The 54,629-nt window shown below is 73.4% G+C and carries 54 protein-coding genes, 2 pseudogenes and 1 riboswitch (1 of these 57 cut by a window edge); of the genes and pseudogenes, 27 read left to right on the top strand and 29 right to left on the bottom strand.

The annotated features are described in order from the left end of the window. Positions 1 to 123: 123 nt before the first annotated feature. From ACFV4P_RS14145 to ACFV4P_RS14135, 3 genes are all read right to left on the bottom strand, one after another. Complete coding sequence (locus ACFV4P_RS14145; RefSeq protein WP_380470747.1) at positions 124 to 606, bottom strand: ATP-binding protein; 483 nt, start codon at positions 604 to 606, stop codon at positions 124 to 126. Positions 607 to 706: 100 nt separating this feature from the next. Then, positions 707 to 1,075, bottom strand: a complete 369-nt coding sequence (locus ACFV4P_RS14140; RefSeq protein WP_073819006.1) for an STAS domain-containing protein — start codon at positions 1,073 to 1,075, stop codon at positions 707 to 709. A 118-nt stretch (positions 1,076 to 1,193) separates the two neighbouring features. Continuing rightward, positions 1,194 to 2,126 carry an RNA polymerase sigma factor SigF gene (locus tag ACFV4P_RS14135; RefSeq protein ID WP_380470745.1) on the bottom strand — a complete coding sequence of 311 codons (933 nt, stop codon included), beginning with the start codon at positions 2,124 to 2,126 and terminating at the stop codon, positions 1,194 to 1,196. Between the two features lie 204 nt (positions 2,127 to 2,330). Between ACFV4P_RS14135 and ACFV4P_RS14130 the strand changes: the two genes are divergently transcribed. Next, positions 2,331 to 2,714, top strand: a complete 384-nt coding sequence (locus ACFV4P_RS14130; RefSeq protein ID WP_380470743.1) for a hypothetical protein — start codon at positions 2,331 to 2,333, stop codon at positions 2,712 to 2,714. A gap of 63 nt (positions 2,715 to 2,777) precedes the next feature. On the opposite strand, the gene ACFV4P_RS14125 is transcribed toward ACFV4P_RS14130, so the two are convergent. Beyond that, positions 2,778 to 3,137 (bottom strand): PRC-barrel domain-containing protein, encoded by a 360-nt coding sequence (locus ACFV4P_RS14125; RefSeq protein ID WP_073819011.1) that lies wholly within the window; start codon positions 3,135 to 3,137, stop codon positions 2,778 to 2,780. 79 nt (positions 3,138 to 3,216) lie between these two features. After that, positions 3,217 to 3,672, bottom strand: a complete 456-nt coding sequence (locus ACFV4P_RS14120) for a MarR family winged helix-turn-helix transcriptional regulator (RefSeq protein ID WP_380470741.1) — start codon at positions 3,670 to 3,672, stop codon at positions 3,217 to 3,219. 53 nt (positions 3,673 to 3,725) lie between these two features. Here ACFV4P_RS14120 and ACFV4P_RS14115 point away from each other — a divergent pair, with 53 nt between their 5' ends. Next, on the top strand, positions 3,726 to 4,670 hold the full coding sequence (locus ACFV4P_RS14115) for an SAM-dependent methyltransferase (RefSeq protein WP_380470739.1): 945 nt from the start codon (positions 3,726 to 3,728) through the stop codon (positions 4,668 to 4,670). Positions 4,671 to 4,744: 74 nt separating this feature from the next. Here ACFV4P_RS14115 and ACFV4P_RS14110 read toward each other — a convergent pair whose 3' ends face one another. Beyond that, positions 4,745 to 6,589, bottom strand: a complete 1,845-nt coding sequence (locus ACFV4P_RS14110) for a cellulase family glycosylhydrolase (protein ID WP_380470737.1) — start codon at positions 6,587 to 6,589, stop codon at positions 4,745 to 4,747. A gap of 283 nt (positions 6,590 to 6,872) precedes the next feature. On the opposite strand from ACFV4P_RS14110, the gene ACFV4P_RS14105 reads away from it, so the two are divergent. After that, positions 6,873 to 7,811, top strand: coding sequence for a carbohydrate kinase (locus tag ACFV4P_RS14105; RefSeq protein WP_380470735.1), 939 nt, complete (start codon positions 6,873 to 6,875; stop codon positions 7,809 to 7,811). A 36-nt stretch (positions 7,812 to 7,847) separates the two neighbouring features. On the opposite strand, the gene ACFV4P_RS14100 is transcribed toward ACFV4P_RS14105, so the two are convergent. Further along, positions 7,848 to 8,585 (bottom strand): SDR family NAD(P)-dependent oxidoreductase, encoded by a 738-nt coding sequence (locus ACFV4P_RS14100; protein ID WP_380470733.1) that lies wholly within the window; start codon positions 8,583 to 8,585, stop codon positions 7,848 to 7,850. Positions 8,586 to 8,675: 90 nt separating this feature from the next. Between ACFV4P_RS14100 and ACFV4P_RS14095 the strand changes: the two genes are divergently transcribed. Continuing rightward, on the top strand, positions 8,676 to 9,554 hold the full coding sequence (locus ACFV4P_RS14095) for a LysR family transcriptional regulator (RefSeq protein ID WP_380470731.1): 879 nt from the start codon (positions 8,676 to 8,678) through the stop codon (positions 9,552 to 9,554). 155 nt (positions 9,555 to 9,709) lie between these two features. On the opposite strand, the gene ACFV4P_RS14090 is transcribed toward ACFV4P_RS14095, so the two are convergent. Beyond that, positions 9,710 to 10,981 (bottom strand): FAD-dependent monooxygenase, encoded by a 1,272-nt coding sequence (locus tag ACFV4P_RS14090; RefSeq protein ID WP_380470730.1) that lies wholly within the window; start codon positions 10,979 to 10,981, stop codon positions 9,710 to 9,712. Positions 10,982 to 11,298: 317 nt separating this feature from the next. Here ACFV4P_RS14090 and ACFV4P_RS14085 point away from each other — a divergent pair, with 317 nt between their 5' ends. The 4 genes from ACFV4P_RS14085 to ACFV4P_RS14070 all read left to right on the top strand — a co-directional run bounded on the left by ACFV4P_RS14085 (position 11,299) and on the right by ACFV4P_RS14070 (position 15,429). Then, on the top strand, positions 11,299 to 12,549 hold the full coding sequence (locus tag ACFV4P_RS14085) for a serine hydrolase domain-containing protein (protein WP_380470728.1): 1,251 nt from the start codon (positions 11,299 to 11,301) through the stop codon (positions 12,547 to 12,549). A gap of 266 nt (positions 12,550 to 12,815) precedes the next feature. Next, the gene (locus tag ACFV4P_RS14080) at positions 12,816 to 13,784 is read left to right on the top strand and encodes a hypothetical protein (protein ID WP_380470726.1); all 969 of its coding nucleotides are present in this window, start codon (positions 12,816 to 12,818) and stop codon (positions 13,782 to 13,784) included. A gap of 85 nt (positions 13,785 to 13,869) precedes the next feature. Further along, positions 13,870 to 15,174 (top strand): phage tail sheath family protein, encoded by a 1,305-nt coding sequence (locus tag ACFV4P_RS14075; RefSeq protein WP_380470724.1) that lies wholly within the window; start codon positions 13,870 to 13,872, stop codon positions 15,172 to 15,174. 129 nt (positions 15,175 to 15,303) lie between these two features. After that, complete coding sequence (locus ACFV4P_RS14070; protein WP_380470722.1) at positions 15,304 to 15,429, top strand: hypothetical protein; 126 nt, start codon at positions 15,304 to 15,306, stop codon at positions 15,427 to 15,429. Between the two features lie 98 nt (positions 15,430 to 15,527). On the opposite strand, the gene ACFV4P_RS14065 is transcribed toward ACFV4P_RS14070, so the two are convergent. Further along, positions 15,528 to 16,205, bottom strand: a complete 678-nt coding sequence (locus ACFV4P_RS14065; RefSeq protein ID WP_380470720.1) for a hypothetical protein — start codon at positions 16,203 to 16,205, stop codon at positions 15,528 to 15,530. A 137-nt stretch (positions 16,206 to 16,342) separates the two neighbouring features. Here ACFV4P_RS14065 and ACFV4P_RS14060 point away from each other — a divergent pair. Both ACFV4P_RS14060 and ACFV4P_RS14055 read left to right on the top strand, forming a co-directional pair. Next, a pseudogene (locus tag ACFV4P_RS14060) lies at positions 16,343 to 16,441 on the top strand (IS5/IS1182 family transposase); the annotation flags it as partial. Between the two features lie 48 nt (positions 16,442 to 16,489). Continuing rightward, on the top strand, positions 16,490 to 17,020 hold the full coding sequence (locus ACFV4P_RS14055; protein WP_380470718.1) for a GNAT family N-acetyltransferase: 531 nt from the start codon (positions 16,490 to 16,492) through the stop codon (positions 17,018 to 17,020). 168 nt (positions 17,021 to 17,188) lie between these two features. Here the strand turns inward: ACFV4P_RS14055 and ACFV4P_RS14050 are convergent, their stop codons facing one another. Further along, positions 17,189 to 17,872, bottom strand: coding sequence for a histone deacetylase (locus tag ACFV4P_RS14050; protein ID WP_380470716.1), 684 nt, complete (start codon positions 17,870 to 17,872; stop codon positions 17,189 to 17,191). 90 nt (positions 17,873 to 17,962) lie between these two features. On the opposite strand from ACFV4P_RS14050, the gene ACFV4P_RS14045 reads away from it, so the two are divergent. Together ACFV4P_RS14045 and ACFV4P_RS14040 are read left to right on the top strand one after the other, a co-directional pair. Then, positions 17,963 to 18,550, top strand: a complete 588-nt coding sequence (locus ACFV4P_RS14045; RefSeq protein ID WP_380470714.1) for a TetR/AcrR family transcriptional regulator — start codon at positions 17,963 to 17,965, stop codon at positions 18,548 to 18,550. Positions 18,551 to 18,564: 14 nt separating this feature from the next. Then, entirely contained in the window at positions 18,565 to 18,963 is a 399-nt protein-coding gene (locus tag ACFV4P_RS14040; protein ID WP_380470712.1) for a hypothetical protein, read from the top strand. Positions 18,964 to 19,059: 96 nt separating this feature from the next. Here ACFV4P_RS14040 and ACFV4P_RS14035 read toward each other — a convergent pair whose 3' ends face one another. Beyond that, positions 19,060 to 19,671, bottom strand: coding sequence for a hypothetical protein (locus ACFV4P_RS14035; protein ID WP_380470710.1), 612 nt, complete (start codon positions 19,669 to 19,671; stop codon positions 19,060 to 19,062). Between the two features lie 241 nt (positions 19,672 to 19,912). Here ACFV4P_RS14035 and ACFV4P_RS14030 point away from each other — a divergent pair, with 241 nt between their 5' ends. The 3 genes from ACFV4P_RS14030 (at position 19,913) to ACFV4P_RS14020 (ending at position 23,897) form a co-directional block, all read left to right on the top strand. After that, complete coding sequence (locus tag ACFV4P_RS14030; RefSeq protein ID WP_380470708.1) at positions 19,913 to 21,094, top strand: barstar family protein; 1,182 nt, start codon at positions 19,913 to 19,915, stop codon at positions 21,092 to 21,094. A gap of 1,215 nt (positions 21,095 to 22,309) precedes the next feature. Then, complete coding sequence (locus ACFV4P_RS14025; protein ID WP_380470706.1) at positions 22,310 to 23,293, top strand: phosphotransferase family protein; 984 nt, start codon at positions 22,310 to 22,312, stop codon at positions 23,291 to 23,293. 124 nt (positions 23,294 to 23,417) lie between these two features. Then, positions 23,418 to 23,897, top strand: a complete 480-nt coding sequence (locus ACFV4P_RS14020) for a hypothetical protein (protein WP_380470704.1) — start codon at positions 23,418 to 23,420, stop codon at positions 23,895 to 23,897. A 14-nt stretch (positions 23,898 to 23,911) separates the two neighbouring features. Here the strand turns inward: ACFV4P_RS14020 and ACFV4P_RS14015 are convergent, their stop codons facing one another. Beyond that, positions 23,912 to 24,553 (bottom strand): NADPH-dependent F420 reductase, encoded by a 642-nt coding sequence (locus tag ACFV4P_RS14015; RefSeq protein WP_380470784.1) that lies wholly within the window; start codon positions 24,551 to 24,553, stop codon positions 23,912 to 23,914. 100 nt (positions 24,554 to 24,653) lie between these two features. On the opposite strand from ACFV4P_RS14015, the gene ACFV4P_RS14010 reads away from it, so the two are divergent. After that, positions 24,654 to 25,025, top strand: coding sequence for a winged helix-turn-helix transcriptional regulator (locus tag ACFV4P_RS14010; RefSeq protein ID WP_380470702.1), 372 nt, complete (start codon positions 24,654 to 24,656; stop codon positions 25,023 to 25,025). Between the two features lie 469 nt (positions 25,026 to 25,494). After that, complete coding sequence (locus ACFV4P_RS14005; protein ID WP_380470700.1) at positions 25,495 to 25,974, top strand: hypothetical protein; 480 nt, start codon at positions 25,495 to 25,497, stop codon at positions 25,972 to 25,974. A 74-nt stretch (positions 25,975 to 26,048) separates the two neighbouring features. Here ACFV4P_RS14005 and ACFV4P_RS14000 read toward each other — a convergent pair whose 3' ends face one another. Continuing rightward, positions 26,049 to 26,456 (bottom strand): SsgA family sporulation/cell division regulator, encoded by a 408-nt coding sequence (locus tag ACFV4P_RS14000; RefSeq protein WP_380470698.1) that lies wholly within the window; start codon positions 26,454 to 26,456, stop codon positions 26,049 to 26,051. Positions 26,457 to 26,705: 249 nt separating this feature from the next. Between ACFV4P_RS14000 and ACFV4P_RS13995 the strand changes: the two genes are divergently transcribed. After that, a complete protein-coding gene (locus ACFV4P_RS13995; RefSeq protein ID WP_380470696.1) occupies positions 26,706 to 27,230 on the top strand; it encodes a GNAT family N-acetyltransferase in 525 nt (174 codons plus the stop codon). On the opposite strand, the gene ACFV4P_RS13990 is transcribed toward ACFV4P_RS13995, so the two are convergent. The 7 genes from ACFV4P_RS13990 to ACFV4P_RS13960 form a co-directional block, all read right to left on the bottom strand. Beyond that, the gene (locus ACFV4P_RS13990) at positions 27,193 to 27,741 is read right to left on the bottom strand and encodes a GNAT family N-acetyltransferase (protein ID WP_380470694.1); all 549 of its coding nucleotides are present in this window, start codon (positions 27,739 to 27,741) and stop codon (positions 27,193 to 27,195) included. The genes ACFV4P_RS13995 and ACFV4P_RS13990 overlap by 38 nt on opposite strands. Positions 27,742 to 27,746: 5 nt before the next feature. Then, a complete protein-coding gene (locus ACFV4P_RS13985) occupies positions 27,747 to 30,881 on the bottom strand; it encodes an NACHT domain-containing protein (protein WP_380470692.1) in 3,135 nt (1,044 codons plus the stop codon). A 2-nt stretch (positions 30,882 to 30,883) separates the two neighbouring features. Then, the gene (locus ACFV4P_RS13980; protein ID WP_380470690.1) at positions 30,884 to 31,201 is read right to left on the bottom strand and encodes a trypco2 family protein; all 318 of its coding nucleotides are present in this window, start codon (positions 31,199 to 31,201) and stop codon (positions 30,884 to 30,886) included. Between the two features lie 105 nt (positions 31,202 to 31,306). Continuing rightward, positions 31,307 to 33,652: an ATP-binding cassette domain-containing protein gene (locus ACFV4P_RS13975; protein ID WP_380470782.1), complete on the bottom strand. Its 2,346-nt coding sequence runs from the start codon at positions 33,650 to 33,652 to the stop codon at positions 31,307 to 31,309. A 39-nt stretch (positions 33,653 to 33,691) separates the two neighbouring features. Next, on the bottom strand, positions 33,692 to 34,141 hold the full coding sequence (locus tag ACFV4P_RS13970; RefSeq protein WP_380470688.1) for an SRPBCC family protein: 450 nt from the start codon (positions 34,139 to 34,141) through the stop codon (positions 33,692 to 33,694). Positions 34,142 to 34,172: 31 nt separating this feature from the next. Beyond that, positions 34,173 to 34,730, bottom strand: a complete 558-nt coding sequence (locus tag ACFV4P_RS13965) for a TetR-like C-terminal domain-containing protein (protein WP_073819055.1) — start codon at positions 34,728 to 34,730, stop codon at positions 34,173 to 34,175. Between the two features lie 363 nt (positions 34,731 to 35,093). After that, the gene (locus ACFV4P_RS13960) at positions 35,094 to 35,975 is read right to left on the bottom strand and encodes a LysR family transcriptional regulator (RefSeq protein WP_380470686.1); all 882 of its coding nucleotides are present in this window, start codon (positions 35,973 to 35,975) and stop codon (positions 35,094 to 35,096) included. Between the two features lie 148 nt (positions 35,976 to 36,123). Here ACFV4P_RS13960 and ACFV4P_RS13955 point away from each other — a divergent pair, with 148 nt between their 5' ends. From ACFV4P_RS13955 to ACFV4P_RS13945, 3 genes are read left to right on the top strand one after another with little or no spacing between them, the layout of a single operon-like run. After that, positions 36,124 to 36,549, top strand: coding sequence for a hypothetical protein (locus tag ACFV4P_RS13955; protein WP_380470684.1), 426 nt, complete (start codon positions 36,124 to 36,126; stop codon positions 36,547 to 36,549). Further along, a complete protein-coding gene (locus tag ACFV4P_RS13950) occupies positions 36,542 to 38,131 on the top strand; it encodes a multicopper oxidase family protein (RefSeq protein ID WP_380470682.1) in 1,590 nt (529 codons plus the stop codon). The genes ACFV4P_RS13955 and ACFV4P_RS13950 overlap by 8 nt, the downstream gene beginning before the upstream one ends. Before the next feature lie 46 nt (positions 38,132 to 38,177). Beyond that, positions 38,178 to 38,597 carry a nuclear transport factor 2 family protein gene (locus ACFV4P_RS13945; protein WP_380470681.1) on the top strand — a complete coding sequence of 140 codons (420 nt, stop codon included), beginning with the start codon at positions 38,178 to 38,180 and terminating at the stop codon, positions 38,595 to 38,597. 99 nt (positions 38,598 to 38,696) lie between these two features. On the opposite strand, the gene ACFV4P_RS13940 is transcribed toward ACFV4P_RS13945, so the two are convergent. After that, positions 38,697 to 39,764 carry a hypothetical protein gene (locus tag ACFV4P_RS13940; protein WP_380470679.1) on the bottom strand — a complete coding sequence of 356 codons (1,068 nt, stop codon included), beginning with the start codon at positions 39,762 to 39,764 and terminating at the stop codon, positions 38,697 to 38,699. A gap of 177 nt (positions 39,765 to 39,941) precedes the next feature. Between ACFV4P_RS13940 and ACFV4P_RS13935 the strand changes: the two genes are divergently transcribed. Both ACFV4P_RS13935 and ACFV4P_RS13930 read left to right on the top strand, forming a co-directional pair. Further along, positions 39,942 to 40,583: a TetR/AcrR family transcriptional regulator gene (locus ACFV4P_RS13935; RefSeq protein ID WP_380470677.1), complete on the top strand. Its 642-nt coding sequence runs from the start codon at positions 39,942 to 39,944 to the stop codon at positions 40,581 to 40,583. Then, entirely contained in the window at positions 40,580 to 41,947 is a 1,368-nt protein-coding gene (locus tag ACFV4P_RS13930; RefSeq protein WP_380470675.1) for a carotenoid oxygenase family protein, read from the top strand. Before ACFV4P_RS13935 ends, ACFV4P_RS13930 begins: the two co-directional genes overlap by 4 nt. 50 nt (positions 41,948 to 41,997) lie before the next feature. On the opposite strand, the pseudogene ACFV4P_RS13925 reads toward ACFV4P_RS13930, so the two are convergent. The 3 genes and pseudogenes from ACFV4P_RS13925 to ACFV4P_RS13915 all read right to left on the bottom strand — a co-directional run. Beyond that, positions 41,998 to 42,441, bottom strand: a pseudogene (locus ACFV4P_RS13925) (two-component system response regulator); the annotation flags it as partial. Between the two features lie 1,022 nt (positions 42,442 to 43,463). Continuing rightward, positions 43,464 to 43,616, bottom strand: a complete 153-nt coding sequence (locus tag ACFV4P_RS13920) for a hypothetical protein (RefSeq protein WP_380470674.1) — start codon at positions 43,614 to 43,616, stop codon at positions 43,464 to 43,466. Positions 43,617 to 43,689: 73 nt separating this feature from the next. Then, a complete protein-coding gene (locus tag ACFV4P_RS13915) occupies positions 43,690 to 44,370 on the bottom strand; it encodes an SMI1/KNR4 family protein (protein WP_380470672.1) in 681 nt (226 codons plus the stop codon). A 93-nt stretch (positions 44,371 to 44,463) separates the two neighbouring features. Here ACFV4P_RS13915 and ACFV4P_RS13910 point away from each other — a divergent pair, with 93 nt between their 5' ends. Together ACFV4P_RS13910 and ACFV4P_RS13905 are read left to right on the top strand one after the other, a co-directional pair. Next, positions 44,464 to 45,141 carry a CAP family protein gene (locus ACFV4P_RS13910; RefSeq protein ID WP_380470780.1) on the top strand — a complete coding sequence of 226 codons (678 nt, stop codon included), beginning with the start codon at positions 44,464 to 44,466 and terminating at the stop codon, positions 45,139 to 45,141. Positions 45,142 to 45,253: 112 nt separating this feature from the next. Then, complete coding sequence (locus ACFV4P_RS13905; protein WP_143200382.1) at positions 45,254 to 45,637, top strand: hypothetical protein; 384 nt, start codon at positions 45,254 to 45,256, stop codon at positions 45,635 to 45,637. Positions 45,638 to 45,709: 72 nt separating this feature from the next. On the opposite strand, the gene ACFV4P_RS13900 is transcribed toward ACFV4P_RS13905, so the two are convergent. Continuing rightward, positions 45,710 to 46,297 (bottom strand): TetR family transcriptional regulator, encoded by a 588-nt coding sequence (locus tag ACFV4P_RS13900; protein ID WP_380470778.1) that lies wholly within the window; start codon positions 46,295 to 46,297, stop codon positions 45,710 to 45,712. Positions 46,298 to 46,464: 167 nt separating this feature from the next. Here ACFV4P_RS13900 and ACFV4P_RS13895 point away from each other — a divergent pair, with 167 nt between their 5' ends. Then, positions 46,465 to 47,382 (top strand): oxidoreductase, encoded by a 918-nt coding sequence (locus ACFV4P_RS13895; RefSeq protein WP_380470670.1) that lies wholly within the window; start codon positions 46,465 to 46,467, stop codon positions 47,380 to 47,382. A gap of 37 nt (positions 47,383 to 47,419) precedes the next feature. On the opposite strand, the gene metE is transcribed toward ACFV4P_RS13895, so the two are convergent. From metE to ACFV4P_RS13875, 4 genes are all read right to left on the bottom strand, one after another. After that, positions 47,420 to 49,762 carry a 5-methyltetrahydropteroyltriglutamate--homocysteine S-methyltransferase gene (metE, locus tag ACFV4P_RS13890; protein WP_380470668.1) on the bottom strand — a complete coding sequence of 781 codons (2,343 nt, stop codon included), beginning with the start codon at positions 49,760 to 49,762 and terminating at the stop codon, positions 47,420 to 47,422. A gap of 150 nt (positions 49,763 to 49,912) precedes the next feature. Next, a riboswitch (cobalamin riboswitch) is annotated at positions 49,913 to 50,134 on the bottom strand. Between the two features lie 65 nt (positions 50,135 to 50,199). Next, entirely contained in the window at positions 50,200 to 50,961 is a 762-nt protein-coding gene (gene cobF / locus ACFV4P_RS13885) for a precorrin-6A synthase (deacetylating) (protein WP_380470666.1), read from the bottom strand. A 50-nt stretch (positions 50,962 to 51,011) separates the two neighbouring features. Further along, positions 51,012 to 53,162, bottom strand: coding sequence for a HelD family protein (locus ACFV4P_RS13880; protein WP_380470664.1), 2,151 nt, complete (start codon positions 53,160 to 53,162; stop codon positions 51,012 to 51,014). 144 nt (positions 53,163 to 53,306) lie between these two features. Then, the gene (locus ACFV4P_RS13875) at positions 53,307 to 53,858 is read right to left on the bottom strand and encodes a cupin domain-containing protein (protein ID WP_380470662.1); all 552 of its coding nucleotides are present in this window, start codon (positions 53,856 to 53,858) and stop codon (positions 53,307 to 53,309) included. Positions 53,859 to 53,939: 81 nt separating this feature from the next. On the opposite strand from ACFV4P_RS13875, the gene ACFV4P_RS13870 reads away from it, so the two are divergent. After that, positions 53,940 to 54,629: the 5' portion of a LysR family transcriptional regulator gene (locus ACFV4P_RS13870; RefSeq protein WP_380470660.1), read on the top strand. It continues 162 nt past the right edge of the window; 690 of the gene's 852 nt are visible here — the first part of the coding sequence; the start codon lies at positions 53,940 to 53,942; its stop codon lies beyond the right edge, outside the window.

The raw sequence follows: 54,629 nt of genomic DNA, 5'->3' as shown, positions 1-54,629 counted from the left end.
GGCGCGGGGAGGCGGGCCCCCGGTTGTGGTTGGGGGGCGGCGCTCGGACGCTGCGCCGGTTCGTCGTCCGTGCGGAGGCTGCGGGAACGGAGGCTGCGCGAACGGAGGCTGCGGGCGCGGAGGCTACGGGAGCCGGGGCTGTGCGAGCAGCCGGGAGGCGTCGATCTCCGCCCAGATGGACTTGCCCCGCTGGTGCAGGTCGGCACCCCAGCGGTCGGCGGTGTGCTGCACGATGTACAGGCCGTGACCGCCGGGAAGGCCGGGGCGGTGCGGGGTACGCAGCGCGGGCAGCACGGACGACGTGTCGGAGACCTCGATCCGCAGGCGGGCGGGGGCGGCGTCCAGGACGAGTTCGAGCGGGCCGCCGGCGTGCAGCATCGCGTTGCCCACGAGTTCGGCGACCAGCAGCACGACGTCCTCGGCGAGATCGGCGTCGGGCGGGGTGGACCACGACCAGTCGGCGAGCGCCTCGGTGGTGAACGCGCGGGCCCGGGCCACCGGCCGGGCGACGCCCGCCAGCCGCAGTCGGCGGCGCTGGCCGCCGGGGGGCATGACCGCGCGGGCGTCCGGGCGGTCGCCGTCCAGGGTTCCCCGACTGGGCGTCACGGGCGGGTTCCCTTCGGTCTTGACGGCAGTCTCACGGGTCGGTTTCCCGGCCGTGGCGGGATTATGCCCGGCGGGGCGGACGGTACGCGGACGGAGGGTCTCACCGGTCCGCATCGAGGGCCGCTTCCACCGTGTCGTGGATGGTGAACACGGCTTTCGCGCCGGTCAGTTCGAGCAGGTGGCGGACCGTCCCGGAGAGCGCCGCCAGCCGGAACGGGAGTTCGGAGTCGGCGGCTGCCATCCTGGTCTGCAGCAGCAGGTTCAGCCCGGACGAGTCGCAGAATTCGACCTGGCCGAGATCGACCACGAGCGTCCGGGGGCGCTGGGCCAGCAGCCGGTGCAGTGTCGCGCGGGCCGGCTCCAGGGTCTCGATGTCCAGATCGCCCGACAGCGTGCACACCGCCGCGTTCGACGGCGTGTGCCGCACTTCCACCGCCAGGGGGGCCACGGGTATGTTCTCGGCTGGCATCCTCGTCCTGTTCCCTCGACCGGTCTGGCTCGACCATACGCACGAGCGGCGCGACGGTCGAGACGGGGGTGCCCGGTGGGCGGCATCCGCCCACCGGGCACCCCGAGTTGACGAACCGTCAGATCTGGTCGGAGGCCAGACCGGTGCGGAGCTTGGCGAGGGTGCGCGACAGCAGTCGGGAGACGTGCATCTGGGACAGGCCGAGGCGGGCGCCGATCTGCGACTGGGTGAGGTCCTCGGTGAACCGCATCGAGAGGATCAGCCGTTCCCGCTCGGGGAGTTCCGCGATCAGCGGCTTCAGCGCGACCAGGTTCTCCACCAGGCCGTAGCCGCCGTCCACCCGGCCGAGGCGGTCGGCGGGCTGCTGCCCGTCGCCGTCGCCCGGGGCGGTCAGGTCGAGCGAGCCGGCGGTGTGCGCGTTGGCGGCGGCCAGGCCCTCGATCACCTCCTCCTCGGGCAGCGACAGGTGCTCGGCGAGGTCGGCGACGGTCGGCTCGCGGTCCAGGGTCTGGGCCAGCGCGTCCGTGGCCTTGGCGAGGTCGAGGCGCAGCTCCTGGAGCCGGCGCGGCACGTGCACGGACCAGGTGGTGTCGCGGAAGTGGCGGCGTATCTCGCCGACGATGGTGGGCACCGCGTACGTGGTGAACTCCACCCCGAGGGTCGGGTCGAACCGGTCGATGGCCTTGATCAGGCCGACCGAGCCGACCTGCAGCAGGTCCTCGTACGGCTCCTTGGTGCGGCCGAAACGGCGGATCGCGAACCTGACCAGGGTCAGGTTGAGTTCGACGAGCGTGCTGCGGACGTACGAGTACTCGCGGGTGCCCTCCTCCAGGCCCGCCAGGCGGCGCAGCAGGACGCGGCTCAGCTCGCGGGCGTCGGCGGGGGCGGCGTGGGCGGGGTCCGCGAGGGCGTCCGCGAGGGCGTTCGCGACGGACCCGGAACCCGGCAGGCTCCCCGTGATGTCGGACCCGGTGACCGGGGGCGTTCCGAGCGGCTCGGAGGTCGCCCCGGCGGGTGCGGACAGGAGAAGTTCATCAGTGGGCACAGGCATGCCTTTCCTTTCCTCGTCTCCGGCCGGTCCGTCCCCGGGTACCCGATCGCCCGCGGGTCATGCCCGGCAGGCGTGTGGAGGTTTCGTGGGCACGGTTCGGCGGCGCGCGTTCCGAGGTGCTGTGCATGACCTTCGGGCGACGGGGCAGGCGGAGCGCGGACGCGGACCGCAGTCGGGCGGCCGCACCCGGTGAGGAGGAAGACCATGGGCCGGATCGAGGAATCCGTGGAGATCGACGCGCCGATCGAGGCGGTCTACCGTGCGTGGACCGAGCGCGCGTCGCTGCCTGCCTGCATGCGCGGCGGTGCGGAGCGCGGCGTCGTCGCCGTCGAGGTGGCGCCGCTGGACCGGATCGCGTGGAGCGGCGGCGAGGAGCGGCCCGGGCACTCCGGGGTGGTGACCTTCCATCGTGCCGGGGCGGCCGACGGTGAGGACAGCACCCGGGTGATGCTGCAGCTGGACACCGAGCCGCACGGGCTGTGGGACCACCTGGTGGAGGGGCTCGGCTTCACCGATCGGCACGTCATCGACGAACTCGCGGCGTTCAAGGCGGACGTCGAGCGGGGCGGCCCGGGCCTGGCCGCCTGAGCGTCGCCTCCGGGCCTTTCGGCGGGGCCTTCGGAGGGTGCGGGGCCTTCGGCGTTCCGGGGCTCAGCGGCGGGCGAGCCGCCGTTCGCCGCCCGCGCCGGTGGCGTAGTCCAGGTTGTAGTGCGCGAACACCTCCGGTTCCTGCTCGGCGGCCAGCACGCCGTCCACGTCGATGGACGGGGCGTCCTTCACGTCGTCGCGGCCGAACGGGACCCGCACGTAGCCGGGCCCGACCACGGCGTCCGCGACGGGCACGAACACCAGGCGCTTCTGGCGGCCGAACATGCCCACCGTGACGGTGGCGAAGGACGGCAGGTCGGTGGCGGTGTCGACGTAGATGTTCTCCAGGGCGCCGATCTTCTTGCTGTCCTGGTCGACCACGTCGTGACCGCGCCACTCGCGGATGTCGGCGATCTCGATCATTGACGGCCTCCGTTGCTGCATCGGACGGTCCGATGGATGGCCGGGCCCACGGCTGCGCGGACTCCCGACCTGTCCATGGTCAGCGAAGCCGGTCGGGCTCGCCCGTCCGCGCCGCCGGGCCCGGCGGGAGCAGCAGGCCGGCCAGTTCGTCGAGCAGCTCGGCGACCCGGCGGGCCTGGTCCGGATCGGGGACGGCCCGGGCGATGACGGGCTCGGCGGGACGGGCGACCCGGGCCCGGATGTAGTGGCGGGCCGGCTCGGAGGCGCTCAGCAGGGTGCGGCGGCCGTCCGCCGGGTCGGGGACGGCGTCCAGCAAGCCGCGTTCGCGCAGACGGGCGACCGAGGTGGAGACGTGGCTCTGGGCGAAGCCGGTACGGACCCGGATGTCCTGCACCGAGGTGTTCGGGTGCCGGTACACGTCGGAGATCACCGCGATCTCGCCCGGGGAGAGGGTCGCCGAGGCGTGATCGGTGACCATCTCCCGGCCGAGCTCGGTCAGTCGCTTGCCGAGCCGCAGAAGCCGTACGCCGTCCATGCGCGGCAGAATACATCTTCACAGATGCATCGGTGCCGATGTAGTTTTCCGGCATGACGAACCACGAGCCGGTCAGCGCCGGCCTGCCCGCTGCCACCGCCGGACTGCCCACTGCCGCTGCCGGCCTGCCCGGTGCCGCTTCCGCTGCGGGACTGCCGGCTGCCGGTGCCGCTTCCGCTTCCGCTTCCGCCGCCGCCGAGCAGCTGAGCCCCGTGTCCCGCACCGCCCTCGCCGTGGCCCGGGGCCGCGCCTACGAGAGCGCCCAGCCCGAGCCGCTGTTCACCGACCCCTACGCGCTCGCCTTCGTCACCGCCGCCGGTGCCCCGCCGCGCCCCGCCGACACCGTGCTCGGGCCGCTCGCGCGCCGCCTGCTCATGCACGGCATCCTGCGCACCCGCCACTACGACGACGGGCTGCTCGCCGCCGGCGCCCGCCAGGTCGTGGTGCTCGCCGCCGGGCTCGACACCCGTGCCTACCGGCTGCCCTGGCCGGACGGCACCCGCCTGTACGAGATCGACCTGCCGCCCGTCCTCGCCTTCAAGGAGCAGGTCCTCACCGCCCAGGACGCCCGGCCGCGGTGCGAGCGCACCGCGCTGCCCGCCGACCTCACCGACCCCCGCTGGCCCGAGCAGCTCCGGGCCGCCGGCTTCGACCCCACGCAGCCCACCGCCTGGCTCGCCGAAGGGCTGCTGGTCTACCTCGACGCCGACCAGGCCGCCCAACTGCTCACCACCGTCGGAGAGTTGTCCGCAACCGGAAGCCGCCTGCTGGTCGAACAGGGACGCGACGTCAGCCGCACCCCCGTCGAGGAGGGCCTCACCGAGATGACCTCGCTGTGGCGCGGCGGCCTCGGGCCCGGCACCGCCGACTGGCTCGATGCCCACGGCTGGACCACCCGCTTCACCTCGCTCGACGACATCGCCGCCACCCACGGCCGGGTTCTGCCGCCCGCCACCGGCACCGTCGTCAACGGCTTCCTGGAGGCCGTCCGGGCCTGAGCCCCCACGCGCCTGCGGCACCCGCCCGTCCGCCTTCGAGCAGGCGAACGGGCGGGTGCCGCACCGGGATCGGGTCAGGAGGTCGCGGTGCAGACCGGCGTCGCCGTGGCCACCGCCGAGGAGTCCGTCCGGGTCGCCTGAACGCCGAACGTGGTGGACGCCGCCGGGGCCAGCACACCGTTGTAGGCCTGGCTGTTCGCCGTCACCGTCTGCCCGCTGCGGGTGACGTCGGCGCTCCAACTCCCGCTGATCTGAAGCCCGGTGGGCCACGTCCAGACCACCCGCCAGCTCTTGGTGGCGGCCGCGCCGGTGTTGGTGACCGTCACCGTCGCGGTCAGGCCGCTGCCCCAGTCGTTCAGGCTGATCGCCGCCGAACACCCGGCGCTGCCCCCGCCGCCCGGCGAGGTGGTCGCCGTCACCGCCGACGACGCCGCCGACACGTTGCCCGCCGCGTCCTTCGCCCGGACCGTGTACGTGTACGCCGTCGCCGCGCTCAACCCGCTGTCGGTGTAGGAGGTTCCGGTCACCGACGCGACCTTCGAACCGCCCCGGTACACGTCGTACCCCGTCACGCCGGTGTTGTCGGTCGACGCCGTCCAGGACAGCGACACGCTGCTCGCCGTCGTCCCCGTCACCGCCAACCCAACCGGCACCGTGGGCGCTTGCGTGTCACCCGTGCCGCCGCCGCCCGAACCGCCCGAGAAATTGGGGGACTTGACCGACGCCAGGTAGCCGTCCTTCACCGTGTTCACGGTCGTCCAGTCGTCGTTCAGGATGCCGCCGGTGTCACCCGAGTTCGGGTTCCACGACCAGAACGTCCACTGGAAGGAGTCCGCGCCCGCCGTCGCCGTCGGCCGCAGATACTGCACCAACGCCTTCAACCACGTCTGGTCGGTGGCGGATTGGAGCGTGGTGCCGAACTCGCCGACCCACACCGGGGCGATGTTCTGGTTGAACAGGTAGCCCCAGTTCTTGTCCCAGACACCCGGCATGTTCGACGGGAAGCTCGGGTCGGTGAACCAGGGCTGCTGCGCCACGCTGGTCGCGTAGTCGTGCGCCGAGTACACCACCCGGTTGGCGACGCTCAGTTGGACCGGGTACTGGCCCGCGCCCTGCAGGTTGCCGCCCCACCAGTACGAGGAGCCGTTGAAGGACTGCACGCCCTCCACGAAGATCAGCAGCTTCGAGTTGGCCGCCAGCACCGCCTCGCCGCCGCGCTGCGCCGCCAGCCGCCAGTCGGTGGACTGGTCGCCGCAGCCCCAACAGGCCGGGTCGTGCGGCTCGTTGTGCAGGTCGATGCCGACCACCGCCGAGTTGCCCGCGTACCGGGCGGCGATCGTCTTCAGGTTCGCCAGCCAGGTCGACTCCGGCACCGAGGAGGTGTACCAGAGCGCCGACTGCCCGCCGGAGTCCGGGCGGTGGCGGTCGAGGATCACCTTCATGCCCACGGTGCCCGCGTAGGTGACCAGCTTGTCCATCACGCCGAGCGAGTTCAGGCCGACCAGGTCGGCGTTCATGCCGCCCGAGGTGTTGATGCTGGTGGGCGTGGTGCCCTTGAAGATGTCGTCGCTGTACGGCAGCCGGATGGTGTTGTAGCCCAGCGACTTCATCTGGTCGATCATCGACTTGTAGTCGCGGCTCCACAGACCGTGCGGCACGTAGTTGGAGGTCTCGAAGCCGAACCAATTGATGCCGGCGATCCGGACCGGGGTGCCGGCCTCGTCCAGGATCTGGCGGCCGCTGGTGTGCCAGAAACCGGCACCGGCCGTGGCTGCTGCTCCCGGTACGGCGGACGCGATGGACGTGGGGGCTGTGGACGTGGCAGGGACGGCGGGGGTGGCGGGGGCTGCGGCGAAGGTGAGTGCGAGCAGGGCGGCCAGCGCGGTGGCGGGGGCCGCCAGGCGGCGTGGGAGTCGCATGGTTTCGTTCCTCTGTGAGCGCGGGCGGGGGCGTCCGACAGGGCCCTTGGGGGTGCGGGACATCACGCCAGATGCGTTCGGGCGGTGTCAATAGACTTGGGAGCGCTCCCATTTGAGGTGCGGAGAACCGGGCGGCGGGCTGAAAGGTACATCGTTCGGGGGCGGTGCCGATTGACGCGGGGCGGGGCGCGGTGATGGAGTCCGAGGCGGTCCGGCGTGGGTCGCGGGCGGGTCCGGTGTGCGTTCGGGACGAAGTGTTCGCCCTGATGGGAGGCTGGTTTCGATGGCAGGTCGGTCGATCACCGTGGTCGGGGAGTGCGTCGCCGACGCGTTCGTCGAGCGCGGCGCTGCGCGCCCCGGCGAGTTGGCGCTGCGGGTGCTGCCCGGCGGAGGCCCCGCGAACACCGCCGTGGCGCTCGCCCGGCTGGGCACGCCGACACGGTTCCTCGGACGGATCTCCACCGACCCGTTCGGCGACCTGTTCCGCGCCCACCTGGCCGACTCCGGCGTGGACCTGACGGGCGCCGTCCGGGCCGCCGAGCCCAGCACCCTGGCGTTCGCCGCGCTCGACGGCGACGGCCACGCCTCCTACTCGTTCCACGCCGAGCGGACTGCCGACTGGCAGTGGACGGAGGGCGAGTTGGCGGCGGCCCGGGCCGACGGCGCGGTGTGCGTGCACACCGGCTCACTGGCGCTGGTGCGCGAACCCGGCGGCCCCCGGATCGAGGACCTGCTGGCCGACGTCCGGGCCACCGCCACCGTCTCGATCGACCCCAACGTCCGCCCCCTGCTGGTCGATCCGGCGGCCTACCGGCGGCGGCTGGCCCGCTGGTGCGCACTCGCCGACATCCTGCGCCTCAGCGCCGACGACCTCGCGCTGTTGCTGCCCGACACCATGCCCGAACAGGCCTGCGACCACTGGCACGAGGCCGGCGCCCGGCTGGTGGTGATCACCCTGGCCGAGCACGGGGCGCTCGCCTCCTTGGACGGCCGGCGGATCCGGGTGACCGCACCGCCGACCACCGTGGTGGACACTGTCGGCGCGGGCGACTCGTTCACCGCCGGGCTGCTCCACTCGCTCGCCGAACAGGGCGTCCTGGGCGGGCGGTTGGACGCCCTGACGATGTCCGGCCTTGAGCAGGCCGGTGGGTTCGCGGCGCGGGTCGCGGCTCGGACGGTCGCGGTGGCCGGGGCCAACCCGCCGTGGGCCGGGGAGCTTTGAGCCGTTCGGTCGGCAGTGCTGAAAGGGCCACCAGGGTCACCAGGGCAGCGGGCCGTCCTCGTTGAAGAATCGGCCGGTCGGACCGTCGGCGGGCAGGGTGGCCAGCCGCACCGCGACCACCGCTCCCTGGGCGGGAGTCCGGGTGCCGCGGTGGCCGTTGAGGTCGGTGTCGCAGAAGCCCGGACAGGCCAGGTTGACCAGGATGCCGTCGCCGCTCAACGCCTTCGCGTACTGCACCGTCACCGCGTTCAGGAAGGTCTTCGACGGCGCGTACGCCGCCGAGACCAGCCCCGCGAGCTCGTCCGGATCGGACTGCAACGCCAACGAGCCCACGCCGCTGGACATGTTGACGATCCGCGGCGCGGCCGAGCGGCGCAGCAGCGGCAGGACGGCGTTGGTCACCCGCATCACCCCCAGTACGTTGGTGTCCACCACCTGCCGCACCAGCTCCAGGTCGACGGTGGTCGGCTCCTGATTCCAACTGCCCGCCACCGCCGCATTGTTGACCAGCACGTCGAGCCGCCCGAAGCGCTCTTCCAGCAGCTTCGCGGCGGCCGTCGCGGAGGCATCGTCGGTGACGTCCAGCGGCACCCCGAAGGCGTCCACGCCACGGGCGCGCAGCGTCCGCACCGCGTCCTCGCGACGCTGCGCGTCGCGGGCTCCGACGCCGACCTGCCAGCCCAACTCGCCCATACCGGCGGCGATTTCGTACCCGATGCCCTTGTTCGCGCCGGTCACCAGCGCGACGGTCCGTCCGTTCGTGTTCTCGTTCATGACGCCATGCTCGGGCCCGGCCCGGTGCGGCGGCAAAGACCGATCGGGTACGGGGACGATACCCGGCGGGTATCGGTCTAGGCTGGGCCGGTGGAGACCAGGGAACTGCGCTACTTCGTGGCCGTGGCCGAGGAGTTGCACTTCGGGCGGGCGGCCCGGCGGCTCGGGATCGCGCAGCCGCCGCTGTCGCGGGCGATCGCCCAGCTGGAACGGCGGCTCGGCACCGTGCTGCTGGAACGCGAAAGTCGGGGCGTCGCGCTCACCGGCCCGGGGCACGTGCTGCTGCGCGAGGGCCGCACCGTGCTGGCGGCGGTCGCCGCGGCCGAGGCCCGCACCCGGCGGGCCGGGCAGCCGCCCGGGCTGGTGCTGGCCGCGAAGGCCGGCGCGTCCACCGAACTGCTGGCCGCCCTGCTCGACGCGTACGCCGCCCGACCGGACCCGGTGCCGGTGGACCTTCGGCTGTGCCGGTTCGGCGAACAGTCCGGCCTGCTGCGCGAGGGCGCGGTGGACGCGGCACTGCTGCACCTGCCGTTCGACACCACCGAGGGCCTGGACAGCGAGGAACTGCACACCGAGGGCCGGATCGCGCTGCTCCCGGCCGGTCACCCACTTGCCGTCCGCCCCGCGCTGCGGCTCGCCGAACTCGCCGCGCTGCCGGACCTGCCCGCGCCGCGCTTCCCGCGCCGTGACGGCAGCTACCCCGACGGGCCCGGCCCCGAGATCCGCGACACCACCCAGCTCAACCAGCTGATCGCGCTCGGCCGGATGCACGCCGTGCTGCCCGAGTCGGCCCGCAGCCAACTGCGTCCCGGCATCGCCGTCGTCCCCGTGCTCGACGCCCCGCCCGTCACCACCGTGCTGGCCTGGGACCCGGCCGCCCGCTCCCGCCCGCTGGCCGGGCTGGTGCGGACGGCCGTGGAGGTGTTCGGCGGAGGTGGGGCGAACGGCGATGTCACCGACGGGAGTTGATCAACTGTGTTGGTGTGGCGATGAGTTGGTGAACTCGCCAGGTGGCAGCAAGAGTTGGCGGATTAGGAGCCGGCGGGTCGGGAGTTGAGCGCGGACCACTGCCAGGTGCCACCGATGCGGACGTGCGGGCGGCAGTTGGCAGTGCCGACGGATCGTCAACGGGCGCTCGGCGTACGGAGGGTGGGCGGCTGCCAGGCGTACGTGGGCGCGGAGCGGTCGAGCAGGACCCGGGCGGGCAGGCGTCCCGCGAACGCGAGCGCGCCGTCCCGGAGGAGGACGCCCGGGCGGGAGCGGACGGCGACCAGGCGGCCCACGGTGTGCGAGCCGGCGACGATCCGGGAGGTGCGGGGGAGGCGGGCAGCGGAGTACTCGGGGAGGGCTTCGATCGGGTCGGGCGGGGTGAAGGCCGGGGTGGAGGGCGTGGTCGGCGGGATCGGGTCGGGGAGGGCGGCGGCGAGGACCACCGCGTCCTCGATGGCCTGGCAGGCGCCCTGGCCCTGGAACGGCGACATGGCGTGCGCGGCGTCGCCGAGCAGCGCGACCCGGCCGCGGTGGAACGCCGGCAGCGGGTCGGTGAGTGCCCACACGTCGTTCCGCAGCACCCGGGCGGGCTCGCTGCACCGCAACAGTTCCGGCAGCGGAGAGCACCAACTGCCGTACCGGCGCAGCATTTCGGCGTGCTCGTCGCCGTCGGCCGCACGCTGCCCCGCCGGTGCGAGGGCGGCCGCGTACACGTACACCCGCCCGGCGGCGAGCGGCACGATGCCGGCGAGCGCGCCGCGTCCCCAGATCTCGCCGACGGCGGCGGGCGGGTGCTCGGGGTGGTCGATGACGGTGCGCCAGGTGGTGAACCCCGAGTAGCGCGGCCCCGGGTGGCTCGGGAACAGGTGCGCGCGGGTGGCGGAGCGGATGCCGTCGGCCGCGACGACGAGACGTGCCTCGTGGCGGCCGTCCGGGGCCTCCACCAGGGCAGGTGCGAGCGCGTCGCCGGTGTCGAGCAGCGTCGCCGGCGAGCCGGTGCGGACGGTGCCGGGCGGGAGGGCCTCCAGCAGCGCGGCGATCAGCTCGGCGCGCGCCACCGCCAGCACCGGTTCGCCGAAGTGCCGCTGCACGGCGTCGGAGTCCGTCCGCGCCAGCCAACGCCCGGACGGCTGCCGCAGGCCGACAGCCGGGTGCCGCACCGCGAGGGCGCGCAGGCGCGCGCCGACGCCGAGAGCGTCCAGCGCCCGCAGCGCGTTCGGCGCCAACGCCAGCCCTGCTCCCACCGGTTCGAGGCTCGCGGTGCGCTCGTGGACGGTGACGGGGAAGCCGCGGCGGTGCAGGGCGAGAGCGGCGGCGAGGCCGCCGATTCCGCCCCCGAGGACGATCGCGGGGCGCGCGGCGGGGGTGCCGGGGGCAGCGGGGCTGGAGTGCGGGGAGGGCGACATAGTGGGACTCCCATCGGCCAGTTGGACTACAGGTGTAGTTCCGCGTGCTGAGGCCGAGCGTACTACGGGTGTAGTGGGAGTGGGGCGCGGGTGGGTGGTGACGGTGGTCTCGTCGGTCTCGCCGGCTTCGTGGGGCCTGTACCCCCGGAAGAATCCGAGGCCGCACCCCGACCGGTCTCGGGGGCGCGACCCCGGGTCCATTCGGGGGCGACTCGGCCCACGGAACGGCGACGGCCGCCGGAATACCTGACAAGCTTTCAGAAATGCTCAGCGACAACCCGGTTGACCCTTCCGCGACCCAGAACAGGGAGGCCGGCATGACTGCCGAACCGACCACCCGGACCGCCCCGAACGCCCCCCGTACCGCGCCCGGCACCGGGCGACGGCGCGCGCTGCGTGCCGCCGTCGCAGCCGCCGTCGGCGCGGGCCTGCTCGCCGCGCTCGCCCCGGCCGCCGCCGCCCGTACCGCCGCCGACACCTTGGCGCGGCAGGCCGACCGGCAGGTCGACTGGCAGGCCGCCGACGCGGCCCTCGCCGGGATGACCGACCCCGGATACTCGACCTCCGCCCTCGGCGCCGTCCGTCTGGACGGCCGACTCGCCTGGCGCAACGCCACCGGCGTCGCCGAACTCGCCACCGACAGACCCGCCGACCCGCGCGGAGCCTTCCGGATCGGCAGCGCCACCAAGACCTTCGTCGCCACCGCACTGCTCCAACTCGTCGGCGAGCACCGGCTGAACCTCGACGACCACCTGGAGTCCCTGCTGCCGGGCGCCGTCCCGAACAGCAACGCGATCACCGTCCGGCAACTGCTCAACCACACCAGCGGCGTCGCCGACTACACCCAGGACCCGGCCTTCGACTTCTCCGACCAGTGGCTGAACGGCGGCCGCTACACCTCCTACCGCCTGCGGGACCTGGTGGACATCGCCAACAAGTACCCGCCGGCCTTCGCCCCCGGCCAGGACTGGCAGTACTCCAACACCAACTACATCCTGATCGGGATGATCATCGAGAAGCTCACCGGCCACAGCTGGACCGACGAGGTCACCCGCCGCATCATCCGCCCGCTCCGACTCGCCAACACCCGGATGCCCGGCGACTTCCCGTTCATCCCGGGCCCGCACGCCCACGCCTACGTCAAGTCCGCCACCGGGCCGGTCGACGTCACCACACTCAACCCCTCGATGGCCGGCTCCGCCGGTGGCGGCATCTCCACCACCGCAGACCTGACGGCCTTCCTCGACGCCCTGCTCGGCGGCCGCCTGCTGCGCCCGGCCGAGCTCGCCGCGATGAAGGAGACCACCGCCCATGGCGAGGGCCGGACGTACGGCCTCGGCCTCCAGCGCCTGGACACTTCGTGCGGCCCGTTCTGGGGCCACGCCGGCGGCATCCCCGGCTACAGCACGATGATGCTGGCCTCCCCGGACGGCAAGCGCGAGTTCGCCGCGAACACCACGTTCTACGACGCCCCCGACCAGGACGCCGCCAATGCCGCCTGGCTCAAGGTGACCGAGACCGCCGTGTGCTCGACGGGCGCGACAGGGACGCCGAACTCCACGCCGTAGCACCGTAGTTCGCAACGTGCCCCCGATCGCGGCGGGCGGGGGGCAGCGCCTTCGTACCCGGCCGGGACCTCAACCGCTCACGTTCCGGGGTGCTCCGCCTGAATGCTGACGTCGCCGTTATCCGGCAGGGGGAGGCCGGTCGTCCGGGCGGTTGATGCCATGCCGTGGCGGTCGCTGCGACATTCGGAGTCATGGATGGTGATGGACGGACAGTGAGGACCCTCTGGCGTGGCTGGTGGCTGGGATGGCCGCGCTGGGTGGGGTGGGTGACAGCGCTGTGGGGGGCGGTCTACGGCGCGTTCGGTCTCGTCTGCGCGCTGCACGGGACGCCGTTGTTCCACGACGGCGGCGTCCGCGGGGCCGCCAAACTCGACTGGGCCGTCGTGGCGGTGGGCGCGGCGGCGGCGCTGGTCTGCGGGGTGGTGGTGCGCGGCGGGCTGCGGCCGACGTTACGCGTGCTGCTCCGGGTGCTGTGCGGGCTGGCCGGGATCGCGGCGTTCAGTCTGCTGATGGATGTGATCACACTGATGGTCGGTCAGGGGCTGGACAGTCCGGCGGCCACCGCGAACCGTTCACTGGCGGCCGCCGGGGCGTTCCTGCTTGCGGCGACCGCCCGGGCGGACCGTCGCCGGACCGCCGGTGCCATCGCGCCGCCTCCCTCTCCCGCCCCCGTGCCGGTCCAACGTGCCGCCTGCGCGGGCACCGTGGCGTTCCTCCCGTGCGCAGCGATGAAGCTGGTGTGGGTGTCGGGCGGCACCTTTGCCGGGATCGGCTACGAGGAGATGATCGCGATGTCCGAACACGACGGCGCTTCGGGGATCTGGCTCACCCTGGAGTCCTGGGGTGTGGACGTCACCGTTCTCCTGGCCGCACTCGGCGTCTTTCTCCTGTGGGGGCTCGTCCGCCCGTGGGGTCAGGTCTTCCCCCGCTGGACGCTCCTGCTGCGCGGCCGACGCGTTCCCCGCTGGCTCCCGCTGACCCCCGCCCTGATCGGCGCAGCCACCCTCGCCCCCTACGGACTGCTCGGGCTCGGCTACTGCACCCTGGCCTCCGTCGGCGTCATGACGATGCGGCAGGGCGACACCCCTTCCTCGCAGGACGCGCTGCTGATGGCCTGGATCGGCATGGTCGCGTTCGGCGTCTACGGCGTCGCGCTCGCCGTCGCCGCGCGCTCGTACTGGCTTCGGACCCGTCCGAGAGGTTTCATCCGAAGAGGTGGTTTGCCCCTCCGATGAGGTGCCGGGGCGGCGCGCTGCGATGGGGTGGGGACTGCCCTTGCCGTTCGTGCAAGCAGCGGCCCCCTCACCTCAAGGAGAGCAGATGCCCGACCCGACGCCGCCAGGAGTCTTCGTGAAGGAGCTCCCCAGCGGAGTGCGCATGATCACCGGGGCGAGCACCTCGGTCCCGGCGTTCCTCGGCTACACGAAGCCGTCCGCCAACGATGATTCGGAGGCGAACCCGCAGCCGTTCACCGAGGCCGAGCGTACCGTTCCGCAGAAGATTGGCAGCTGGCGGGAGTTCGCCGCCCGCTACAGCGTCCCGGGAATCGCCAAGGAGCTCGCGGACGCGACCGACCCGGCCGCGATTCATGCGCTGCAACGGTGCCTGCCGCTGGCCGAGGCGGTCCACGGGTTCTTCGCCAACGGCGGGGGCGCCTGCTACGTGGTGGGTTTCACCGGCCCGCAGGATGCCGTCCCGCCCGAGGCCCTCAAGGGGAACACGGAGGCCCGCAGCGGCCTCGCCGGCCTGGAGACCGTGCCCGAGGTCACCATGGTCGCCGTGCCCAGCCTCTGGGACATGACCGCGGACGTCTCCGCCGAGAAGGAGGCACCCGCGCCCGACCATGCCGCGGGCGTCGACAGGATGAACGAGGTCGTGAGGCACTGCACCGAGCAGCGCAACCGGCTGGCGATCCTCGACCCGCCGCCCGGCCTGACCCCGGCCCAGGTGGGCGCCTTCGCCGACACGCTCGCCTCACCCGACACCGACGACGCCGCCTTCACCACCCTGTACTACCCGTGGATCACGGTCCCGGGCGTCGACGCCGTCGAGCGCACCGTGCCGCCGTGCGGCCACCTGGCGGGAGTCTGGGCCCGCACCGACGCCGAACGCGGCATCTTCAAGGCCCCCGCCAACCAGAACCTTCGCGGCGCGCTGGGGATCGAAACCGTTCTGACGGACGACGAGCACGGTGAGCTGAACGCGAAGGGCGTCAACTGCCTGCGGGTCTTCCCGGATCGGGGCCTGCTCGTGTGGGGCGCCCGCACCAGGTCGACCACCCGCGACTGGCGCTACCTCAACGTCCGCCGCCTGGTGTCCTACCTCTCCGACTCCATCCGGCAGTCCTCGACGTGGGCGGTGTTCGAGCCCAACGACGAACGGCTGTGGGCGACGTTGCGGCACTCCGTCTCCTCGTTCCTCACCGACCAGTGGCGACAGGGCGCCCTCGTGGGACGGACGCCGGACGAGGCGTTCTACGTGATCTGCGACGCCACCAACAACACGACCGAGACCACGGCCGACGGCAAGGTCGTCTGCGACATCGGCGTCGCACCCGTGCGCCCCGCCGAGTTCGTCCACTTCACCATCACCCAGATCGCCGGCGAGAGCGAAAGGACCACCTGACGGCCGGCCGGTCTGCCCCAACCCGGCGGCGAGGAGCGGGAATCGGCAACGAAGCGGACGGCCGGCCGGTGCGGTACTCGGCCGGCCGCCGAGGGGGCGGCCCGGCGACGCGGCTGCGACCGCGCGGTCGTGTCCTCCTTCACCTTCCAGGCACCCGGCTTCTACCAGCGCCACGGCTACGCCGAGACCGGCCGGACGCTGGGGATTCCCGGGGGTCATGCGGACGTTCACATGTTCAAGTCGCTCGGCGGGTGAGCGCGTTCGCGCCTGACGGGATCGAGTTGGTCGCAGCCGTCCTCGATGACCGCGAGCACTGAATTTCTAGCTGCGACTCGCGCGGACCCGGGCCCAGGCTACGAATTCGTCTGCGACCGGGTAGTGGGTTTCCACCTGGGCAAGGAGCTCCTCAAACTCCTCCGGCGAGGCGTCATCGACCCGGAGGAGCATCCCAGATGCAGACGTTGGATGCCGCCTCGTGTCAGCAGCATCCCGCTGCCGGTCACCAGGTCATGGGCGGCGGGGCCGATCCTCATGCCGGAGATTCGTCGGCCCTGCGCGTTCTCGACGATGGCCGGCCGGGTCGCCGCTCGCAGGGCCTTCCAGACCAGGCTGGACTCCTCGGTCAGGAGCTGGTGCCTCTCGGGCCCGACCTCCTGCTCGAACCAACGCACCGCGAGACGGCCGGCTTCGAAGGCTTCGCCCTCGCCGTCCTGTAGGCGGCGGGAACGAAGGAACTGCACGACGGCTGAGTGTCCGATGTCGGATCTGGGTACGAGTGCGTCGTCCACCAGGACATCTTCAGGTGCCTGAGCCCCACCCGGCAGAAGCAGGAACGCTTGCCGGCCACCGCAGCGCAGGGCCTCACCGAGTTGGCGATGCAGATGCACCTGGTGAAGGCCCTTCGGGCCGGGATGACTGCACAGCCAGCCGGAGTACGGCAGGGCGTCGTTGATGCGCTGCCCGATGAGTTGTTCGTCTTGGGGCAGCGACCAGACATCGGTCGTCTTCGTTCGGGAGCCAGGAGAAGCCACGCGCGCAGCATGGCAGAGAACGAGGACATCTCCGCAGGGGCGTCCTGGTCCCGGCCCCCTGCCTCAGGCCGGGAGGTCTCCGCCGGCTGATGCGACGATCACGGGATGCCTCGTGTGATCACCGCATCGGAAGCCTCATGCAGGTCGTCGTCGACGCTGACACCCGTCCGGTCGTCGCCGTGGGCCGCGCACTGCCAGGCAATCGCCATGACTGCAATGCCTGGACCGAGTCGGGTGATGGAAACTCAGGTGGTCTCGGCGCGTCGCCTGGGTAAGGTTGCGCCGTGCCCGAGCTGAAGCAGCTGAATGCCGGCTATGCCCCGGCGGTCCTGGCCTTCGAGCTGGCGAACCGTGCCTACTTCGCTGCCTCGGTTCCCGACCGGGGTGACGAGTTCTACGACCGGTTCGCGGACCGGTACAGCGCCTTGCTGGCTGAACAGGAGGCCGGCATCTGTGCCTTCTATCTGCTGGTCGCCGAGGACGGCTCGGTTCTGGGCCGGTTCAACCTGTACGACCTTGAGGACGGCACTGCCACCCTCGGCTACCGGGTCGCGCAGCACGTCGCCGGCCGCGGCGTAGCGACCGCGACCGTCCGGGAGTTGTGTCGGCTGGCGGTGGCGCGGCACGGGCTGCGTACACTGCGGGCGGCCACCGCCCACGCCAATGCGGCGTCTCAGAAGGTGCTGACCAAGGCCGGGTTCGTCCTGGTCGGCCCGGCAGACCCGGCCGACCTCGGCGGTGAGCCGGGCACCTGGTATCAGCGTGACTTGGCAGTGCCGGTGGACCGGCTGCGGGATGGCTGCGGCCACCGTTGATCATTGGCTGTCCTGATCGGTCGGAATGACGATCACCGGCGCGGTCCACCATGCTGTGCTCCAGCCCCAGGCCCGGACCTCTGCGGTCGAAATCGACGGCCAGGCCCGCGACGGAGCCTGGGTTGCCGAACTCCCCGGACGTCCTCAGACCGTCGCGAATGGTCGAGGCTAGGTGCCGGTGGCCTCGTGGATGGCTCGGAGGGCGGTCTCGGGGGTCCAGTGGGGGGTGGCGCCCGGGCGGGTGGCGAGGTAGGTGGCGGATTGGGTGGGGGACCAGTGGTGGGCCTCGGTGAGGCCGGTGGCGAGGGTGGTGAGGTAGGCGGGGGAGGGCGGATTGAGGTCGGCGTGGGTGAGGGGCCAGGGGGCGGTGAAGGTGAGGACGGGGACGGCGTCGATGGTTCCGGCGCAGATCAGGGTCTCGTAGCGGCCCTGGCCGAACTGGTCGCGGCCGGTGGCCAGGACGCGGGTGAGGTCGAGGTCGGCGCCCGGGGCGCGGTACATCTCCTGCGCGGCGATGTCGGCGAACTGCTGGGCGGTGAGGAGGTACGCGCGGGCCGGCATGTCGCCGTCGCGGGCGGGGTCGTAGAACGCGGAGCCGCCCGTCCAGGTCGCGGATTCGAAGGCGAAGTAGAGGAGGCCCGGAAGGAGGATGGGCAGCGTCCGCCCGGGCAGCATGCGATCGCGGCAGCCCGGGTACGTGCGGCTGGCCCCCGCCGGGCGGCCGCCGGCGATGTAGTGGGCGAGGCGGCGGGCCTGCATGTTCGACCCGTACGCCGCGTACCACACCTCGGCGCAGGGGGCGGGCGGGCCTGGCGGCAGGGGCCGGGCGCGCCTCGGGCGGACGTCGTTCATGGTGGTGACGGTAGCGGGCCGCCGACGTGGGACGGGGCGGGTGCGCGCCGTGGTTTGGGGGTTGCGGCCGGGGCGCGCGATGATCGGGGCATGACTGTGGCCCGACCGACCCGGATTGCCGACGCGGCCATCGCCGTGATCGCGGAGCGCGGCCTGCGCGGCCTGACGCACCGGGCGGTGGACGAGGCGGCCGGGCTGCCGATGGGATCGACGTCGAACCTGGCGCGGACGCGTTCCGCGCTGCTGGAGGTCGCGTTGGTGCGGATCGCCGAGGTGGAGTCTGCGAGTCTGGTCGGCGACGCGCTGAGCCGGCCGAGCGAGGAGAGCGGGACGCCCCGGCAGCTGTTGGTGGACGTGATCGCGGACGGGCTGGATCACGCTCTGACGGCGGGCCGGTCGCTGACGGTGGCCCGGATCGAGCTGGCGCTGGAGGCCGCCCGGCGGCCCGAACTCCGCTCCGTCTACGACCGGTTGGGCGCGGGCTTCCTGGAGGTGGCGGTGCAGCTGCTGCGCGCGTGCGGATCGGCCGAGCCGGTCGCGGACGCGCGTCGGCTGGTGCGCTGGTGCGAGGGTGTGCTGTTCAACGGCACGGCGGGCGCCGGCCACGCGAACCCGCCGTGCCGCGCGGAACTGGCGGCGGACGCCGACCGCTACCTGTCCGCGCTGCTCGACGGCTGAGCGGACGCGACGAGGTGGCGATCGCGCTTCCGGAGGGCTTCTGGTGGGACTGGGACGTGGTCTCCTGGGACCCGTCGTGCCTGGTGCTGGGCGCGGGATACGACCTGGGTTACCACCACCTGCTCGAACTTCGCTTCGGCGAGCCCGAGTTGGTGTCCTGTCCGGCCGCCTTCCAGGACCCGGTCTTCCGCGACCCGACGGCCGCCGAGACGGACCGCGTCCATGCCCAACTCGGCGCGGCGCCACCCGTCCTGGTCGCCTTCACCGCCGACGCGGGCGGCCCCGCCCCGGCCGAGGGGCTGATCGCGGCGGGTCGGCTGAGCATCGTCCGGGGGACGGTATTTCGTTACTGGCGCGAGGAGTTGGGGCCGGCGGAGCGACTGGCGCCGTGGGTGCGCGCACCTGTGGGGTGAGGACCGGGGCGGTGTGCGGAGGCCGGGTGGCTGGTGGCGGCTCGCGCGGAGCGTGGTCGATTCGATTCGCGGCGGGTGTTCGGGTGGGAACGTCCGTTACTGGGGCGGGAGTTCGGCGGGGTGGACGGTGAGTGCGCCCTCGGTGACCGGGGCGAAGGGGGCGGGGGCCATGCAGGTGCCGACCGGGGCCTGGACGGGGGTGCCGTGGTCGTCGAAGGTGAGGTCGCCGACGCCCCAGGAGAAGCCGACGCGGTCGTGGTTGCCGCCCCGGCCGCCGTCGAGGACGCTGAAGCCGTAGCGTCGGCCGACCCAGTCGGCGACTTCCGGGTCGGCCCTGGTGACGACGGCGGTCAGGGTTGCGCTGCGGCCGCCGGTGACCAGGCAGTCCACCGCGGCGTCCGCCGTGACGGTGAGGTTCTGCGACGGCACCCGGTGGGAGATCCGGACGGTGCCCCGGGCGTCGGTCGGCAGGCCCTGCGGCCTCCCGGGCAGTGGGCGGGAGAACGGGGCGGCCTGCGCGTCGAAGGTGAAGCGGATCTCGTCCTGGGCGGAGTAGACGTAGAAGACCCGCACGGAGCCAGTCACGGTCGCCGTTCCGGCGGGGGACGCTTCGGCGCGCTCTGCGGCGAACGTGCCCAGCGTGCCCAGGGTGGTTGCGGCGAGGGCGGCGGCGAGCATGCGGGAACGTCCCGTCGAGCTGGTGATCACGTCGTAACTCCTGTGTGGTGCGGTCCCGTTGGGGGAGCGCTTCCGGCTGATGGATCAAGCATGGCCGGGCGACCGGCGGGCGGGACAGCTGCCGATCGGCACCTTCGCCGGGCCGTACCTGTGCCGTTCGGCAGGGGAGCGAGGGGGAGTCGGGAGCGAGTAGGTACTGTTCGGGGGCGGTCGATCGGTGTCGGCCTGGAGGAGCAGCGAGGAGAGGCGTGCGGAGCGAGGAAGTGGCGGCGTGGGGCGGGAGTTCCCGGTGCGGTACCTGGTGGTGCGGGAGGACGAGGACGGCGATCCCGAGGAGTTGTGGGCCCGGTGTGCGGACGTCGAGGGGCTGTTCTTGGACCGGCCGCCGCTGCCGCGGGAGGTGCTGACGATGCGCGGGTGTGCCGCCGACAGTGCGTTGGCGCGGGCCGTGACGGGGGCCCGCGCCGATCCGGTGCGGCTGCTGGGCGACGTGGGGCTGACGATCAGGCCCGGGGATCCGGCGGTCTGGGGGCCGGTCCAGTTCTGGGACCTGGAGGAGGCGGCCGTCCTGGCCCACCGCCCCACCCCCGGGGAGCCCGGGCGGGTGGACATCGTGCTGGGCGCCGGCGTGCGGGAGGACCGCGACTGCTATGGCCGGAAGCCGTCGTCCGGGCCGGTGGAGATCGAGGTGTGGGTGGAGTCCCTGAACCCTCTCGGGCCGGTGGCGGAGTGCCGGGCGATCGACGGGCTGTTCGGGGCGCGGCGTGAACTGCCCGACGAGCCGGTGCAGTTGCTCGGCTGCGAAGCGGCGGAACCACTGTTGGACCGGCTGCGCGGCGGCCCGGGCGGGGACACCGGCGAGATCTGGCTGAGTGCACTGGACCGCAACGGCCGGACGATGACCGGCCGCCGTCTCGACCTGAGCACCGTCACGGCCCGACCGTCCGTGTTCGGCGGCACGCTGATCGACATCACGGTGACGGGCGGCGTGGATCCGTACGACCGGCCGCCCAGGGCCGCCCGCGCCGTTCGGGAGGTCTGGTTCGAAGGCGTTCCCTCAACGCCCAACCAGTGGGCGGGTTTTGATGCCGAGGGCCGGTCTGATTGGCTGGACCTCACACGCGTCGGCCGCTACGACCCGCAGGCCGGGCGCAGCGGCGGGAACTACCACCTCGACGGGCGGCACGCCACCGATCGGAAGGGCGTGCTGCTGGCACTCGGTGAGGCGCTGCTCGGGCCGGGGGCCAACTACGGGCGCTGCCTGGACTCGGTGCAGGACTACCTGTGCGGCGGCCCCGAGGTCGTCCCGCCGTTCACCCTGGTCTGGCACAACGCCGAGATCGCCCGCGAGGCGCTCGCCGGAGACGTGCTGGACCACCGGACCGGCGCGTCCTACTTCGACGTGACCGTCGAGCTGCTGCGGGAGTACCGCGTCACCGTCGAACTCCGGTGAGAGCGCAGCTGTTTCAGGGCCGATGCCCGTGGGTGGCCCAGGCGGTGGAGGCAGGATGATGCCGTGCTCCGCGTCGAAAGCGTGCGCTCCCGCCCGGCGGATCGCAGGTGCGTCGGCCGTGAACGCCCGGCGGAGAACGGCGAGTTCGGCCGCGCGGAGGGGTGCTCCGTGTGCATCCTCCCGGCGGCGGGGGCCTGTCCGGCGCTCCGGACCCGTTACCGGACCCGTTGCCGGAGCGCGCGTCGGAGCAGGTGTCGGGGCGGTGGCAGGGGCCGGAGCGGCCGGCGGCGCCGGCCAGGCCTCGGGGAGCGCATTAAGTCATGTACCGGTTAAGGGAGTTGAGGGCCTGGTCCGGCGATCCTTCGGTGCGTGAACTGGAGCGCCGAACGCCGGCGGGGGCCTGAGACCGCAGCGGGTCCGACTGACCTGTTCGGTACGTTGCCGCAGGGGGTGGGGGAACGGGGGGAGCGCGGCCGGCCTCTCGGCGGCTGAGGTGGCCGCTGCTGTCGGCGGGCGGTCTGCTCGCTTCGCCGGCGGCGCTGCGGCTGATCACCGCCCCCGCTGTCGGCGGGAACGCCCCCGCTGCCGGCGGGAACGCCGACGTTGCCGACGACGACCGGCGGTTCGCCCCGGTCGGCGTCCGACTTCCGGACCCGTGCGGCTACCTCGGCCGGATCGGCGACGAATCGGCCGCCTCTCCGGGCGACGCGGCCACCACCACCGGCGAGACGATGGTGGTCACCAACCCGGTCGCCCAGGGGAGACGCTGATCGTCACCCCGGCACTCACCGGAGCGGGCAGAGGCCCGATCACCGTCCGGGACCCGGCCGGCAACCGGTACCGGCCCATCCGCGACGAGACCGCCGACGGCAGCCGGCCGATCGCGCTGTTCGACGCCGGACCGCTGGACTCGTTGGGCGAGATCACCTTCCGCCGGCCGAGTGTGCGGCACGACTGTACGGCCATCGGCGAGTTCCGGGGCACCGGGTCTGCGGTGCCGGTCGACCGCGGGGGCGGGGCGGGGAGCGGCCGGAGCTGGGCCATGGTTGCGCTGCGGGACGGCTCCGCGATCCGCCTGCGCTGATCCAGGGGGGCGCCCGGGTCAACTCGGCTTGTACGTCGAGGTGTTCGGGGGGGGCGAGCGCGGTGGCGATCCGGGCGGGCGATCGAGTTGACCCGGTCCCGGGGCCGGCCGGGTGTCGATAGCCTTGCTTCATGAACGTAACTGGGGGCGGAGAACGGCTCGACGGCGATCCCGAAGTGCACGGCTGGGACGCCACGCGGGCATGGGTGGAGAAGGGTCTCGCGGACGGGGAGCGGATCGCAGCCGCCGAGCGGCTGCGCGGCGGCTGGACGTCGGAGATGCGCAGGCTCCGCGTCGAAGGGCCGGGCGGCCGACGGGACTTGGTGCTGCGGTCGTTCGTGAAACCGTTCTTCGTCGAGCACGCGGACGGCCTGCTGTCCCGCGAAGCCGCGATCCTGCGCCTGCTCGGGGCGACGGACGTGCCGGCGGCCACGCTCCTGGACGTGGACGCCACCGCGACGCACTGCGACCACCCGTCCCTGCTGATGTCCCTGCTGCCCGGCGGTGTCCGCCTGGACGACCGGGACGCCGAGCGCCGGGTCGAGCTGCTGGCCGAGCAGTTGGTGCGGATCCACCAGGTCGAGGTGTCCCGTGCGGAGCGGCCGCGGGCCTGGCAGGCGTGGACGTCGCCGGAGCGGGTGACGCTCCCGCCGCACACGGCGCGGCCCGAGCTCTGGCAGCGGGCCGTCGACGTCATCCGGCAGGAGCCGCCCGCCCTGCAACCCTGTTTCCTGCACCGGGACTTCCACCCGGGCAACGTCCTCTTCGAGGGCGAGGGGGACGAGGTCCGGATCAGCGGAGTGGTCGACTGGGTGGAGACCTCGTGGGGGCCGGCCGACCTCGACGTGGCCCACTGCTCGACGGCGCTGTCCCTGCTCCACGGCGTCCCCCTGGGGATGACCTTCGCCGACCGTTACCTCGCCGCGGGCGGGAGCCTCGCCGAGCAGCCCGCGGCGCACCTGTACTGGCGGGTCCTCGACGCCCTGGCGTTCGCTCCGGACGCGGAGAAGGTGGCCGTCCCCTGGCGGGAGGTCGGCCGCGTGGATCTGACCCCCGCCCTGCTGAGCAGCCGACTGGAGGAGTACCTGCACGCCCTGTTCGAGCGCTACGCGTAGGCCGGCGAGAGGCCTGCGGCCGCGATTGAACGTGTTCAAACTTTCTGCCAAGCTACCTCCGGGTCGATCAGGCGCGTACCGATGCGCTGCACTTCGAGATCGGCCGGGCAAGGGGGCGAGGGGCATGGAGTCGGCGCGGCAGGCCGGTCGGCGGGGGTGGCGCAGCGCGGTGCTGGCGGGGCTTGTGCTCGTGGGGTGCACCGCGTGCGCGTACGCCGGGGGCGACGACGTGGCGATCGAGCAGAGTGCGCTGGTGGGCGACTGGGCCAACATGGCGGGCGCCCGACTCCACATCGGCGACGACCACAGCGCGACCGTGAGCGACCTCAAGCACGCCGTGCCCGACACCACCTGCGCCACGGAAGTGGACGACGGCACTTGGGAGTTCTGGGTGCCGGTCGATGACGACGGCGGCTACAGCCCCTCCAGAACGGCGACCAAGGGCAAGTCGTTCGTGCTGACACTGAACCGCGACAGAAGAGGCTTCCGGTGCAGCGTCGATGTGGCAGTCCGTCGCGACAAGCACGGCCTCAACCTCTGCCTCGTCATGGACCCCGACCAGGGCTGCACGGAGGGGGAACTCCTCCGCAAGATCGGGACGTGACCGCGCAGGGCGGGTCACCCGGCGGCGTGGGCGAGGGGCGGGGCGACGGCCTGGGCGTCGGCGTTCTCGCCGAGCCAGAGGCCGATGAAGAGTGCGGCGGTGGCCTCCAGCAGGTGGGCGCGGGCCAACGGGCCGGCCTGGACGGGCGTGCAGCCGAGGTCGCGGACCAGTACGGCAGTGCGCGCGAGGGCGTCCGGGTGGTCGCCGCAGAGCGGGACGGCGAGGGGACGGCCGTCGAAGACCGGGGGCCGCAGCCGCCAGACGTCCTCGTGGCACAGGTTGAACGCCTTCACCACCCGGGCCTCCGGCGCAGCCATCGCCAACTGCTGTGCAGCGGACGGGCCGTGGCCGGTGAGCAGGTCGAAGCCCGGGCCGATCGGGTTGGCGCAGTCGATCAGGACGCGGCCCGCCAGCGCGTCGCGCAACTCGCGCACCACCTCCGCTCCCGCGCCGTACGGCAGCGCGGCGAGCACCACCTCGCCGGCCTCCGCCGCCTCGTACAGTCCGGCCGGGCGAGCCCCGTGCCCGATCCGTTCGGCGAGCGCGCGGGCCTTGGCCGCGTCCCGGCCGCCGACGGTCACCCGGTGCCCCGCGCGGGCCCACCGGGTGGCGAGCGCGTCGGCCATCCGGCCCGTCCCGAGGACGCCGATCGCCATCGCTTCACCGGTCGTCAACTGCTCCACAACTGCTCCACTCCGTGCGGGATTCGGTCGATCTCCTCCGACAGTAGGGAACCGGTCGGGCACCATTCGGTACGTGACCACCGACGCCTTCCTCGCCGACTGCCGGGCCCGTCTCGCCTTCGACCTGCTCTCCAACACCTGGAACGCCGTGGTGCTCTGGGCGCTGCGCGACGGCCCGCACCGCCCCGTCGAGCTGCGTGAGCGGATCGGCGGCATCAGCTCCAAGGTGCTGACGGAGACGCTGCGCCGCCTCCAGTACCACGGCCTGATCGACCGGCACCCTCAACGGCGGTTCGTGGAGTACGAGTTGACCGACCTCGGCCGCACCCTGCTGGGCCCGATCGACGCCTTCGGGGCGTGGGCGTTCGAGCACGGTGACGAGGTTCTGGCCGCGCAGGAGGCGGCGGACGGCGCGGCAGAGGAAGCGGTAGGGGGTGCGGCGTGAGCGGGGCGCAGCCGGGGGCGGCTGAGATCGCGGGGTGGCTGAGCGCCGTCGCCGAGGGCCGGGTGGACCGGGGCGCAGCCGACCGGTGGGCCCGGCGGTGGGTGACGGACGACGCGCTGGAGTGGGGCGAGGTGTCCTGGCGGGCGCTGCACCTGCTGTTCGGCATCGATCTGCGCACCGGGCCGGACGGTCCGTATCTGCACAGCGACAAGCAAGTGCGGGGGTGGGCAAGGGAGTTGGCGGAGAGGCGGACCGCAGTCGCTGAGTGGCGGCGGCGCAAGCGGTGGTGGGCCGAACGGGGGAGGGCGGGCCAGGCGGATGGACCGTCGGAATGGAATGCGGGTCGGTGCTGCGCGAATGCCGTGACGAGCGGTTACGTATCGGGCAGTCCCATCACCCCTTCCGACCGCAGCCGGGCCTGCCGCCGCAGAGCGTGTGTGCCGCCCGGCCGGGATCACGAGGAACCCCCATGGCACCGCACCCCCGAGGCGCCGCGCTACTCGCGGCTGCCGCGCTCACCCTGCTCCTGGCCCCCTCCGCCGCCGCCCTCGGCGCGCCGGTCCGGCCCTCCGAGCCCGCGCCCGCCGACACGGCGGTCGTCGCCCCGGTCGACACGACGGCCGACGCCACGGTTGTCGCTCCGGCCGACGCCACGGTCGACACGACGGTTGTCGCGCCCGGTGATCCGTTCGGGATCGGCGACATCGCCACGCCCGGCGGCGTTCCGCTGACCGAGGACATCGCCACGCCGGGCGGCGTCCCGCTGCCCGCCGACTCGGCGACGCCCGGCGGCACTCCCGCCACCGGCGGCGTGCCCGGGCACCACGACGACGCGGCGCCGCAGGCCGTGCTCCGGCCCGTCGACAAGATCTACCCCGCGCTGCCACCGCCCGGCCGGCTCGTCCACGCCGACCCCGTCGAGCGAGCGGTAGCCGCACCCGGACGCTGAGCATGTCGTGTCGGCCCGGCCACTACCGCGCTCTGTGCGCCCGGTGGCCGGGCCGAGTCGCGCGTTGTCGCGGTTCAGGGGAAGAGCTGGGCCAGGACGGCGTCCAGATCGAGGTGTTCGGACTCGGTGCCGGGCGGAACCAGGGCGAACGCGTCGGCGAGGAACGCCGCGACCGCCTTCGCCGGAACGCTCACCACGGTCCGCCCGGCGTCGTGCGGGCTCAGCGTGACCAGCACCCGGCCGTCCGGACCGGGCTCGACCCGGACGTCGCCGTCGCCGGCCGGCGCGAGGCGTCCCTCGGCCAGCAGGTCCCGTCCGAAGTGCCACTCGAGGGTCTCGCCCTGCGGCCCGCGCGAGGGGAACGCGAGGCACACCCCGTACGGCAGCGAGGCCTCGAAACGCAGCTGCGCACTCAGTGCGACGTGGGGGAACGGCCCCTCGGGGAGGGTGACGGCGGTGGACCGGGACGTGGCGACGGGCATGCGGCGGAACCTCACCTGATCGACGGCGTGCGGCGGCGTGTGCCGGCTGGTCCCCGCGCGGCTACCCCGTCGGGGCCGTTCCACGCCGTGCTCGTCGCGGTGTGCGGAACCCTCTGCGCGCGCCCCGTGGTGGGGCTTCCGTTCGGCTGCGGCGAGCAGAAGAACTCATGAACTTCCGCTGTGGAGACTCTGCTTGACGCGGCGTCGTAGGGTGGGGCCGAACCCGAGACGATCAAGGAGCTGACCGCCATGCCGGCCGAGATCACGCTGCGACCCGTCACTGCCGACGACCTCGACCTCTTCGAGCGCGAGTTCGGCGGCCCGGACGGCGTCGGCCCCTACCAGTGGTTCGGCTACCGCTCGACGGACGGCGTGCGCCGCCGATTCGCCGAGAACGGGCTGCTCGGCGCGGACGGCGGCGTCCTCGCCGTCGCCGAGTCCGGCCGCACCGTCGGCCGCGTCGAGTGGTTCCCCGGCAGCTGGGGCCGCCCCGAGACATCCGCCTGCTGGACGCTCGCCATAGGCCTGATCCCCACCGCGCAGGGCCGCGGCACCGGCACCCGCGCCCAACGCCTCCTCGCCGACTACCTGTTCGCCCACACCCGCGCCGAACGCCTCCAGGCCTGGACGGACTGCGCGAACGTCGCGGAACAACGCGCCCTGGAGAAGGCGGGTTTCACGCGCGAGGGCGTGCTGCGGTCCGCCCAGTGGCGGGACGGGCGATGGCACGACCAGGTCATGTACTCGCTGCTGCGGACGGACGGAGGAACGTGACCGGGCGCCGCATGCAGACCCGGTCGGCGAGGTCGAGTCCGAAGGCGGCCTCCTCGGCGAGCACCTGCCGCAGCGCGGCGGTGAGTCGGTCGTCCGCCAACTCGCGGAAGCCGAGCCGTCGGTAGTAGGGCGCGTTCCACGGGACGCTGCGGAACGTCGACAGCGTCAGCGCGGCGAGTCCGCGCCCGGCCGCCCAGCCCTCGACGTGGTCGATCAGCTCCCGCCCCAACCCCCGCCCGGCGGCGGACGGGTGGACACTGACCTGCTCGATGTGCGCGCAGCCGTCGAGGGGCCGGGCCGGCAGGAAGCCCTGCGGTCGGTCAGCGGGGTCCGCGCCGACCCAGAGGCGTCCGAGCTGCTGGTGCGGCGCGAAGTCCGCGGCGGAGGGCGGCGGGTGGTCGGCGATCTCCGGCATGCCGACGGCGCGGAAGGCTGCGCCGGCGGCGAGTTGGAGCCCGGGCAGCAGGGGCAGGTCGGCGGGCGTGGCGGGGCGGATCGGTAGGGCGGGCACTCCATTCAGCGTGGCGGAGCGGAACCGCCGAGTCGGAAGATGGTCAGGCGATCGGCCGGAAAACGTTCCCGGCCGATCAGGTGAGAAACCGAGATCGACTCCGGAATGTCCAGGGCCAGTCGAAGGTGGTCGGGAAGCTGCGTCAGGTCGAGCGAGGTGCAGTCGTGGGCGAGCCGCAGGGCCAGGCTCTTGAGGCCGGGGAACGTCGGGTGGACGTGGGCCAGCGGGTAGTGGGAAGGAACGTCGACCAGGCCCAGATCCTGAATGCCGGTCATCGGCGCCAGGGCCGGCCACACTGCGGCACTCGGTGCCAGCAGTGTGAGGGCCGGTAGTTCCGGCATGCTCCCCAGGATGGCCCACAGCTCGTGGAACTGCTGCCCGGTCAGGACGGATCGGATGGAGAGGTAGCCGAGCGGCAGGTGGATCAGTGCGGTCAGGTCGTCCAGGTTCGGGCACTGGTGGAGGCCAAGGCTGCTGAGGCGCTTCCATCCGAGGAGGAAGGAGAGGTCCCGCAGTCCGGGGAGGGAATTGATGGTCAGCGTCTCTACTGTGGGCGCAAGTTGATTCCATCGGAGCGGGTCGACCGGCATGGCCGGCCCGCTGAGTTCGACGCGGCGCAGCGTCGGATGGCCCGCCAGTGCGTCGATCTCGGCGAGGGAGCAGAGCCGCACCGGGACGGCGGAGAGATCGGCGCGGCGGACCACCCGTCGGGCGAAGTCGTCGAACTCGAAGTGCGGCCACTGGCGGACGATGCTCGGCAGTGGGTCGTCCTGCTCGGCCAGCATCGCCAGCAGGGCGAGCGCATCGCCGCCGCCGATGAACCCCAGGACGTTCGGCACCAACTGGTATGCCTTGCGTACGAGTTCCGGCTCACTCTCCACGATCTCGCTCAGCAGCGGGACGAGGTCCTCCCCGACGGCGGCCAACCGGAGGGCGGAGGTCTGGGGTCGGAGAAGCGCGGGGAGATGGTCGCGGAGCCGGGCGAGGATCGTCGCGCGGACCTCGCCGTCCAGCTCCGGGGCGCTCGGGAGGCAGGTCGCGGCCAGCAGGTGGATGTCGGGCCGGAGTTCGGGCAGGGCGGCGTCGCCCTCGGCGAGGACGGCGGTGAGGAGTTCGGCGCGTTCGCGCCGGCCGCAGTGGCCGACGGTCATCCGGATGACGTCGCCCCACTGTTCGTCGGCGGCGTGCCCGGCGAGCAGGCCGAAGTCGCGTTCCTCGCGGAACTCCATGGCGGCCAGGTAGTCCTGGAAGGTGCGGTGGATGAACTGGAAGGTGTCGGGGCCGGTTTCGGTGATCAGGCCGGTGCGGTTGAGCAGGTGGACCCAGGCCTGCTCGGCGTCGGTGCGGCGGGCCACGCCGGGCAAGTCGCGCAGCGCCTTGGCGAGTTGGGCGACCGCGTCGCGACGGTGGCCCTCGGACTGGTTGTTGCGCACCAGCCAGTGGGCGATCCGGCGGAGCATCGCCGACTGCTCCTCCTCGGACGCCCGGAGCTGCTCCGCGCCCTGCACCTTGCGGCCCTCGTCGCGCTTGACCAGCATCATCGCCATCGCGTCGCGGTACAGCGCCATCCGGTTGCGCGGCAGTGCGCCGTCCGACTCCCGGTTGAGGGCGCAGATCATCGCGCAGAGCAACGGGCTGTCGGTGAGCAGGGACAGCTCCGGGACGGACTCCAGGGTGCGCAGCAGGTCGGCCTGGTCCTGTTCGACCTCCTGTCGCCAGCGCCGTTCCTGCGCGTCGTCGTGCGGGGTGTCGAGGAGGTTGCGCAGGGCGGCGCGGTGCCAGCGGGCGATGAGTCGGCGGCGGTCCTCGCTGTTCATCGGGCAGAGCAGCAGTTCGTCGAAGCCGAGGTGGGCGAGCCAGTCGTGGGGGACGGCGGACGGGCGGACGGTCGCCACCGTCAGGGTGTCGGGGTAGCGGTCGAGGAGGCGTTCCAGCCAGTCGAGGGCCTCGTCGCGCTGCTCGTTCGGCACCTCGTCCAGACCGTCCACCAGGAGCAGCGCGCGGCCGCTGCTGAGCAGGCGGTGCGCCCAGCCGGGGGGTTGGCGGTCGGCGCACATCCGGTCGTCGAGGGTCAGGAACTGCTCGGGGCGGGGCTGCATGACGCCCTTGCGGTGCAGTTTGCGGAGTTGCAGGACCAACGGGACGCGGTGGTTGAACGCGGCCAGGTCCTCGCCGAGGGTGCCGTTCATCGCGCCGACGGCCAGCCACTGCACCAGGGTGGTCTTGCCGGAGCCGGCCTGGCCTCGGACCAGGACCCGGCGGCGGTGCGCGAGGACGCGCTCGGCGCGCTGCGGGCCGAGGTCGGGGCCGGTGCCGGTGCCGGTGCCGGTGACGGTGCCGGTGGAGCGGATCTCCAGGCTCAGGTAGGAGGTGGTGAGGTGCCAGCCGCGGCGGTCGTGGCCGGCGGACTGGCGCAGGCCGAAGATCCGGATCCGGCCGTAGTCCGCCTCGATGTCCCGCGCGTACTCGCGTTCGAAGGTGCGGTCGGCGAGACCGGCGGGGGAGACGCTTTCCAGGTGCGGGAGCCGGCCGAGGTGCTTGATGAGGGTGGCGCGGAGTTCGGGGTCGCCGAGCAGCGCCGTCATCGGGACCATGGCGAGCTGCGAGTGCTGCCAGGTGTCCGGCTGCCGGTCCTGGACGGCGATGCCGAGCAGGCGGTCCTGCCACACCACGGCGGCGCCCGACATGCCCGACCACGGCGAGGCGGCGTCGGCCGGGGAACGGGGTGGGTGCTGCTGGAGGAGCAGGGCCGGGCGCCCGGCCCGGCGACCGGAGGCCGGAGCGAGGGTGGCCGGCACCTGGACCGTGTCGAGGCGCTCGTGCCGGTCGCGCCCCACCCGAGGAAAACCCGTCAGGTGGCAGCCCTCGACGGGGTCGAGCGTCTCGACCGCGCCCCAGCCGAGCGGTTCGAAGGACGCGGCGGGAACCAGGTCGTTGATGGCGAGCAGCAGGGTGGCGTCGAAATCGTCGGAGCGCCACAGGGCGATGCAGATCGTCCAGCCGGCTCCGTCGAGGACAGCGGCCTCCACTACCGACCCGCCGACATGGGCCGCGGTGAGGATCAGCCGCGGGCTGAGCAGGAAGCCGCTGCCCTGGGTCTCGCCCCGGACCGCCGCCACGTGGTGGGCGAGGAGAGCCACGGTCAGAACCCGTCCCGGCTGCCCAGGTCGTCGTTGGAGATGTCGACGCTGCCGCCGGTGGCCGCGGCCTTCGGCGTCAGCGTCACCGACACCTTGTGGGTGCGGGTCTGCGCGACGCCCGCCTCGGCGTCGGCGGAGACGACCCAGGCCTTGATGCCGCCCTTGGCGCGGGCGTCGCGCTTGAGCTCGACGGTGAAGTCGAGAGTGACCGGGCCGACCTCGAACTGGATGGCCTGGCCGCGGCCGCGCTCGGAGGCGTCCAGCAGTTCCAGGCGGATCGCCTCGATCGCGTCGGCCAGTTCGATGTCGTCACGGTCCATCAGTCGTCCCCCACGGCTCGGAGTTTCCCGAGGCCGAGCGTAGAGCGTGGGCCGGACAACGGTGGTGCGGTTGCACCAAGTCGCCTCAAGCTACCGCACGTTGGGTCAGTCCGAGCCGAGGTGCGAGCCGAGGTACGACGCGAGGTAGCGGGCCGTCGGGCTGCCCGGGGTGGCGGTGAGGGAGGCGGGGGCGCCGGTGGCGAGGACGCGGCCGCCACCGGTGCCGCCGGCCGGGCCGAGGTCGATGAGGTGGTCGGCGGTGGCGACGAGGGGGAGGTGGTGCTCGGCGAGCAGGACGGTGGCGCCGGAGTCCACCAGGCGGTGGAGCTGGGCGGTGAGGACCTCGCTGTCGGCCGGATGCAGACCGGTGGTGGGCTCGTCCAGCAGGTAGAGCGTGTGGTGTCGGCGCGCGGCGTGCAACTCGGCTGCCAGTTTGACGCGTTGGGCCTCGCCGCCGGAGAGCTCGGGCGCGGGCTGGCCGAGCCGCAGGTAGCCGAGGCCGACCTGCTGGAGGACGGTCAGGACGCGCGCCGCGGCAGGGACGTCGGCGAGGAACGGGGCGGCGTCGTCGACGGTCATCGCCAGGACGTCGGCGATGGTGGCGCCCCGGTAGGCGATCTCCAGCGTCTGCGGGTTGTAGCGGCTGCCGTGGCAGTCCGGGCACGGGTTCCACGCGGTGGGCAGGAACAGCAGCTCGACCTCGATCGAGCCCGCGCCCTCGCAGGTCGGGCAGCGACCCGACGCCACGTTGAACGAGAACCGCCCCGCGTCGTAGCCGCGCCGCCGGGCCTCCTCGGTGGCCGCGAACAGCTTGCGGACGACGTCCAACAGGCCCGTGTACGTCGCCAGGTTGGAGCGCGGGGTACGGCCCAGCGGCGTCTGGTCGACCGTCACCACCCGGCCGACGGACGGCTCGGCGGCCGCCGCCTCGGCCGCCGCGCCCAGCAGCGTCGACTTGCCCGCGCCCGAGACGCCCGTCACCGCCGTCAGCACACCCAGCGGCACGTCCACGTCGACGCCCCGGAGGTTGTGCCGGGTGACGCCGCGCAGGCGCAGCACGCCCGACGGGGTGCGGCCCCGGGACGCGGGCGGGGGCGGGGGAGCGAAGAGGAACCGGCGGGTGGCGGAGGAGGAGACGGAACGCAGGCCGTCCACCGGCCCGCTGTACAGGACCTCTCCGCCGCCCGCGCCCGCGCCCGGCCCGACGTCGACCAGCCAGTCCGCGCCGCGGACGACCGCCATGTCGTGCTCCACCACGAACACCGAGTTGCCCGCGGCGCGCAGCTCGGCGAGAACCTCGCGCAGCGCCTCGGTGTCCGCCGGGTGCAGGCCCGCCGAGGGCTCGTCCAGCACGTACACCACACCGAACAGGCCCGAGCGCAACTGCGTTGCCAGGCGCAGGCGTTGGAACTCGCCAGTGGACAGGGTCGGGGCGGCGCGGTCGAGCGAGAGGTAGCCGAGGCCGAGGCGCCGCAACGCGGACAGGCGCTCCGCCAGATCGGTGGTGATCAGGCCGGCCGGGCCCTCGTCGGCGGTGAACGGTTGCAGCAGCGCGGCGAGACGGTCGGCGGGCAGAGCGGCCAGGCCGGTGATCGGCAGGCCCGCGAACGTCACTGCCAGGGCCTCGGGGCGCAGCCGGTGGCCGTGGCACAGCGGGCAGGGCGACTGCTCCAGGAACGCGGCGGCCCTGGCGCGCGTCGACTCGCTGCGGGACTCGGAGAACGCCTTCAGCACCAGGCGGCGCGCACTGCTGTACTTGCCCTGGTACGGCCGCTGGATCCGGCCCGGCTCGCGCTCCGGGTGGACCGTCACCACCGGCTGTTCGTCCGTGAACAGGATCCACTCGCGCTCGGCGGCGGGCAGCTCCCGCCACGGCCGGTCGAGATCGTGGCCGAGCACGCCGAGGATGTCCCGCAGGTTCTTGCCCTGCCACGCGCCCGGCCAGGACGCGATCGCGCCCTCGCGGACGGACAGCGACGGGTCGGGGACCAGGGAGCGTTCGGTGACCCGGTGCAGCACGCCCTGCCCGTGGCACTCCGGGCAGGCGCCGGCCGGGGTGTTCGGCGAGAACGCGTCCGAATCGAGCCGCGAGGCGCCCGGCGGATAGTCGCCGCACCGCGACAGCAGCATCCGCAGCAGGTTCGACATGGTCGAGATGGTGCCCACCGAGGAACGCGAGGACGGCACCGAGCGGCGCTGCTCCAACGCCACCGCCGGCGGCATGCCCGTCACCGCGTCCACCCGCGGCGCCTCGACCTGCCGCAACAGCCGCCGCGCGTACGGCGAGACGGACTCCAGGTAACGGTGCTGCGCCTCCGCGAACAGCGTCCCGAACGCCAGCGAGGACTTCCCCGACCCCGACACGCCCGTGAACGCCACTACCGCCCCGCGCGGCACCGCCACCGCCACGTCCCGCAGGTTGTGCACCCGCGCGCCGCGCACCCGCACCATGCCGTCGTCGTCGATCTCCGTGCCGCTCACCGGGCCACGTTACCCCGCGAGAGCGGCCTGGCCTGCGAGGTTGGCGAGCGCGGTGGTGAAGCGGGCCTCGGTGTCGCGGGCCGTGCGGCCGTGCAGGAACAGCGCGAGCAGGCCGGTGAAACGTTCGCGCTGGACGACCCGGACGCGGCCGTCGCCGAGATCGGCGATCAGGTAGGAGTGCGTGTTGTCGAGCAGACCGGGCAGCAGGAGACGGCCGGCGCGGGTGAGTTCACGGCCGGGAGCGACGACGGTGAGCACCGGGTGGAAGGTCAGCTCGCGGCCGGAGGCGGTGCGGACCACCTCGGTCTGGCGGGCGCCGACGGCGAGTTCGCCCTCGACCCGCACCACCACCGGGTGCCACTGCGGAAAGCGGGCGTGGTCGGTCAGCAGCTGCCAGACGGCCTCCGGGGTGCCCCGGAACTCGGCCTCGGCGCGGACCTCGCAGGTGAACAGGCTCATGACGGTCTCCCCCTGGTGAATCGTCGGATCTTCAACGGTGGCGCGCCAGCGTGGCGTCGACCACGGCGCGGGCGTAGTGGGCGTCGACCGGGTCGCCGGTGATCAGCACCCGGTAGTAGAGCGGGCCGACCAGCTGATCGAGGATCAGCGCGGGATCGGCGTCCGCCGGGAGGTCGCCGCGGGCGGCGGCCCGGTCGAGCAACTCGGCGGCGGCGGTGCGACGCTGCGCCCACAGGGCGTGCAGGGCGTCGCCGAGTTCCGGGTGGCGGGTGCCGGCGGCGACCAACTCGGCGACCAGGGAACGGGTTTCGGGCCGTCGCAGGCCGGTGGCGATCGCGGCGAGGGTGTCGGCCAGATCGGCCCGGAGGTCGCCGGTCTCCCGGATCGGCGCGGTCTCGAACATGGTGGCGAAGGCGGCCACCACCAGGTGGTCCTTGGTCGGCCAGCGCCGGTACACGGTGGTCCGGGCCACCTCGGCCCGGGCGGCGGCCTCGTCCAGTGCGAAGCCCGCGTAGCCGCGTTCGCGCAGCAGTCCGCGAGCCGCGTCCAGCACCTTGGCGTCGACGCCGGTGTCACGGGGCCTGGCCATGGGTCCACCTCCGGATTCCGCTACGCATGTTTCGTAACGAGGGTGAGGCTAGTGGGGGCGGCGGCGATTGCGCAACACTTGTAGCGGAACGGGGGGTGCGGGTCGCGCGGGCGGACGGCGGTCTGGCGGCGGGTGGGGGCGCATGGGTCGACGGGGGTGGTCGAGGGGTGGCGCGGTCGGCTCCGCCGGCGTCGGTGCGGTGCGGTGCGCGATGCGGGGCGGGTCGATGACCGGCGCAGGGCCGCGCGCGTGGTCCGCGCGGCCGATGACCGGCGGAGCCGAACACCCGGGCGGGGCCGGAGCCTCGGCGGCCGGTAGCGGTGGAGGGGCTCTCCCGGCAGGGGCATTGGTGCCGGGCGGTGGTCAAGAAGACGGCGTCCAGGGCCAGTTGACGAGGCTCTCGCGCATCAGGGCCGCCGCGGGCGACAGGCGGGCGGTGGTGGACCAGTGGAGGGTGAGGGTGCGGCGGCAGGCGGGGGTGGTGACGGGGAGGAGGGCGAGGGGGAGGCGGGCCGCGGTGCGGCGGCCGAGGGCGGGGATCAGGCCGACGCCCAGGTCGGCGGCGATCAGGTCGGCGACGGCGGCGAGTTCGTCGCTCTCGCAGACGATGCGCGGCGGGTGGCCGAGGGCGGTGAAGAGGTGGTCGAGGAGGCGGCGGTTCCAGTGGCCGGGGCGGGCGGTGATGAACGGGAGCGCGGCGAGGTCGGCGAGGTCGACGGATTCGCGGTCGGCCAGCGGGTGGCCGTCGGGGACGGCCAGGAAGACTGGCTCGTCGAGGAGTCGGGCGCTGTGCAGGCCCTCGGTGCGGATCGGCTGCGAGGCGACGCACAGGTCGACCTCCTGGGCCCTGAGCTGACGGACCATCAGATCGGCCGAGAGCTGCCGCAGTTCGATCTCGGCGGCCGGGTGGGCGCGCTTGAACGCGGCGAGCGGCGCGGTGAACGTCAGGAAGGTCTCGGACGCCAGCCGAACCGTCCCGAAGCCGTCGCCCGCCGCCTCCGCCACGGCCCGCCGCCCGGCCTCCAACTCGCCGAGGCAGCGCTCCGCGTAGCCGCGGAAGAGTCGGCCCGCCTCGTTCAGGCGCAGCCGGCCGACGCGGTCGAACAGCGGGGTGCCGAGTTCGTCCTCCAGCCGGGCGATGGTGCGGCTCAACGAGGGCTGGGCGACCCGGAGTTCCTCGGCGGCCCGGCTCAGGTGCTCCAGCCGCGCCACCACCAGGAACTGGGTCAGTGCGTGCAGGTCCATCGCTGCTCCCCGTCCGGTTCCGCCCGGCCATGCCCGCAGCGGCATAACCCCATAGCAATATTGATCTTAGACCGGACAGCAGTCGGGGCATAACGTCGGGAGGGCGACAAGTTCCGTCCGCAGTAGAAGAGTTGAGGGAGTTCCCGGCATGGCTGTGTCAGTCGTCCCCGAACATCGGGCCAGGACCGGCCCCGCCGGGCAGGTGGTGCGCGTGCTGGCGGCCGTGCACACGGTGGCGGTATTCGGTCAGCCGGTGTTCGCCGGCGTGTACCTGAGCGGGTCCTACGACGGCCTCGGCTGGCACCTGGCCGGGGCGAACGCCGTCACCAGCCTCGGCTACCTCCAGCTGATCGCCGTCATGGTGCTGTGGTTCCGCAGCCGGATCAGCTGGCCGCTGGTCGGCACCGCACTGGTGGTGATCGCCGAGACCGTGCAGTACTTCGCCGGACTCGACGGCGCGCTCTGGCTGCACCTGCCGCTCGGCGTGGCGACCGTCGTGGGGATCACCGTCCTCACCATCGCCGTGCTGCGCGTCCCGCTGCCCGGCCGGGTGCGGGAGGCACGCGGTGAGTGAGCGTCAACTCGGCTTCAGCAGGCGGCAGGTACTCGCGTTCGGCGGCGCGTTCGGGCTGCTGACGGCGGGCAGCCTGGCCTCGGCCGCGGCGCTCGCGCACCGGCCGGCCGGCACCGGCGCCCTGCTGCGCAGCGCGATCGCGCTGCCGCCCGCGTTCCAGGTGCCGCTGCCGCGACCGCAGGTGCTGGCGCCGGTGTCCACCGCGGGCGGCGTGGACCGGTACGAGATCACCCAGCGGGAGGCGGTCGCCGAGATCCTGCCCGGCGTGCGCACCCCGGTGTGGACGTACGGCGGCAGCTTCCCCGGCCCGACGATCGAGGCCCGGCGAGGCCGCCCCACCGTGGTGACGCACCGCAACGAGCTGCCCGTCCCCACCGTCGTCCACCTGCACGGCGGACGCACCCCCGCCGAATCCGACGGCTACCCCACCGACCTGGTGCTGCCCGGGAGTTGGACGGAGTCGGGCGGCCACCACCACGGCGGCGGGATGGCGGACCCGCGGGCCGTGCAGAGCCGGGTGGTCCGCGAGTACACCTTCCCCAACGAGCAGCGCGCCACCATGCTCTGGTACCACGACCACCGGATGGACTTCACCGCGCCCGCGATCTGGCGCGGCCTGGCCGGGCTGCACATCATCCGCGACGACCGCGAGAGGGAGCTGGAACTCCCCGACGGCGAGCGGGAGTTGCCGCTGGTGATCACCGACCGGGCGTTCCGCGCCGACGGGAGCCTGGACTACCCGTCGCTGGACCCCGGGCTGCGCGACCGCCCGGGCGTCCAGGAGCCGTACATGGCAGGGGTGTTGGGCGATGTGATCCTGGTCAACGGCGCGCCGTGGCCGGTGCACGAGGTGGCGGCGGTGCGGCACCGGCTGCGGGTGCTGAACGCGTCCAACGCCCGGCACTACGAGCTGGAGGCGGTCGACCAGGACGGGCGGACGCTGGAGCTGGTGCAGATCGGCGCCGACCAGGGCCTGCTGGCCGCGCCCGTGACGCACCGCCGGCTGCCGCTCGCGCCGGCCGAACGCTACGACCTGCTGGTCGACTTCGGGGCGGTGCCGGTGGGCGGGACGGTCCGGCTGCGCAACCGCCTGGGCAGCGGGCGGACCCGGGAGGTGATGGCGTTCCGGGTGGTGCGGGCCCAGCGCGAGGACACCCGGGTGCCGGCGGCGCCGGCCACCGACCTGCCGCAGTGGCGGCGCGAAGACGCCGTGCGGACCAGGGAGTTCGCGTTCCGGGCGGGCAAGATGGGCGAGGGCCACGGCTGGCTGATCGGCGGCCGCCCGTTCGACCCGGCGCGCGAGGACGTGAGCGTCCGGCTCGGCGACGTCGAGGTGTGGCGGCTGATCGCGGACGTCCACCACCCCGTCCACCTGCACCTGGTGGGCTTCCGGATCCTGAGCCGGGGCGGTCGCGCGCCGCTGCCGCACGACGCCGGACTGAAGGACACCGTCTCGTTGCGGCCCGGCGAGGCCGCCGAGATCATCACCGGCTTCGACGGCTACCGGGGCCGGTACCTGTTCCACTGCCACAACGCGGAGCACGAGGACATGGGGATGATGGCGAACCTGGAGGTACGGTGAGACGCCTGCGCGCCGCGGGGGCGCGGGCGGGACGGCGGAGGCAGTGATGTATCACGCGATCACCCGGGCGAAGGTCCGCTCGCTGTGGCGGCGGATCGGGGCCGGGGACTACCTGGCGGCGGTGGAGACGGCCGCGCCGGACGTGCGGTTCCGGTTCGTCGGCGACACGCCGGTGAGCGCGGAGCTGACCGGGCGCGACGCGTTCGAGGACTGGTTTCGGGCGCTGTTCGCACGCTTCCCCGGCCTGCGGCTGACACTCCGCGACGTGGTGGTCCGGGGCTGGCCCTGGCGGACCACCGTGGTGGTGCGGCTGGACGTCGAGGCCACGCTCGCCGACGGCACGGCCTACCGCAACGAGGCGGTGCAGTGGCTGACGCTGCGCTGGGGCCGGATGACCGCGGACGAGGTGTTCGAGGACACCAAGGCGCTGGACGAGGCGTGCCGGCGGCAGGCGGCGGCGTCCTGAGCAGTCGTCCGGCGAGGTCGGCGAGGTCGGCGAGGTTCACGCGGCCGGCGGCGGTGCCCTGAGCGGCGGTGCCCTGAGCAGCGGCGTCCTGACCGAACGTCAGGCGAGGTTCGCGGGGGAGGAGGCGCCGGCCGCCAGCAGGTGGGGCCGGCCGGTGCCGTCCGCGGGGACGGACCAGAGGTCGGTGGCGTGGCCGTCCTGCGCGGGGAGGGCGTAGGCGAGCGTCCCGGCGTCCAGCCAGGCCACCTGGTCGTCGACGGAGCGGGTCTCGGCGACGGCGTGTTCGTGCAGGTCGGCGAGGTCCAGGACGTACAGCCGCCAGGGGTCGGCAGCTCCGGGGGAGACCCGCTTCTTGAAGGCGATCCGGGTCCCGTCGGGCGACAGCGCCGGGCACTCGACGTTCTCCCGCAGTGCGTGCGCCGACCAGGCCCGCAGGTCGCCCTCGACGAGGTGGGTGCGGCCGCCGACCGAGACGGTGGCGTAGAAGCGGTTGTCGTCGGCGGCGAAGCTGACGCTCCAGAAGTTCCGCGGGTCGCTGTCGTCCGGCCGGTCGCCGTCGATGGTCAGCGGGATGGTCTCGATCGACCGGACCAGTGAGCCGGTGCGCAGGTCGAGGACCGACGTGCGGGTCCCGAACCCGGTGGCGGCGTAGGAACGTCCGGTCGCGAAGGTCGTCCAGGACAGCACCTGCCCGGACGGGGAGACCCGGGCCAGGCTCGGGGTGCCCGGCAGGACGAAGGTGTGCAGTCGGTGGAAGTGCCGGTCGTAGACCACCGCCTCGGTGCAGGGGGGCCGGCCCGGCTTGGTGCGCAGGCACAGCGCCCGGTCGCCCGCCGCGTAGAAGCGCTCGCAGGACGGGCCGCCGGCCACCGCCGACCCGCCGTCGCGGTGCGGGGCGCGGGCGATCCGGCCGGAGGCGGCGTCGCGGTAGTACAGGCCGGGCTCGTCGAGGGTGAACGTCGCGTCCGCCTGGACGATCCGGTGCGGGCCGTCCCGTTGGCAGGTGTGCAGGGCGAACCCGACGGCCGCGCCGAGCAGCGTGACCACGACCACCAGCAGGACCACCAGGCGGGCCGCGGGCGCCTGACGCTCCTCCGTGAACTCCGGCGCGGGGACGGGTTCCAGGGCTGCCTCGAACACGTCCGCTGGTGTGGTGTCGGTCGTCATGAGGGTTCCCTTCGGGCAGGACGGCTCCCCGGAGATTAGTTGAAAGGAAAGTTTCCTACCAGTAAGTCACGAGCAGATCGCCACCACGAACTTCCGTGCGGGAACGGGAGGCTGACGCGGCAACGGATTGTCGGAAAGTGTGGGTAACGCTGTTACCGACAGGCTACGGTGTTACCCGTGAACGAGCTCAGCACGCCCTACCAGGACGCGCAACGCGCCGGCCAGCACGCCGTGCGGACCGCGATCCTCGACCACGCCATCGACCTCCTGGTCACCGAGGGGCCCGCCGCCCTGACGATGCGCCGGATCGCCACCGGCATCGGCGCCTCGACCAAGGTCCTGTACACCATGTTCGGCGGCAAGGAAGGCCTGGCCGACGCCCTCTACCGGGAGGGATTCGCCCGGCTGCGCCGCGCCCAGCAGCAAGTCCCGCGCGCCGCCGACCCGTTGACCGCCCTGAACGACCTCGGCGCCGCCTACCGGGCGCACGCCCTCGCCGAACCCGCCTACTACCGGGTGATGTTCGAACAGGCCGTGCCCGGCTACCGCCCCGGACCTGAGGCACTGGCCGCCGCCGACCACGCCTTCGACGCCTCCGTCACCGCCGTCCGGGCCTGCATCGACGCGGGCGTGTTCGCGCCCGGCGACGCGCACGAGATCTCCAAGCTGCTCTGGGCCGCCGCCCACGGCGCGGTGAGCCTCGAACTCGCCGGCCACTTCCCGCCGCCGACCGCCGCCGGCCGCTTCGACGCCCTGATGGCGGCCGTCGGACAGGCGTTCCTCGCCGAGCCGACCCACGGACAAGGACACCGCGCATGACGACCAACCGCTACCTGACCGGCAGCTTCGCCCCCGTCGCCGAGGAGGTCACCGCCCACGACCTGCCCGTCACCGGCCGCATACCGGCCCACCTGAACGGCCGCTACCTGCGCAACGGCCCCAACGCACTGGGCATCGAGGACCCCGCCGCGCACATCTGGACCCTCGGCCCCGGCATGGTGCACGGCGTCCGCATCCGCGACGGCCGCGCCGAGTGGTACCGCAACCGCTGGGTGCGCTCGGCCGCCGTCGCCGACCACCTCGGCGAGCCGCGCCGCGGCACCCCCGCCGACCCCCGGACGGACTTCGCCCCCAACGTCCAGGTCGCGGGCCTCGCGGGCCGGACGTACGCGCTGATCGAGGGCGGCATCCGCCCCTACGAACTCACCTACGAACTCGACACCCTGGGCCCCTGCAACCTCGGCGCCACCCCCGAGGGCTACAGCGCCAACGCGCACTCCGTCTTCGACCCGCACACCCGGGAACTGCACTCGCTCGCGTTCCGGTACGGCTCCGAACACGTCCAGCACATCGTGATGGACCGCACCGGCGCCGTCCGGCACACCACGCTGATCCACACCCCCGGCAACCCGTACATGCACGACTTCGCGCTGACCGAGCACCACGTCGTGCTGTACGACGCCCCCGTCGTCTTCAGCCCCGCCCACCTGCCCACCGGCGTGCCGTTCAGCTGGGACGACACCCACCAGGCACGCGTCGGCGTCATGCCGCGCCACGGCGGGCCGGTGCGCTGGTTCGACGTCGCGCCGTGCCTGGTCGGCCACACCCTCAACGCCTACGACGACGGCCACGAGGTGGTCGTCGACGTGGTCCGCCACCCCGAGGGCTTCGCCATCCGGGACTTCGGCGGCAGCCGCCCCACCCTCGACCGCTGGCGCATCGACCTGGCGGCCGGGACGATCCGCGAGGAACGGCTCGACGACCGCACCCAGGAGTTCCCGCGCGTCGACCCCCGCCGGGTCGGCCGCCCGCACCGCTACGGGTACGCCGCCGCCGCCGAACTGTACGCCGCACCCACCGGCCCCGACGACCCGCGTCCCAACGAGGGGTTCAGCAGCGCCCTGCTCAAGCACGACCTGCTGCGCGGCACCGTCGAGGCCCACGAGTTCGGCCGGTTCGGGGCCGTCGGCGAGGGCGTGTTCGTCCCCGCCGAGACGCCCGCCGCCGAGGACGACGGCTACCTGATGGCCTACGCCCACAACCCCGAACGCGGCGCGGCCGACCTGGTGATCCTCGCCGCGCAGGACTTCGCCGGCGAACCCGTCGCCCGCATCCACCTGCCCGTCCGGGTACCGCTCGGCCTGCACGGCAACTGGGTACCCGGCGGTCCGGCGGATCACTGACGGGCGCTCGCCGTCGTCGTCCGGTGGTCGGCCGAACTCGTGGACGGGCCTGCGGCCAGGCCCGCAGCCGGGCCGGCGACGGTGCTCGCCGGGGTGCTCGCGACGGCGTTCGCGACGGTGCGGCGGGCCGGCGCCGGGAGCATGGCGTGACGGCGGCGCTCGCGGTGCAGCTCGACGTGGACGGCGACCTTCGCGCGCAGCGCCCACGGGTCGACCGGCTTCGGGATGAAGTCGACCGCGCCCGCCGCGTACCCGCGCATCGAGTGGTCCGGGTCCGTGCCGATCGCCGTGACGAAGATGATCGGAATGTCCCGGGTGCGGGCCCGGCGCTTGATGTGCGCGGCCGTCTCGTAGCCGTCCATCCCCGGCATCTGCACGTCCAGCAGGATCACCGCGAACTCGTCCGGCTCCAGCAGCGCCCGCAACGCGTCCGGACCCGACGCGGTCCGCACCAGCCGGTGCCCGTGCGGCCCGAGGACCTCCTCCAGCACCATCAGGTTGTCCGGCCGGTCGTCCACCAGCAGCACCTTCGGCGGCGGGCCCTCCTCCAGCGGACGAGCGGGCGGCAGCGGGGTCTCCGAGAGGCCCTGCTGCTGCTCCACCAGGGCGAGTTGACGCTCGAACAGGTCGCAGCGGGTCTCCGCGCAGGTTGCCCGGTCCCGCGCCCGGGCCAGCTCCTCGGCGAGCCGGTCCACCTCCTGGGCCAGCGCGTCGCGCTCCGCGAGCAGCGCGGAGCGGTCCTGCGGCGCGGGCCGGCCCTGCTGCGGTACCGGGTCCGGGGCCGGTGGTTTCGGCACCGGCGGGCGGGACTCCAGACGGACCAGCCGGGCGTCCAGGTCGGCGATCGACTGCCGGGTGTCGTCCAGCGCGTGGTCGAGCTGCTCCTCCCGCGCCCCCGCCCGGCGGGCCTCCCGGTCCGCCGCCTGCAACTGGCCCTCCAACTGCTGCACCGCCCGGCCGATCGACGCCGCCGTGCGCAGCGCCGCCCGGTGCTGCGCACGCAGCCGGTCCAGGGCCGCCGGCTCCAGCCGGGCGCCGCAGTCCTCGTCCAGGTGGTGCAGCATCTCCTCGACGAACGGCCACGGCGCGATCCGCGACCCCGCCAAGTACCGGGACAGCGTGCCAGGGTTGAGGTAGCAGCGGGTCGCGTACCGCCGCACCGAGATGCCCAGCTCCAGGAACAGCCCCCGCAAGGCCTCGGCGAACTCCCGGCACTCCCTGTTCAGTTCACGGTCCAGCGGCTGGAGCCCGCCGTCCCGGACAGGCTCCGCCCTCACGCTCCGCACCCCCGACGGCCGTCCATCGGTCCGCCGGGTCGCCATGTACGCCGCACCCGAATCCTCCACCCGTACCCGCCGGACGTCATCGTCCGGTCGCGCCAACCCCGGCCGCCGCTGCGCCGGGGTGGACAGCAGCATGCCGGATCGCGAGGGTGTTGCGCGCCCCGCAACGCGCAGACGCTCCGGACGGGTGCGGAGCAGCAACGGCTTTGTGTGTGAGGGAAGCTGACGCACCATCACTCTTTCGAGTAGGTGAGTGAGGGCGACGCGGGTACCGGAGCGAACCGCGTCGGCGCCTCGATCGCGGCGAACGCCCGCTCGTGCGCCTCCCCGACACTGACGCCCGCCGGGTCCACCACCCGCTCCTCGTCGGCGAGCAACGCCAGCACAGCCGGCCCAGACCCTGACCGAGGAGGCCTGTGGCGGCCGCCTCGTGCAGAATGCCTCCGACCTGCGGTGGTATCAGGCTCGGCCTGCCGACTCGCGTTTCTCCAGCCACTCCAGGTACCAGGTGCCGAAAGTGTGGGGGTTTCCGTGGGTGTCGAGGTACGGGTCGAAGGGTGGGTTGATGCCGCAGTCGCGGTCGCGGAGTTCGCCGCGGTGGGGGCCGACGACGATGAGCCAGCCGGTCATGCCGCAGCCGTTGTCGCCGATGTGGATCGCGCCGCGGCCGCGGTCCAGGTGCCAGGTCTCGGAGGCGGCGTCGCCGAAGGCCTGCCGGTAGTCGGCCCAGTAGTCGTACTGCGGGTGCCGGACGGTGGGTTCGTGGCCGGCGGCGCGGAGGGTCGCGCGTTGGTGGGCGGGCCAGTCCTCGGTTTCGACGAACGGGCCGGTGGCGTCCAGCGGCCAGGGTTGGGACTCGTCGTCGTCCCAGACCCAGCCCCATCGGCCGTCGATCCGGCGCAGCGAGGTGAGTGCGATCGTCGGGCCGGGCCCGCCGGCGCCGACTTCCGCCAGGAAGGTGCGGTAGTCGTCGGGGAGGGCGACCCCGTGCTGGGCCTCGACCTCGGAGATCTGGGCGCGAGTGAGGACGGGTTCGAAGACGGGGTACGGGGACGGCTCCAGGCCTCGTGCCGTTCGCCTGGCCTCCTCCAGTGCGATGACGCGTGCTCGGACGGTCGGCCAGTCGATTCGTCTGCTCATGGTTCTCCTCCCGGCGGCGCGATTGGGAACGTAGTGCCTGCCACCGACAGGGTTCGGGGGGTGGCCGTGCCCTGGGTGGGGCGGTTGGCGTTGATGAGGGTGGTGGGATCGGCGAGCGAAGGAGTGGACGTGGGGACTTGGTCGGGGATTCGTAGGGCGGGGCTGGTCGGGGTGGTGGCGGCTGTGGTCGTGGTGGGGGCGGTGGGGCCCGTGGGGGCGGTCGGGGTGGAGCGGCGGGGGTACACGGATTCGAGCGACGGGGCGTTTCAGGACGACTGTCTTGCGGCGATCAACGGGCACCGGGCGAGGCATCAGGTGGCGCCGTTGGTGGTCGATCCGAAGATCGTGGAGTACGCCAAGTCGCGGGCGCAGCAGGTGTCGCGGCCGGACGGGTTCAACCACGACGGGCTGGCACGGGGGTACGGGGAGACGTTGAGTTGGAGTTCGACGGGGGTGGCGAGGGTCTACTCGCCGGAGAGTTGTGGGGATGCGGTGGACTTCTGGTACGAGGGGAGCGCGCAGTACGACTACGGCCGGCCGGGGTTCTCGCGGGAGACGGGGAACTTCACGCAGCTGGTGTGGAAGGCGACGACGAAGGTCGGGTGCGCGCGGGTGGGAGGTCCTCGGGAGGGCGGGCCGGACAGCGAGGGGTACTCGTGGTCCGACACGTACATCGTGTGCGACTTCGCGCCGCGGGGGAACGTGGCGATGGACCCGCAGGACCCGGCGAAGGCGTACCGGGAGAACGTGCTGCCGCCGGTCGCGGGGTAAAGGGCGGCCAGCCCGGGAGCCGACCTTGTCCTAAAAGCTGATGGTCGCTCGATTCCCGGCCCTGCTGTTATGGGCACCTCAACAGCAGAGCAGGACTCAAGGGGGAACAGTCATGGGCAAGATGCTCAAGCGCGCCGCCATGTCCACCGCCGCGCTCGTCGCGGCGACCACCGCCGTCGTCGGCACCGGGGTCGGCGCCTCGCAGGCCTCGGCCAGCACGGTGATCGTCCTCGGCACCCCGTACAGCGCCGGCGTCTACTCGGCGCCCAACGCGGGCTCCGCCAAGGTCGGCGTGCCCGACCTGCACCCGGGCGACTCGGTGGCGGTGAACTGCTGGACGGTCGGCGGCAACGTCGGCAACTTCGGCGACGTCTGGTACCACGCGTTCCAGGAGATCTACGCGGGCGCGCCCTACCAGCAGGTCGGCGGCTGGGTGTTCGCCCCGTACGTGGACGGCGCTGCGGCGTTCCACAACGGCTGGATCCCCAAGTGCTGATGAAAAACCAGTAGTTGGCTGTGCGGGTCGGCGAGCTCGGGGCCGGCCCGCACAGTGCTGTCAGCGGCGCTGTCAGCGGCCGACCGCGTCCAGCGCGGGGGCGACGGCGGCGAAGGCGCGAGCGGTGAGCGCGGTGGGGTCCTCGGCGCCGTCGCCGTCGCTCCAGAGCTGGAGGACGACCTCGAAGACGGTGAGGGCGAGGCCGGCGGCGAGGCGGGGGTGGAGCGCGGTGGGGGAGGGCAGGGCGAGACGGATGGCGAGTTCGGCGGCCAGGTCGTCGCGCCACTGGGCCTGGCGCTCCAGGAAGCGGGCGTGCAGCGGCGGGGTGCCCAGGATGAGCCGGACCACCCGCAGGGCCTTGTCGGCGTGGCCGGCGCAGGCGTCGACGGAGGAGCGGACGGCGTGCTGGAGGGCCGTCGCGGTGCTCTCCTCGGGCGGACAGGCGGCGAGTTCGGCGCGCATGCCCGCGCCCAGGTCGGCCAGGAACTGGACGACCACGTCCTCCTTGGACGCGAAGTAGCGGAAGAACGTCCGCTTGGACATGCCTGCCGCGGCGGCGATCTCGTCGACCGTGACCGCGTCGAAGCCCTGCTGGACGAAGAGTTGCAGCGCGGTCTCCGTCAACTCGCCGGAGACGAGGCGGCGTTTGCGCTCGGCCAGGGTCGACTCGGGACGGGCCGATTCGGGACGGGCCGATTCGGGACGGGTCGGCTCGGGGCGAGTGGTCGCGGGGCGGGTGGTCACGGGTTCGATGTTACACGCGGCGTCGGAGGCGGCATCGCGGAGCGAACTTGACACTTGGTGACACTAGGGGCAGCGTGTGTCACATGATGAAGCGTCAGCTCTGGAGCACCGAACGGATTCCGGACCAGGCGGGGCGGGTGTTCGTCGTCACCGGCGCGAACAGCGGCCTCGGGCTGGCGACCGGCCGCGCCCTCGCCGCGAAGGGCGGCCGGGTGATCCTCGCCGTGCGCGACGAGGCCAAGGGGCGGCGGGCCGCCGAGGGGATGCCGGGGGCGGAGGTGCGGCGACTCGACCTCGCGGACCTGGAGTCGGTCCGCCGGTTCGCCGAGGACCTGCGCGCCGACGGCGTCCGGCCGGACGTGCTGGTCAACAACGCGGGCGTGATGGCGCCGCCGCGCACCCTCGGCGCGCAGGGGCACGAGCTCCAGTTCGCCGTCAACCACCTCGGCCACTTCGCGCTCACCGGGCTGCTCCTCGACCTGCTCGCAGACGGGCCGAACTCCCGTGTCGTGACGGTGAGTTCACTCAACCACCGACAGGGTCGGATGCACTTCGACGACCTCTCCGGCGAGCGCGGCTACGCGCCGATGCGGTACTACAACCAGTCGAAGTTCGCGAACGCGGTCTTCGGCCTGGAGCTGCACCGGCGGCTGGCGGCGGCCGGCAGCCCCGTCCGCAGCCTGCTCGCACACCCCGGCTACACCGCCACCAACCTGCAGACCAGCGCGCCGACCGGACTGGTGAAACTGCTCTTCGGTCGGCTGCTCACCCCGCTCGCCCAGCGCCCGGAACAGGGCGCGCTGCCCCAACTCTTCGCCGCCACCGACCCCGAGGCCCGCAGCGGGCAGTTCATCGGGCCGGGCGGCCCGGGCGAGCTGCGCGGCGCACCCACCGTGGTGCGGCCGGCCCCGGCGGCCGAGGACACCGGGACCGGCCGACGGCTGTGGGAGCTGTCGGAACGGCTGACCGGCGTCCACTACCCGCTCCCGGCCGCCGACTGAACCGAACGTGCGGTCAGGGGGCCGTCCGCGTACCGGGTCAGCCCCCGAGGCCTCCGCGGCCCCCGAGACCCCCGCGGCCCGCCAGCTCCGCCCGCAGGGTGCGGGCCGCCGCGACCAGGCTGTCGAGCGAGGCCCGGGTCTCCGGCCAGCCGCGCGTCTTCAGGCCGCAGTCCGGGTTGACCCACAGCCGCTCGGCGGGCACGGCGGTGAGAGCCAGCCGCAGCAGCAGGACGGCCTCGGCGGGGGAGGGCACGCGCGGCGAGTGGATGTCCCACACGCCCGGGCCGACCTCCGCCGAGTAGCCGGCCGCGGCCAGCTCGTGGGCGACCTGCATGTGCGAACGCGCCGCCTCCAGCGAGATGACGTCCGCGTCCAACTCCTCGATGGCGCGCAGGATGTCGCCGAACTCGGCGTAGCACATGTGGGTGTGGATCTGGGTGTCGGCCCGCACCGGCGAGGTCGCCAGCCGGAACGCCTCGGTCGCCCAGTCCAGGTACGCCGGCCACCCGGCGCGGCGCAGCGGCAGCGTCTCGCGCAGCGCCGGCTCGTCCACCTGGACCACCGCCGCGCCCGCCGCCTCCAGGTCCGCGACCTCGTCCCGCAGCGCCAGCGCCACCTGCCGGGCGGTGTCCGCGAGCGGCTGGTCGTCGCGGACGAACGACCAGGCCAGCATGGTCACCGGCCCGGTCAGCATGCCCTTGACCGGACGGTCCGTCAGGCTCTGCGCGTACGCGTACCACTCGACGGTCATCGGGTGCGGACGGGAGATGTCGCCCGCCAGCACCGGCGGCCGCACGTACCGGGTGCCGTACGACTGCACCCAGCCGTGCCGGGTGGTCAGGTAGCCGGTGAGCTGCTCGGCGAAGTACTGCACCATGTCGTTGCGTTCGGGCTCGCCGTGCACCAGGACGTCCAGGCCGGCCTGCTCCTGGTGGGCGACGACCGCGCGGATCTCGTCCTCCATCCGCTTGCGGTAGTCCGCCTCCTCCAGCCGCCCCGCGTTCAACTCGGCGCGGGCGGACCGCAGTTCGTTGGTCTGCGGGAAGGAGCCGATGGTGGTGGTGGGCAGCGGCGGCAGCCGCAGCCGGGCCCGCTGCGCCTCGGCGCGGACGGCGTAGGGGGCGTCGCGGCGGGTGTCGGCGTCGGTGACGGCCGCGGCGCGGGCCCGGACCGCCGGGTCGCGGGTGATCGGGGACGCGGCGCGGGACGCCAGATCGGCCCGGTTGGCGGCGAGTTGGGCGGTGATGGTGGCGGTGCCCTCGCGCAGGGCGCGGGCCAGCAGCGCCGTCTCGGCGGCCTTCTGCCGGGCGAACGCCAGCCAGCGGGCGATCTGCGGGTCCAGGTCGCGTTCGGCGGCGGCGTCCAGCGGGACGTGCAGCAGCGAGCAGGACGGGGCGACGTCCACCCGGTCGGCCAGGCCGAGCAGGGTGGCGAGGGTGGCCAGCGACTTCTCCAGGTCGTTGATCCACACGTTGCGGCCGTCCACCACGCCCGCGACCAGGCGCTTGCCGGGCAGGCCGCCGACCGCGGCGAGGTCGGTGAGGTTGCCCGCGGCCGGGCCGGTGAAGTCCAGCGCCAGGCCCTCGACGGGGGCCTTGGCGAGGGTGATCAGGGCCTCGCCGAGCCGGTCGAAGTAGGAGGCGACCAGCAGCTTCGGGCGGTCCGTCAGCGTGCCGAGCTCGCGGTAGGCGCGGGCGGCGGCGTTCAGTTCGGCCGGGGTGCGGTCCTGGACGAGCGCGGGCTCGTCGAGCTGCACCCACGCCGCGCCGGCGGCCCGCAGGTCGGCGAGGAGTTCGGCGTACACCGGCAGCAGCCGGTCCAGCAGGGTGAGCGGCTCGAAACCGTCCGGAGCGCCGGGGGCGGCCTTGGCGAGCAGCAGGTAGCTGATCGGGCCGAGCAGCACCGGGCGGGCCCGGTAACCCTGGAGCAGGGCCTCGCGGAGTTCGCCGACCTGCTTGGCGGAGTTCGCGGCGAACACCGTGTCCGGCCCCAACTCGGGTACCAGGTAGTGGTAGTTGGTGTCGAACCACTTGGTCATTTCGAGCGGCGCGAGCTCCTGGGTGCCGCGCGCCATGGCGAAGTACCCGGCCAGCGGATCGGCGTCCACGGCGGCCCGGTGCCGGGGCGGGATCGCGCCGACGGCGACCGTGGTGTCGAGCACGTGGTCGTACAACGAGAAGTCGCCGGTGGGGACTTCGGTGATGCCGGCGCCGGCCAGCTGCCGCCAGTTGGAGCAGCGCAGGGCGGCGGCGGTGGCGAGCAGCACGTCGGCGGTGACGGCGCCCTTCCAGTAGCCCTCGACGGCCTTCTTCAACTCCCGGTTGCCGCCCTGGCGGGGGTAGCCGTGGACGGTCGCCGCGGCTGCGGACTTCGTGGTCAAGGGGACTCTCCTTCGCGAGCCTCGAACCTCGGGTCCGACGGCACTGGAGGGCGCGAAGGGGTCACTGGCCGGGCGGCGTGCGTCAACTGCGCCCGCCCGCCCGGTTGTTCGCCGACCCGCCCTCGAGGTCATCGGAGGCCGGGCGCGAACGGTCGCGCCCGGGCAACGGGCAGGTATTCGGACTCGTGGGCCACGCCCGGGCCGAGGCCCGGACACCTACTGGCCGTCGCTTCCCGGGCCCGTCCGGACCCAGTGCGTATGACGGCGGTCGTTCCCACTCACCGCTGCGGGGCAGTCCCGGATTCCCACCGGGTTCCCTCTTGCGACGCGCCTGCCTGGCGGGCAGGGCGAACCAGTTGCGCGGCCAGTGTAGAACGGAGCGGACGGGATCAGGACCGAATTCCGTCACCCGTCCGCTCCGTGGGACGCGGGCCGGGTCAGTCCTCGGTGCGGCGCAGCAGGTAGCTGTCCATGATCCAGCCCTTGCGGGCCCGCGCCTCCTCGCGCAACTCGGCGATGCGGTCGGCCTGTTCGGCGAGCGGGCCGGCCGCCAGGATCTCGTCCTCGGTGCCCAGGTAGGCGCCGTAGTGGATGTGCACGCCCTCGGGGTCGATCGCGGTGAACGCCGCCTGGCCGTCCAGCATCACCACCGCGTCCTCCGCGCCCGGGCCGAAGCCCTCGGCGGCCAGCCGCCGCCCGGTGGTGATCCGCACCGGGCGCGCGGTGCGGGTCAGGGTGGTGCGGTGACGGGCCGCCAGCACCGAGATGCTGCTGATGCCGGGGAGGACGGTGTACTCGAAGGCGGTGCGGCCGCGCGCCAGGATCCGGTCCAGTACGGCGATCACACTGTCGTACAGCGCGGGGTCGCCCCAGACCAGCAGCGCGCCGGTCTCGCCGTCCGCCAGCTCCTCGACGACCGCCTGCTCGACCAGATCGGCGCGCCGCTCCCGCCACTCCTCCACGGCCTCCTTGTACGCGGCCGTCGAACGGTCCCGCGCCGGGTCGATCAGCTCGACCACCCGGTGCCCGGGCCGCCCGTGTTCGGCGATCATCCGACGCCGCAGCCGGATCAGGTCCTGCCGCTCCTCGGGCTTGTCCAGCAGCAGGAACGCATCGGTGCGGCCGATCGCCTTGACCGCCTCCAGAGTGAGGTGGTCGGGATCGCCCGCGCCGATGCCGATGACGAGAAGGGTACGCATGACGCCGATTCTGCCTGGTGGCCCCGGCGGACCCGCAGGTGGGAGGCGCGTTACGCGCCCGGCCCCCGCACCGCGACCGTGCACAGCCGCTTGGTGGCGCGGGTCATCGCGACGTACAGGTCCCGTTCGCCCGCCGGCCGGGCCGCGACGATCCCCTCCGGATCCACCACGAACACCTCGTCGAACTCCAGGCCGCGCGCCTCCGAGGCCGGGACCAGCCGGGCGAACTCCCCGACCCCCGCCGCCGCCAACTCCGCGACCCGGCCGTCCGCGCAGACCACGCCGAGCAACTCGCCCGGATGCGCGGCGGCCTGCGCCCGCAACTCGCCGACGAGCGCGTCGACGAGCCGCCCCGCGGCCGCCGGGACGGCCCGCGGCTCGTCGCCGTGCCGGACCGACCGCACCGGCGCCTGCCCCGGGGCGATCCGGGCGAGCAACTCCCCGGTGGCGGCCAGGATCTCCTGCGTGGTGCGGTACCCGACGGTCAGCGTCCGCAGGTCGAAGCGCCCGCCGAGGTGCGGGGCGAGCGCCTCGTCCCAGTCCCGCGCGGTCGCCGCCGGGCCCGCCTGCGCGAAGTCGCCGACCAGCGTCATCGACCGCCCCGGGCACCGGCGTACGATCATCCGCCACTGCATGGCCGTCAACTCCTGCGCCTCGTCCACCACGACGTGCCCGAAGACCCGCTCCGGCGGCCCGTCGACCAGGCTCGCCGCCTCGTCGAGCAGCGGCAGGTCGGCCCCGGTCCACGGCGCGCCGGGCGTGCGCAGCAGCAACGCCCGCTCGTCGTCGGCGAGTTGCGGCAGGTGCGCGGCCAGCGCGGCGGCGTCGCCCAGCAGCGCCTCGACGACGGCGCCGGGCGACAAGCGAGGCCAGATCGCCTCCACGGCCCGGTCCAGGTGCGCGTCCTCCAGCAGCGCCGCCCGCACTGCGTCGGCGTCGAACTCGGCGCTCCCGTCGGCGGGTCGGTCGTCGACGCCGATCCGGCGCAGGTCCCGCGCCGCCATCCGGTCGAGGTCGATTCCGGTGAGCAGGGCGACCTCGGCGTCGATCCGCTCCAGCGCCTCGGCCGTGCCCCGGGCCAGCGTGTCGGTCAGCGCATCCACCAGCAGCTCCAGGAACAGCCCGCGCGCCCGGTTGTGGGCGAGCCCGCTCGCCCGCGCCGCCCCGCGCGCCTCCGCGACCTCCCGCTCCGCCAGCCGGACCCACTCCTGCCCGACCCGGACGGAGAACTCCCCGCCGGGCGCCTGCCGCGCCCGCACCGACCCGGCCAGCGCCTCGGCCAGCTCGGCGCCGCCCTTGAGCCGCGCCGCCCCGAACCCGTCCACGGCGAACGTGTCCACGGCGAACGCGTCCGTCCCGAACCCGTCCGTCCCGAACCCTTCCACGGCGCCCGGCCGGACCCCCGCCAGCTCCTCGCAGGTCGCCAGCACGACGTCGTTCTCGCCGAGCGACGGCAGCACCTGCGAGATGTAGTCGAGGAAGCGCGCGTTCGGCCCCAGCACCAGCACGCCGCGCTCGGCCGCCTTCGGGAACGCGTACAGCACGTACGCGGCACGGTGCAGCGCCACCACCGTCTTCCCGGTGCCCGGCCCGCCCTGCACCACCGTCACCCCGCGGTGCGCGGACCGGACGATCGCGTCCTGCTCCGTTTGCAGCGTGGCGACCGCCGTCCCCATCCTGCCCGTGCGCCGCTCGCGCAGCGCGGCCGCCAACGGACCGTCACCGACGACGTCCCCCGCGGTCGGCTCCGAACCGTCCAGCAGCTCGTCGCTCACCCCGACCACCGTGCGGCCCGTCACGCTCAGATGACGGCGCCGACGCAGCCCCAGCGGATGCACCGGCGTCGCCTCGTAGAACGCCCGCGCCGCCTCCGCCCGCCAGTCCACCAGCACCGGCAGCTCGTCCTCGTCCCGCTGCAGACCCAACCGCCCGATCCGCAGCACCGTCCCGTCCACCAGGTCGATCCGGCCGAAGACCAACCCGCCCTCGGCGCCTTCCAACCGGCGCACCTCGCCCGCCAGTCGCCCCGCCGCCACCTCCCGCTCGTACACCTCGCCCGCACTGCCCGGCGCCGACGCCAGCACCCGGCCCAGCTGCGACCGTGCCCCGGCGAGCCGCTCGTCGAACAGCTCGCCGATGACGGACACCTGCACCCGCTCCAGCTCGACCTGCTGTGCGGCGTTGCCGTGGATCTGCGACAAAGAGAGCCCCCTTCTCGATTCGACTCCCGATTCGACGCACCACTATGCAGAGCGAATCCCGGAAAGTACATATTGACTTGTCCCGCAGAGGTGTGTCTTTCGCTTTCCGGCGCCGATTCTCCGGGGAATTCCGGAACCATTGCTTCAATTGACGGAAGAGCCCCGGGGGTGGTCGGCAGCGGGCTCCGTCGCGTAGCGGAACATCACGTCGACGGTGGCCTGCGGCGTCGGCGGACGGCCCGCGGCGAGGACGTCCCGGAGGTCCCGGAAGTACTGCACGTACAGGTCGGGGGTGAAGGTGCTGAGCAGGACGGCGGGCCGGTCGGCCGGGTTGGCGAAGGTGTGCGGGGCACCGGGCGGGACGATCACCAGGGTGCCCGCGACGGCGTCGTGCTCCTCGTCCCCGACGGTGAAACGCACCGTGCCGGACAGCACGTAGAAGCCCTCGTCGTGCTCGCGGTGGCGGTGCTGCGGCGGACCCTCGGTGTGCGGGGCGAGGACGGACTCGGCGATCGCGAGGCGGTGCCCGGTGTGGCTGCCGTCCTCCAGGACGCGCATCCGGGTGGTGCCCAGCACGATCGTCTCGCCCTCGCCGGGGCCGACCACCGACACGGCCGGACGGGTCGGACGGGTCTGCGGCTCGCGGGTCTTCGTTTCTTCGACCTTCACTTCTTCGGTCTTCGCTTCTTCGCTCATGTCCACCAGTGCACCGCCGGGGCGGCGCCGATGTCCAAGACCCGTTCCGCGGCGCCGATACCCGCTGCGTATCGTGGCAGCGTGGAGCTACGGACCTTGCGCTATTTCGTGGCGGTCGCCGAGGAACTCCACTTCGGCCGGGCCGCCACCCGACTGCACATGAGCCAGCCGCCGCTGAGCCGGGCGATCAGACAGCTGGAGGCCGAGATCGGGGCCCTGCTGTTCGACCGCTCCGGGACGGGCGTCACGCTCACCGCCGTGGGATCGGTGCTGCTCGACGAGGCGCGGGCGCTGCTCGACCACGCCGACCGCGTCCGCGAGCGGGTCGGCGCGGCGGCCGGCACAGCGACCCTCACCGTCGGCATCCTGGGCGACGGCACCGACCCGGGAGCGGCCAGGCTCGCCGACGCCCACCGGCGACAGCATCCCGGCCTCGACATCCGCATCCGCGACACCGACCTCACCGACCCGACCTGCGGGCTGCGTGCCGGCCTGGTCGACGTCGCGCTGACCAGGGCGCCGTTCGACGGGACCGCCCTGACGGTCCGTGAACTGCGCGCCGATCCGGTCGGCGTCGTGCTGCGCGCCGACGACCCGCTGGCCCGCCGCGAGCGGCTGCGACTCGCCGAACTGGACGACCGCCGCTGGTTCCGGTTCCCGCCCGGCACCGACCCGCGCTGGCAGTCGTACTGGCACGGCGGCGCGCCGCGCGAGGGGCCGGTGGTGCGCACCGTCCAGGAGTGCGTGCAGGCCGTGCGGTGGAACGGCACC

Source organism: Kitasatospora sp. NPDC059795 (assembly GCF_042732175.1).
GTDB lineage: Bacteria > Actinomycetota > Actinomycetes > Streptomycetales > Streptomycetaceae > Kitasatospora.
This window is presented reverse-complemented; position numbering and strand designations above follow the sequence as displayed.

Excerpts from the sequence above, each read along its gene's own strand:
- ACFV4P_RS14020 (WP_380470704.1), top strand. The coding sequence starts at position 23,418 with ATGGAGTCGGCGCGGCAGGCCGGTCGGCGGGGGTGGCGCAGCGCGGTG.
- ACFV4P_RS14000 (WP_380470698.1), bottom strand. The coding sequence starts at position 26,456 with ATGCCCGTCGCCACGTCCCGGTCCACCGCCGTCACCCTCCCCGAGGGG.
- ACFV4P_RS13875 (WP_380470662.1), bottom strand. The coding sequence starts at position 53,858 with ATGAGCGAAGAAGCGAAGACCGAAGAAGTGAAGGTCGAAGAAACGAAG.
- ACFV4P_RS13980 (WP_380470690.1), bottom strand. The coding sequence starts at position 31,201 with ATGGACCGTGACGACATCGAACTGGCCGACGCGATCGAGGCGATCCGC.
- ACFV4P_RS14025 (WP_380470706.1), top strand. The coding sequence starts at position 22,310 with ATGAACGTAACTGGGGGCGGAGAACGGCTCGACGGCGATCCCGAAGTG.
- ACFV4P_RS14115 (WP_380470739.1), top strand. The coding sequence starts at position 3,726 with ATGACGAACCACGAGCCGGTCAGCGCCGGCCTGCCCGCTGCCACCGCC.
- ACFV4P_RS14075 (WP_380470724.1), top strand. The coding sequence starts at position 13,870 with ATGCCCGACCCGACGCCGCCAGGAGTCTTCGTGAAGGAGCTCCCCAGC.
- ACFV4P_RS13910 (WP_380470780.1), top strand. The coding sequence starts at position 44,464 with ATGAGGGTGGTGGGATCGGCGAGCGAAGGAGTGGACGTGGGGACTTGG.
- ACFV4P_RS14110 (WP_380470737.1), bottom strand. The coding sequence starts at position 6,589 with ATGCGACTCCCACGCCGCCTGGCGGCCCCCGCCACCGCGCTGGCCGCC.
- ACFV4P_RS14100 (WP_380470733.1), bottom strand. The coding sequence starts at position 8,585 with ATGAACGAGAACACGAACGGACGGACCGTCGCGCTGGTGACCGGCGCG.
- ACFV4P_RS13965 (WP_073819055.1), bottom strand. The coding sequence starts at position 34,730 with ATGGCCAGGCCCCGTGACACCGGCGTCGACGCCAAGGTGCTGGACGCG.
- ACFV4P_RS13930 (WP_380470675.1), top strand. The coding sequence starts at position 40,580 with ATGACGACCAACCGCTACCTGACCGGCAGCTTCGCCCCCGTCGCCGAG.
- ACFV4P_RS13955 (WP_380470684.1), top strand. The coding sequence starts at position 36,124 with ATGGCTGTGTCAGTCGTCCCCGAACATCGGGCCAGGACCGGCCCCGCC.
- ACFV4P_RS14135 (WP_380470745.1), bottom strand. The coding sequence starts at position 2,126 with ATGCCTGTGCCCACTGATGAACTTCTCCTGTCCGCACCCGCCGGGGCG.
- ACFV4P_RS14085 (WP_380470728.1), top strand. The coding sequence starts at position 11,299 with ATGACTGCCGAACCGACCACCCGGACCGCCCCGAACGCCCCCCGTACC.
- ACFV4P_RS14045 (WP_380470714.1), top strand. The coding sequence starts at position 17,963 with ATGACTGTGGCCCGACCGACCCGGATTGCCGACGCGGCCATCGCCGTG.
- ACFV4P_RS13945 (WP_380470681.1), top strand. The coding sequence starts at position 38,178 with ATGTATCACGCGATCACCCGGGCGAAGGTCCGCTCGCTGTGGCGGCGG.
- ACFV4P_RS13960 (WP_380470686.1), bottom strand. The coding sequence starts at position 35,975 with ATGGACCTGCACGCACTGACCCAGTTCCTGGTGGTGGCGCGGCTGGAG.
- ACFV4P_RS14105 (WP_380470735.1), top strand. The coding sequence starts at position 6,873 with ATGGCAGGTCGGTCGATCACCGTGGTCGGGGAGTGCGTCGCCGACGCG.
- ACFV4P_RS14120 (WP_380470741.1), bottom strand. The coding sequence starts at position 3,672 with ATGGACGGCGTACGGCTTCTGCGGCTCGGCAAGCGACTGACCGAGCTC.
- ACFV4P_RS14140 (WP_073819006.1), bottom strand. The coding sequence starts at position 1,075 with ATGCCAGCCGAGAACATACCCGTGGCCCCCCTGGCGGTGGAAGTGCGG.
- ACFV4P_RS14005 (WP_380470700.1), top strand. The coding sequence starts at position 25,495 with ATGGCACCGCACCCCCGAGGCGCCGCGCTACTCGCGGCTGCCGCGCTC.
- ACFV4P_RS13895 (WP_380470670.1), top strand. The coding sequence starts at position 46,465 with ATGATGAAGCGTCAGCTCTGGAGCACCGAACGGATTCCGGACCAGGCG.
- cobF (WP_380470666.1), bottom strand. The coding sequence starts at position 50,961 with ATGCGTACCCTTCTCGTCATCGGCATCGGCGCGGGCGATCCCGACCAC.
- ACFV4P_RS13915 (WP_380470672.1), bottom strand. The coding sequence starts at position 44,370 with ATGAGCAGACGAATCGACTGGCCGACCGTCCGAGCACGCGTCATCGCA.
- ACFV4P_RS13995 (WP_380470696.1), top strand. The coding sequence starts at position 26,706 with ATGCCGGCCGAGATCACGCTGCGACCCGTCACTGCCGACGACCTCGAC.
- ACFV4P_RS13970 (WP_380470688.1), bottom strand. The coding sequence starts at position 34,141 with ATGAGCCTGTTCACCTGCGAGGTCCGCGCCGAGGCCGAGTTCCGGGGC.
- ACFV4P_RS14125 (WP_073819011.1), bottom strand. The coding sequence starts at position 3,137 with ATGATCGAGATCGCCGACATCCGCGAGTGGCGCGGTCACGACGTGGTC.
- ACFV4P_RS14130 (WP_380470743.1), top strand. The coding sequence starts at position 2,331 with ATGGGCCGGATCGAGGAATCCGTGGAGATCGACGCGCCGATCGAGGCG.
- ACFV4P_RS13905 (WP_143200382.1), top strand. The coding sequence starts at position 45,254 with ATGGGCAAGATGCTCAAGCGCGCCGCCATGTCCACCGCCGCGCTCGTC.
- ACFV4P_RS13940 (WP_380470679.1), bottom strand. The coding sequence starts at position 39,764 with ATGACGACCGACACCACACCAGCGGACGTGTTCGAGGCAGCCCTGGAA.
- ACFV4P_RS14015 (WP_380470784.1), bottom strand. The coding sequence starts at position 24,553 with ATGGCGATCGGCGTCCTCGGGACGGGCCGGATGGCCGACGCGCTCGCC.
- ACFV4P_RS14050 (WP_380470716.1), bottom strand. The coding sequence starts at position 17,872 with ATGAACGACGTCCGCCCGAGGCGCGCCCGGCCCCTGCCGCCAGGCCCG.
- ACFV4P_RS13975 (WP_380470782.1), bottom strand. The coding sequence starts at position 33,652 with ATGGTGCGGGTGCGCGGCGCGCGGGTGCACAACCTGCGGGACGTGGCG.
- ACFV4P_RS14090 (WP_380470730.1), bottom strand. The coding sequence starts at position 10,981 with ATGTCGCCCTCCCCGCACTCCAGCCCCGCTGCCCCCGGCACCCCCGCC.